Here is a 57671-nt window from a genome sequence, read left to right as displayed (position 1 = left end):
CCCCGCCGTCCGGGGGAGGACCCGTCGGAGGACCCGGGGCTAGCCCCCGCCCCGTGCGTGGGTCTTGCGCCCCCGCCGCGAGACCGCGTCGAGGATGACCGCGATCAGGAGGACGGCCGCGGTGATCATGAAGCGCACCGAGGTGTCCATCTGGAGCAGCAGGAGGCCGGAGGTGATCGCGCCCAGGACCAGGCCGCCCAGGAGGGCGGAGTAGGCGTTGCCCCGGCCGCCGAAGAGGCTCGTCCCGCCGATGACGGCCGCGGCGATGGCCATCATCAGCTCCGCCCCGCTGCCGGTGGAGACGCTGGCGGCGAAGTTGCGGGAGACCAGCATGATGCCGCCGAGCGCGGCCAGGGTCGACGCGATGCCGAACACCGAGATGCGGATCAGGTCGACGTTGATGCCCGCCCGGCGGGCGGCCTCGGAGTTGCCGCCGACGGCGTAGACCATCCGCCCGTAGCGGGTCTTGCGCAGCACGAGGTCGAGGACGACCACGAAGCCCACGAAGATGAGGAACGCCAGGGGCACGCCCTTGTACTGGTTGAGCACCCAGACGCCGCCGACGATCGGCACCGTGAGCAGCGCCGCGCGGAAGAGGACCTCCTCCAGGGGCTTGTAGGGCAGCCCCGCCAGGCGCCGGCGCCGTTCGACCGCGAAGACGGCGACCAGGTAGAGCACGATGACGACGCCGGCGATGGCCCATCCCATGAAGGGGACGAAGTACGTCTGCGTGAGCATCGCGATGGCGCCGCTGGGACTGGTGTTGATGGTGCCGTCGGCGCCCATCAGGTAGAGGTGCACGCCCTGCCAGCCGAGGAGGCCCGCGAGGGTGACCACGAAGGCCGGCACCCCCAGTTTGGCGAAGATGACGCCGTGGAGCAGGCCGATCAGGAGCCCGACCCCGACGGCCGCGGCGATGGCGGCCCACTCGGGCAGCCCCGTGTTCACCGCGAGGACGGCCAGGACCGCCGCGGACAGACCGGAGACCGAGCCGATCGACAGATCGATCTCGCCGAGGAGCAGCACCATGATGACGCCGGTGGTCATCAGGCCGACGGCGGCGATCTGCACGGTCAGGTTGGACAGGTTCTGCGGGGACAGGAACCGGTCGTTCATCGACTGGAAGACGATGCCGATCAGCAGCAGTCCGACCACGACGGGGAGGGGGCCGAGCTCCCCGCCCCTCAGGTTGCGCCGGAGCGCCTGGAGCCAGCCCCGGGGAGAGGCCGCCGTGGCGAGGAGGCGGGGGTCGCGTTTGGCCTCGCCCGTTTCGGGTGTCCCGTCCCCGGACTCGTGGGAGAGGTGGGTCTGCTGTGTCATCGGTTGTCCTCCGTGGCCAGGGCCGAGGAGCCGGTGCGGTCGGAGCGGCGGCTGACCGGGTTGTCGGCGGCCCCGGTGATGGCGGCCACGATCTCCTCGTAGCTGGTCTCCGCGATGGGGAAGTCCCCCGCGTTGCGGCCCAGCCGCAGCACCACGGCGCGGTCGGCGACCGCGCGGACGTCGGCCATGTTGTGGCTGATCAGGACCACGCCGAGCCCCTGGTCCCGCAGGCGCTCGATCAGGTCGAGGACCTGGGCGGTCTGGGCCACTCCCAGGGCCGCGGTCGGCTCGTCGAGCATGACCACGCGCGGCTGCCCCAGCAGGGAGCGGGCGATGGCGATGATCTGGCGCTGGCCCCCGGAGAGGGAGGCCACGGGGACGCGCAGGTCGGGGATGCTCACCGACAGGGAGTCGAGGAGCTCCCTGGCCCGGCTCTCCATCTCGACCTCGTCGAGGGTTCCGGGGAAGTGCAGCTTCTCGTTGCCCAGGAACAGGTTGCCGACGATGTCCAGGTTGTCGCACAGGGCGAGGTCCTGGTAGATCGTCGCGATCCCGAGCCGCTGGGCGTCGGCGGGGGCGGAGATGCCGACCGGCTTTCCGTCCCACGCGATGCTCCCGCCGCTGTCCGCGGGGTGGACGCCGGCGATGACCTTGACCAGTGTGGACTTTCCCGCGCCGTTGTCGCCGAGCAGGGCGACGACCTCGCCGGGGCGGACCTGGAAGTCGACCTCGCTCAGGGCCCTGACGGCGCCGAAGGTCTTGGAGATCCCGGACAGTTCCAGGACGGGTGTGCTCATGCGCTCGTTTCTCTCTCCTCGTCCCGGCCGGGGGCGGTACGGCTCAGCCGCCCGCCCCCGCGCACTGGGGACTTCGCGCCGCTTCTAGAGGTTTTCCTGGCAGAAGTCGGTGTCGGCGTAGTCGTCGGTGCAGATCTCCTCGACGCTGTAGACCTCGTCGGCCACGACGGTGTCCAGGACGTTGTCCTCGGTCACGACGATGACGTCGAGCAGGACCGCGGTGACGGCCTCCCCGTTGGCGTCCTCGACCTCGGTGATCTCGTAGCCGTCGAGCTGGAGGTCCTCGCCCGTGCCCAGGGCGACCGCCATGGCGGCGGCGACCTCGGCCTCGGGGCGGATCTCCTTGTAGACGGTCATGTGCTGCTCACCGGCGACGACGCGCTGGATCCCGGCGAGCTCGGCGTCCTGGCCGGTGACGGGCGGAAGGTCCTCGACCGCGACCCCGGCGCTGCGCAGGGCCGAGATGACGCCCGAGGCCATGCCGTCGTTGGCGGAGTAGACGCCGGCGATCTCGTCGACGCCCAGGGAGGTGATCGCGCCCTCCATCTGGCTGTTGGCCTGGTCGGGCGACCAGTCCGGGGTGTCGAACTCCTGGCCGATCTCGACGGCGCCGTCGAGGACGTCGTGGGCGCCCGCCTTGAAGTCCGCCGCGTTGGGGTCGGTGGGCGAGCCGTTGATCATGACGATCTGGCCGTCCTCGTTGCCGTCCTCCTCCAGGGCCGCGAGCAGGGCCTCGCCCTGGACCTGTCCGACCCGGAAGTTGTCGAAGGAGACGTACATGTCGACGCCGCCCTCGGCGAGGCGGTCGTAGGCCACGACCGGCACGCCCTGGGACCTGGCCTCGTTGACGGTTCCGGCCGCCGCGGCGGAGTCGACGGCGTCGAGGACCAGGACGTCCACCCCGTCGGTCAGCATGGCCTGGGCCTGGGTCTGCTGCTCGTCGACGTCCTGGTCGGCGTTGGCGTAGGAGAGCTCGCACTCCGGGCAGAGCTCGTTGAGCGCCTCTTCGAAGTAGGGCTTGTCGAAGGCCTCGTAGCGGGCGGTCTGGAGCTCGGGGAGGAGGAGGCCGACGTGGAAGCCCTCCTCCACGCTCTGGGTCTCCTGCTCGCCCTCGCCACCGGTGGTGGTGAGGCCGGCGCAGCCGGAGGCGAGGAGGGCGAGTGCGGCGGTGGCCGCCAGGCCTGCGGCGGCCCTGCGGTGCGGTGCGAAGCGTCGTGTACTCAACGCTGGTGCCTCTCATGACGGGGGGTTTCACGGTGGAGAACTCGCGAGTGGTGGTGTGCAGTCAAACCCCGCCGCCACCTTGGCGTCAACTCCTGAACACATAACCGAAACATCACGGGTCTTGAGTTCAGGAGCTGAATGAATCAAAAACCCAGGCCAGAGCGGGAACCCGGGCGTGGGCGTCCATGTGAGGAAGTCTCAGGTTTTACCCGTGACCGGCCCGGCGCAGGCGGTGACCTCGCGGTTCACCGGCCCTTCACCCCCGGTCGGCCCCCGGGCCGGCCTGCGCCGGCACCCGCGCCGCCCCGTCGGGGTCCGCGGGAGCGCACGCGCGCGGACCTTCGGCGGACGGCGGAGTCCGCGGTTCCTGGTTCCCGGTTCCTCCGCGGGAGCGCACGCGCGGGGACCGCCGTCCCGGCGCCCGCGGGCGGCGGACGCCCGCGGCCAGGGGGATCAGTTCGAGTGCTGCGAGGCCATGCGCAGCGCCCCGTACAGGGCCGCGTCCCGCCCCAGTTCGCCGCGCACCAGCGAGAGCCGCTCCAGCGCGCTGCCCAGCGATCCCAGCTCCATCGCCCGCCGCATCGGGTCCAGCAGCAGCTCCCCGGCCTCCGCCAGGTCGCCGCCGACGATCACGCGGTCCGGGTTGAACAGGTTGGCCATGATCGCGATCCCCTGGCCCAGCGCGGTGCCCGCCTCCGCGATGATCCGGCGGCTCCCGGGGTCGCCCTCCGTGGCCGCGCCGACCAGGTCGCCCACCCGTGCCGGCCCCGGCCCCCGGGCGACGTCGGTGTTCTGCGGCAGCATGTCCAGCAGGTAGTTCGCGCCGACGAAGGTCTCCAGGCAGCCCCGGTTGCCGCACCGGCAGACCTGGCCGCGCGGGTCCAGCGCGATGTGCCCGATCTCCCCCGCCGTTCCGCCCGCGCCGCGGAAGAGCCGGCCGGACATCATGATGCCCGCCCCCACCCCGTCGCCGATGACCAGGTGGATGACGTGTTCGGCTCCCGTGCCCGCCCCGCGGTGCTGCTCGGCCAGGACGGAGAGGTTGGCGTCGTTCTCGGCCAGGACCTCCAGGCCCAGCCGCTCGGTCAGCGCCCTGGCGGGGTGGAACCCCGCCCACCGGGGCACGCAGGAGATGTGCCCCACCGCGCCGGTGCCCGGGTCGATGGGCCCCGGCACCGAGGCGACCACGGACGAGACCGTGCCCAGGTCGATCCTGGCGCGCTGGAGGGTGGTCTCGGCCAGCCAGGCCGCGCGGCGCACCGCCCGGTCGGCGTCGGACCCCACGTCGTAGTCGATCTCCTCGCGGGCCAGCATGTTGCCCTCGCTGTCGCCGACCGCGACGCGGACGCTGTCGGCGGTGAAGTCGACGGCGACGACGGTGCCGGGCGGGCGCAGGAGAGTGACGGCACGCGCGCGCCGGCCGTTGGAGGAGGTGTCGCGCACCGACACGGTCCCGGCGGCGCGCAGGCCGCGCACGATGTTGGACACGCTCGCGGCCGACAGCCCGGTGGTCCGGGCCAGCTCGGCCTGGGTGCGCGTGCCGTCGCGCCGCAGCACGTCCACGACCCGGCGTTCGTTGGCCCGGCGCAGGGAGGACTGAGATCCCGGCGTCGCTGCGGCGTCGGTCACCAGTGGCCCCTTTGCGGTCGGCACTCCCCAGCGCTTCGGCGCTGCTGCGAGGAATGCTACAAGCATTGAACGCAAGCCGGAACTCGGCTCCCGCGCCGGTGGGGGTCCGGACGTGAACGCACCACAGGTCGGCGGCCACGCGGGCCACGGCGGGCGCGGGCCGGTTAGGGTCCGAACGTGAACGCACCACGCATCAGCACCGCCGCCGACGGCTGGGAGGAGGCGCTCGCGGGGGCGGTCCCCTCCGGCGGCCCCCCGGGCCGGCCGCGGGTCGTCGCGGTCGAGGGCCGCTCCGGCTCGGGCAAGAGCACGGTGGCCGCACGGCTGCGCGCGGCGCTCGCGCGCCGGGGCCGGCCGGCGGCCGTGCTGTCCATGGAGGACCTCTACCCGGGGTGGGAGGGGCTGGCCGAGGCGCCCGCGCTGTTGCGGGAGTGGGTCCTCGCACCGCTGTCCCGGGGGGAGCGGGCGGCCTGGCGGCGCTACGACTGGGAGCGGGGAGGCTTCGCCCGGGGGTGGACGCCGCTGCCCGGGGACGTCGCCGCGGGCGGGGTCCTGGTGGTCGAGGGGTCCGGTTCGGGCGCCGACGCCGGACGCGGCCTCCTGGACCTGCTGGTCTGGGTGGCCGCACCCGGCGGCGAGCGCGCCCGGCGGCTGGACGCCCGCGGCGACGCTCCGGTGTACGCGCCCTACAGGCGCGTGTGGGCGGAGCAGGAGGAGTCCTTCTACGCGGAGAACCGCCCCCGGGAGCACGCCGACCTGGTGGTCGACAACCCCGCCCGGTGACCGTGCGCGGGACGGCCACCGCCGCCGGGACGCGGCCGGGCGGAGGGGCCGGGGCGACCGCCGCCCCGTCTCAGCCCCCCTGGGCGGGGGCGGGGTCGGCGGCGCCCCCGACGAACCCGGCGAGCAGGCCGAGGACGGCCTCGTCGGCGAGGATGCCGCTGTGGCCCGTTCCGCGGGTCCGCACCAGACGGGCCCGGTCCCCGAGCGCGGCGACGGTGCGCAGGGACTCCCCGATCGGGACGTAGGCGTCGTCCTCGCCGTGCAGGAGCAGCACGGGCCGGTCGAACGACTCCGGCGCGTGCGTGGCCGAGAAGCGGGTCCACACGGTCGGGTCCCCGTCGAAGTAGTGGCGCTCGACGGCCCTGCGCAGCGCCGCCACGGCCCGGGGCCGCAGTCCGAGGGCTCCCGAGAAGGAGCTGACGAGGAATCCGAAGTCCGACACCCCCGAGACCAGGACCGCCCGGTCGGCCCGCAGGCCCTCCCGCAGGGCGTGCACGGCGAAGAGCGCGCCCAGGGAGTGGCCGATCACGGCCGCGAAGTGTCCATGCCGGTCCTGGAGGAGGCGCATGATCTCCCGGGCGTCCAGGACGGTGCCCACCGGGCCTCCCGTGGAGCCGTGGCCGGGCGCGTCCCACGAGACGGGGCTGTAGCCGAGTTCGAGCAGGCGCCGGATCACCGGCGCGAGGCGGGCGGCGCGGGAGCGCCAGCCGTGGACGAGCAGGACGGGGCGGGCGCCGTCGCCCCAGGCGTAGGCGACGACCTTCCACCTCCCGACGTCGAAGGACTCCGTCCGGGCGCTCCCGTGGAGTTCGCGGTCCTGCGCGGCGACCGGGCGCAGGCCGCGGGGGTCGGCCCACAGGCGTCGCGCCAGGGCGCCCGCGAGGCCGGGGGCGGGGAGGGCGACGGCGTTGACGGCCGCTCCCGCGAGGCGGGCTGTGTTCACTTCGGACTCTTTTCCGCGGGACGCCCGCATCCAGAAAACTTTACGAACGATCGTATTATTTGTTTTGCATGTCGCTTCCGTCAAGGGGCAACTAGGATCGCCTTGTACCCGACCGACCGTTCACCTCCCCCGTGGGACGAGTCCAGCCGAGGAGGAGCATGACGACCCGGACCGACGGCCGCCTGCAGCGGGGCGACCAGACCCGGCGGGCGGTCCTGGACCGCGCGGTGGACATCGCCTCGGTGGAAGGCCTGGAGGGGCTCTCCCTGGGCCGGCTGTCCAAGGAGCTGCGGATCAGCAAGAGCGGGGTGTTCGCGCACTTCGGGTCCAAGGAGGAGCTCCAGCTCGCCGCCGTCGAGGCCGGCAGGGCGGTCTTCGTCCGCCACGTCGTGCGCGGGGCGCTGCGCACCCGGCCGGGCGTCGAACGCCTGTGGCGGCTGTGCGAGGACTGGCTCGCCTACTCCCGGGACCGGGTCTTCTCCGGCGGGTGCTTCTTCTACACCGTCACCGCCGAGTTCGAGTCCCGCCCGGGCCGGGTCCGCGACGCCCTCGTGGAGACCCACCGCGAGTGGCGCGACCTGCTCACCCGGACCGCCGAGGACGCCCGCCAGCTGGGCGAGCTCGTCCCCGGGGCCGATCCCGCGCTGCTCGCCTTCGAGCTGCGCGCGTTCCTGGACACCGCCAACGCGGTCTCCCTGCTGGAGGACGACAGGGACGCTCCCTACGCGATGGCGCGCACCGCCGTCACCGCCCGGCTGGACGCCCTGGCCCCGCCGGACTCCCCCAGGCCCTGGGCCGGGCGACCGTCCGCCGAGGCCGGGTGACCCCTGTCCGCCCCGCCCCGCTCCTCCGGGCGGCGCGCAGCCCCCTGGAGGCGCCGGACGGGCGGCCGACGACCGCGACCGGGGACAGCGCCCCGGCCTCCGCCGGGGGCCGTCGCGCGCAGCGCGCCGGAGCGGCGCCGCTCCGGCGGACGCCGGACTCACCGGCCGGGCGCCCCCGGACGGGGCGCGCAGATCTCCCCGGCCCTTCGCAGGTCCTCCTCCATCGCCCGCAGCCCGGCCCCCAGGGCGGGGAGCGGCAGGTTCTCCAAACGGCGCAGCCTCTCCCCGCGCTCCTCCCTCCCCCCGTGCGCGCGGGAGTCGAGGCGGGACAGCAGCAGCCAGCCCGCCCCGCAGGCGGTGGCCGCCACGAACAGGAGCCCCGGTTCCACGCCCTCCCCCCAGGCCGCGAGGGCGAAGGCCGCGAGGACCAGCACCGCCACGAGGACGCCCAGCACGCCCTTGCCGAACGCGTAGGCCTCCTGTCTGCGCACCGTCGCGCGCAGGCCGTCGGCCTCGCCCCGCACCTCCGTGGCGCGCTCCCGCCACTGCCGCTGCCGGTGGGCCACCCTGAGCACCGTGGGGACCACCGCGTAGACCGCGGCCGCGTACCCGGCCCGCGGAGGGCCCGAGGCGTACTCCACCCGGGTCCACAGGATCCGCGTCCACTCCCCGACCCCCGGCAGGCCGCCGGGGTCCGGCGGAACCGCCAGCCCGGGGTTGAGCAGGAAGGTCAGGATCAGGGCCGGGTCCACGCGGTGGTGGCCGCCCTCCCACCCGCCGAGGCTCCCGGTCAGCTCGCGGACGAACCCGTTCCCCACGCGCTCGCCCTCCTCCAGGTCCCGGGCGAGGGCGAACAGCGCTCCGTCCTCGGACAGCTCCGCCATCCTCCGCAGCTCCGCGGGCCGGGCCAGCGGCCGGAACTCGGCGGCCGCGGCGTCACCCGCGAGCAGGGGTCGGGGGTCGTCGAAGAGCTTGCGCAGGTCACCGATACCGCGGAACCGCGACAGCATCTCCTCGGTCGCGGGCCCGGAGGGCACGGCGTCGCCGACCGGTTCGACGGACCCCGCACGGGGCGCGGGGAGGACTGCCAGGGGTTCGCCCGTGATGAGGTGGTCGAGCAGGACCTTGGCGTCGGGCCTGTCCTCCGGTCTCCTGAGCAGACAGGTCCGGAGGGTCTCCCGGAGCGGCTCGGGCACACCGTCGAGGTCGGGTTCCCCGGAGAGCACGCGCGCGATGCGGGCGGCCTGGGTGGGCCCGGGGAAGGCCTCCTTGCCCGTCGCCGCGTAGACCATCACCGACCCCCACGAGAAGACGTCCACGGCCGAGGTGAGGCGCTCCCCCTCCAGCTGCTCGGGCGCCATGTAGCCCACCGTGCCGATGATCCCGCTGGCGGTCACGGAGGTGGTCTCCAGGGCGCGGGCGATGCCGAAGTCGATCACCCGGGGGCCGTCCGCGGCCAGCATGATGTTGTCCGGCTTCAGGTCGCGGTGCACGACACCGGCCGCGTGGATCGCGGCGAGGGCGGTGGCCGTGCTCACGGCGAGGCGCTGGAGCTCGACGCCGGCACGCGGCCCGTCCCCCTTCACCGCGGCCTGGAGGGTGGGGCCGTCGATGAACTCGGTCGCGATCCACGGCTCCTCCGCCTCCGGATCGGCGTCCAGGATCGCCGCGATGCAGAAATCGTCCACCCGCCGCGCCTGCTCCACCTCGGCGGTGAAACGGCGCCGCATCTCCGGATCCCCCGCCCACGTGGCGTGCAGCACCTTGACGGCCGCACGGCTCCCGTCCGGCGCCTCCCCCAGGAACACCTCACCGAAGCCCCCGCGCCCCAACGAGCGCACGAGGCGGTAGTCCCCTGCGGTACGACCAGGGTCGTCCACGGTTCTCCCTCTCCTGTTGTGTCCGCCTGGGCGGATCGGGTCACACCCCGCAGATCGCGCGCGCCTTCCGCAGATCGCCGTTGATGCGGGTGACCCCCGTGGTCAGCTGGGGCAGCTGTGCCGCCACCCCGTTCAGTTCCTGGTAGCGCTGGTGGCGCCGGGCGGGACCGCCCGAGACGAAGCGGACGGCGGTCCCCGCGCCGACCACCCCGGCCACGCCCATGACCCCGACGAGCACCAGCAGGCCGGTCAGGGCGCCGTCCGCCGACGCGAGCCCCATGACGATCCCGGCCGGGAGGCCGAGCACCGCGAACCGGCAGATCCTCAGCGCGAGGACCAGCTTCTCCTGGAGGTCGACCTTGCGCCGCAGCGCCTCGTGCCGGGTGCTGACCGTGCCGTGGCGGTCCTCCCAGTGCCTGCGCTGCTCGGCGAGCGCCCGCAGGGTGGGCAGCGCGCCGTAGACCACGGCCGCGCAGCCGGCGTCGGCCGGCGCGGGGGCGTTCCGGACGCGGCCCCAGAGGATGTCGATCCACTCGCCCACGCCCCTGTCGCCGCCGTCGCCGGGCGGCACCAGCCGCTCCGGGTGCAGCAGGAACGCGAGGATCAGGGCTGCGCTGACGCTCACGCGCGCCGTGCGCCACCCCTCGAGCTCGGAGGTGAGCCGGTCGTGGAAGGCGTTGCCGGCGCGTTCGGCCTCCTCGAGGCGGTCCGCCAGCCGCGTCAGCTCCCCGGAGTCGTCCCCGTGGTGGGCGCCCAGGATCCTGAGCACGCCGGGCCTGGCCAGAAGCACCATCTCGTTGGCCAGGGGCGCGCCGGTGAGGAGCGGGCGCGGGTCGGTGAACAGTTCCCCGAGCTCGGCCACGGTGGCGCCCCGGCCCCGGAAGACCGGCGGCAGGTCGGGGCGCAGCTGCGCGATGAACGAGGTGAGCGCCAGGTTGGCGTCGTTGTTGACGTGGCCGCGGAAGAGGGACCGGTCCAGGACCGTGTCGCCGAGGTCGTCGACGAGCCAGGCCCCCAGCGCGGCGCGCTGGGCGGGGTCCTGGAAGACCTGGACGGCGGAGCCCCAGTTCTGCTGCATGGCCTCCGCGAGGTCGCGGGGGTCGGTGAAGCGGACGCCGTGGAAGTGGTACGGCGGCACTCCGCCCTCACGGTACGTCGAGGGGGCGGGGAGGCCGGGCGCGCCGGTCCGCGGCCCCGGGTGGAACGGCGGGGGGTACGGCGGCGGCGCGGACGTGCCCGGCGCCGTGTAGGGCGGCGGGCCCCCGAGGGCGCCGGAGGCGTGCCCCGGCGCGGGCGGCGCGTGGCCGGCGGCGTGCGCACGCGCCGCGTCCGGCGCCGACCGGGTGTAGGCCCGGGTGGGGTCCACGGGGACCTGCGGGGCCACCCTGGTGGGATCGGCCTGCGGGGGCGCGTCGCCGGCGATCCTGGTGCGCTCCACGCCGACGCGGGTGCCGTCGTCGGGCGCGGCCTCCGGGCGCCCGGTGGCGGGGAACGCCCCGTGGGCCCCGTCGTCGGGCGCGGGACCGCCGTTCGCCGGGGCGGAGATCAGCCGGTTGAGGAGGGTCGCGGCGTCGGGGCGCCGGTCGGGGTCCTTGTCCAGGCAGGAGCGGACGATACCGGCCAGCGGTTCGCCCAGGGGTCCCAGGTCGGGCTCCCCGCCCAGGATGCGGGCGATGCGCGAGGCCTGGGTGGGCCCGTGGAAGGCCTCCTTGCCCGTCGCCGCGTAGACCATCACCGACCCCCACGAGAAGACGTCCACGGCCGAGGTGAGCCGGGCGCCCTCCAGCTGCTCGGGCGCCATGTAGCCGATCGTCCCGACCACGCCGCTGGCGGTCACGGAGGTGGTCTCGACGGCGCGGGCGATGCCGAAGTCGATCACCCGGGGGCCGTCCGCGGCCAGCATGATGTTGTCCGGCTTCAGGTCGCGGTGCACGACACCGGCCGCGTGGATGGCCGCCAGCGCGGTCGCGGTGGAGATCGCGAGCCGGTGCAGTTCCACCCCGCTGCGGGGGCCGTCGTGGGCGACGGCGGCCTGGAGGGTGGGGCCGTCGATGAACTCGGTCGCGATCCACGGCTCCTCCGCCTCCGGATCGGCGTCCAGGATCGCCGCGATGCAGAAACCGCTCACCCTGCGGGCCTGCTCCACCTCGGCGGTGAAACGGCGCCGCATCTCCGGATCCCCCGCCCACGTGGCGTGCAGCACCTTGACGGCCGCACGGCTCCCGTCCGGCGCCTCCCCCAGGAACACCTCACCGAAGCCCCCGCGCCCCAACGAGCGCACGAGGCGGTAGTGGCCGGCGGTCCGGCCCGGTGACCTTCCCGCCCCGGCGCCCCCGGCCTGGTTCTGGAGGTCGTCCACCGTCCAGCCCTCGATTCGTCGTCGTGCTTCCCCCTGGATGGCCCGAGACGGGCCCGTGGGAACTATAGCCAGGTTCCGGCTGTCCCGAATCCGGTCGCCGCCCTGTTCCGGGGCGTCGGCCCAAGGCGGAGGAAGCGCCCTGACGGCTTGCCCGCGGTGGGGCGGGAGGGGTCAGCGGGACCTGACGTTGCGCGTGTGGTCGCCCCTCTGGATGCGTTCGACCAGGTCGTCGGTGAGGGTTCCGTACCCGGTGGCCGCCCACACGCTGTCGCTCGCGGGCACCTCGTAGTACGGGACCGTCCGGCCCTCGTGCTCGGCCGGCAGGACGACAGGGCGCACGCGTCCGCGGACGGCCTTGGCGCACTCCTCGCACAGGGGGACGCGGATGGTGCGGGTCCCGCCGAACTCGCGCCAGGCGGTCACCTTGGTGACGGTCCCGTGCAGGGGGTTGGCGTAGCAGTGGCGGCGCCGGACGGCGGACGCCCGCGATCCCCTGGCCGCGCTGTCGATGGCGTCCTCCGCCATGTCCAGGAGGACGAGCACGCCCACGGCGTCGGGCAGGGTGGCGTTGCCGTCCGACATCCGGTCGTGGACCGCGGCCGCGGCGGAGCGGGCGTCCAGGGCTGCGCGCAGGTGCTGCTGCGCCCTCTCCCCCGGGGCACTGCCCGACTCCAGGCGGCTCAGGCGCTCGCCGACCTCGATGAGGTCCTGCTCGCCCTGCTCCACCAGGGCCTCCAGCTGCGCGCGCTCGGCGTTGGCGAACGCGGCGTGCTGGGCGATCGCGCGGGAGCGCCGCCGCCCCAGGCTCCGGGACGTGCGGCGGTACAGGGGGTACGCGATCGCCACGACCAGGATCCCGCCGAGGAGCAGGGCGCCCGCCACCAGCCAGCCGCCCGCGGAGCCGGACGACCCGCCCCCTCCGAAGGAGACGGCTCCCGGGCCCCGGTCCGTCCCGCTGCGTTCCTCGTAGTCGGCCACGGCCCGGTCGTAGGCTCCCTCGGCGTCGCCCGACAGGGCGGCCTCCACCGCCAGGTCCAGCTGGGCGCGCACGGGACCGTCGAAGTCGGTGGCGTAGGAGGAGGTGAGCGCGGCGTAGTGGGCGGTGGTGCCGCCGCCGAAGTCCGTGCCGAAGACGTCGTCGTCCACGGCGAGGTAGTGGCCGGCCGGCTCGCCCCTGCGGTCGTGGACCACCGAGACCAGGGTCTCCACGTCGCCGTTCCAGGGGTCGGCCTCCACCAGGGGGACCGCGATCACGTACAGGTCCAGGTCGGACTCCGCGATGAGCCCGGCGATCCGCTCCTGTTCGGCCTCGGGGATGGCGTTGGCGTAGACCGGGTCGACGTACACGGGGAACTCGTCCAGGGCGTCGGCGATCTCCTGGGAGGGGTTCTCCGCGGAGGCCCCGTCCGCCGGGGCGTCGCGCACGGTCTGCGCGAGGGCTCCGGGCAGGGGGGCCGTGACCAGCCCCGCGCAGGCCAGGGCGGCCAGGAGCCGTGCCGCGTGCCGCGCGGTCGGGAACTCAGCGGGCATCGATCTCCTCCAGGAGTCTCTCGGCCATGCGTGCGGGGCGCTCCGCCCCGAAGTGGTGCCGGACCCACGCGCGGTCGTCCAACGACAGGTATGCCAGTCTCCCGCCCTGGCGGTCACGGACGTGCAGGACCCTGGCGGCGCGCACCGTCTCGCTCGCCTGCGCGCAGGACGCGCACACGGGCACGCTCCCCCTCACCGCGCGCAGCCGCTGGGAGGAGGTGGAGGGCCCGTGCAGCGGGTTGACCCTGCACGGGGCCCGGCCGACGTTTCTCCCGGGGTCCTCCAGGGCGGCCATGACCCGTCGCGAGACGACGACGGCGCCGACGTGGTCGAGGTCGTCCGGGTCGTGCTCCATGGCGATGAGCACCGCCTCCGCCGGCGGCATCAGCTCGCGGGGGATCTCTCCGGCCCGGTCCGAGGCCAACACCTCGCGGAGCGCTCCGCTCTCCCGCAGCGCCATCCGGCGCAGGGCCCGCGGACCGGTCGCATGGTCCCGGCGGGGCCGGCGGACGAGCAGCCGGACGAGGGCCGCCGTGCCGACCAGGGCCAGGAAGGCCAGCGGGCCGAGGAGCAGCACCCCCGCGGGGAAGCCCCCGCTGAAGTAGCGCGGCACGCGCGGCCCCGGGGGCTCGTTGCCGGAGTCCATGAAGTACGGCGTCCCGACGTACGCGCCCTCGCCCACCTCGACGCCCTCCAGCGCGTCGAGGGCGGCGTCCAGCGCCTGGGCGGGGCTCGGCTCCTCGATCTCGCCGGTGGCGGTCCACAGCTCGTAGGAGTCCACGGTCCCGAGGCCGACGGAGGACGCGGAGACGCGCACCCCCTCCTCCGAGTACTGGTGGCCGGCGACGAGGTAGACGGCGTCCTCTCCGCTGACGGAGGCCAGGGCGTGGGCCAGGACCTCGGGGTCGCCGCTGAACTCGTCGGCGGGGTCCATGGGCAGGACCAGCGCGCGCACCGGGACGGGGGCGTCGGCGAGGCGCTCGGCCGTCGCGGCCAGGCCGTCCAGGGGGGACGGGGTGCGGGGGTCGACGTAGAGGGGCGCGGTGTTCTCCTCCAGTTCCCGGGCGATCTGCTCCACCCTGGCCGTGGACACCACGTAGGGCGGGGAGGCGAACGCCTCCTCCCGGGGGGAGAGGACCTCGGCTCCGCCCTCCGGGGCACCGACGACGTGGGCGAGCGGGGCGAGGGACACCGCCCCCGCCAGGACGACGGTCGCCGCGGCGGTGCCGGTGACGACCGCGACCCCGCTTCCGCCGAGCGGGCCCCGGCGAAGACGGCGCCAGACGAGGTAGCCGCCCGCGCCGAGCACGAAGCCGCCGAGCGTCCCCGCGAGGAAGCCCGTGTTCCCGGGACCGTTGTGGCTGGTGGGGTCGAGATCGTCGAGGAAGTCCCGCCACCCCTCGGCGAACCGGTCCCCCGCCGAGGGCGGCCCGTACCGGTCCGGGTCCGCGGCGCCCGCGCCGCCCGGGTCGGTCAGGGCCCGGACGAACCCCTCGGCGACCTGGTCGACGGGGGCGCCGTAGTCGAAGTCCGGGTCGGCCAGCAGGGCGCTGCGCGCCTCGTCCACGGGCAGGGCGACGCCGTACGCGGCCACGTCGAACAGGGTGGAGTCGGGGCGCAGGTGGACGTAGACCCCGTCGGAGCCGAGCCGGTCGTGCAGGGCGGGCAGCATCGCGCCTCCCCACTCCGTCCCGGGACCGGGGAAGGGGCTGACGACCACGTGGTAGGGCTCGCCCAGGGCGTCGAAGGCCTCGCGCAGGTCGGCTTCGAGCTCCTCCGGGTCGTGGAGCCCGGACACGGCCGCGTCCACCACGACGGCGGCGCCCTCGGGCTCGTCGGCCATCAGGTCCGCGTAGTACTCGGCGGGGGTCACGCGCGTCTCGTACGCGGACGGCGCGTCCGGGGGCGCGGGTTCGGCCGCGGCGGGGGACGCCGTGAAAGGGAGCACCAGCAGGGCCGGGAGGGCGGCCAGGGCGACCGGGAACCGGATGCGGGGGCGGGAGGGACCGGACATGGGGGTGATCATATCGGGGAGTTTCGGTCATCCCTCTGTCCCGCCCGGCCCCCCTCCACCTCGCTCAGGAGGACCTCGACCATGCGGGCGGGGTCGTGCGCGCCGAAACGGTGGCGGATCCACGCCCGCTCCCCCTGGTCCAGGTACGAGCGCCACACCCCGTCCGGGCCCCGCAGTTCCAGCCGCCGGAGCACCCGGCGGTCGTCGGGGAGGGCGGCGCACCCCTCGCAGAGCGACGTCCGCTCGGCCCGCACCCCGCGCTCCCGCCGCTTGCGGCCCGGCGGGGCCGGGGCACTGGCGGTGCCCGGACCGTGCAGGGGGTTGTTCCTGCACGGGGCCCCGTGGACGGGGGCTCCGGGGTCGGCCAGGGCGGCGCGGGCACGCCGCACCAGGACCAGCACACCGACGAGGTCGAGGGCGTCCGGGGACCCCTCCATCACCATGAGCGCCGCCTCGGCCTGGGGCATCAGCCCGTCCGGCAGGGTGCGGCCGGCGGAGAGCTCCCCGGCCAGGGCCGCCGCCTCCCGCTCCGCACGCGGACGCAGGGCCGCGGCGCCGGCCCTGCCCCCTGCGAAGGCTCCGGGGCGCCTCACCAGTGCGACCGCCCCCAGGACGGCCCCCGCGACGAGCGCGCCGACCACCGGTCCCACGAGCAGGAGGGCGAGGAGGAAGCTCTCGGTGAAGCGCGGCAGGCGTGGTTCCAGGGGCGCGGAGTCGATCGTGGGAGGGGCGGGCGACGCGTCGGCGTCGGCGGGGTGGCGCCCGACCTCGCGCAGGACCGCGTCCAGGGCCGCGGCCGGATCGGCGGCCTCCTCGTCCCGGACCTCCCGGAGGAGGGAGTACCCGTCGACGGGCACACCGAAGGCCAGCAGGTCCACGGACACGGCCTCGAGGTCGTGGGTGACCACGGCGTAGACGCCGTCCTCGCCCAGCGCGTGGTGCCAGGCGTGCAGGAACACGTGCGGGTCGCCGGCGGACTCGTCGCTCCCGGCCATCGGCAGCACGACCGCGCGCACGGGCGCGGGCGCCTCCTCCAGCCGCGCCGCGACCTCCGCCAGGCCCTCGCGCGGGAGGGGCGTGAGCGGATCGACGTAGAGGCGCTCCTCCCCCATCTGCCCGACCACGCGCTCGACCCGCGCGGTGGAGGCCACGTACGGCGGCTCGGCGCGGACCTCCTCCAGGGGGTCGGGCAGCTCCTGGGGGCCCGGGGGCGCGCCGGTCAGGTGCGCCAGGGACCAGGCCACCGCAGCGGCGGACGGCACCAGCGTCGCGACCGCCGCCACCAGCACCGTCGACCGCGTGCCCGCGCCCCGCCGCACCCGCACGACCGCCCACGCCGCGCCCATCGTGACCAGCGCCCCGACGGGGGCGCCGACGATCAGGCCCAGGTTCTCCGGGCCGACCGACCGCGACGGGTCGAGGTCCTCCACGAACTCCTCCCAGCCCGAGGGCGTGTCCTCACCCGCCTCCCGGGCGGCGACCACCGCGTCGCTCCTGCGCAGGAGGTCCTCCTCGGAGGCGGTGAGCGCCTCGGTGAAGGCGGCCGCCACCTCCCCGAGCGGGGCCCCGTACTCCGTCTCCCCGCGGGTCACCTGGTCCGCCAGGTCCACCGGGAGGTCCACTCCGTAGGCCCGCACCCCGGCGATCCCGCTGTCGGGGCGCAGGTGGACGTAGATCCCGTCGGCGCCGATCCGGTCGTGCAGGGCCGCCAGCATGTCCGGGGCCCACAGGGAGGCGAGGGACTCCGGGAACGGGCTCGCGACGACGTGGTACGGCACGCCCACCGCGCCGAAGGAGCCGTGGAGCCCGGCCTCCAGTTCGACGAGGTCGTACTCGCCCGCCAGCGCGTCGTCCACGACCACCGCAGCCCCCGCGGGCATGTCCGCCATCAGTGCGGCGTAGTGCTCGGCGGGGGTGACGTGGGTCTCGTACGAGGCGGGCTCCGGCGCGGCGTGGGCGGGGGCGCCCGTCGCGGCGAGGGCGGCGAGCACGGCCGGGACGAGGAGGAGGCGGGGTCGGAGGAGCCGGGGGAGGGCGGGCATGCGGGGAGCATACCTGGGGGTTTCGGTCGTCCCCCTCTCCGGACCGGAGCGAGGGGGCCGGGACGCGTCCGGGCCCCCGCACCGCTCGTGGGCGGCGCGGGGGCCCGGACGTCCCGCTTCCCGGGCCGGAGCCCGGGGCCTGCGGTCAGGCCGTGGACCGGGTGGGCTCCACGAAGGCCTTGAACCGCTTCATGTCCCCCTTGGCGCGGGCCTTGACGAGTCCCAGCTTGTCACCGAGCTGCTCCACGGCGCCCTCCGGGACGGTCTTCAGCTGGAGGGTGATCCGGGTGCTCGTGTCGGAGAGGTGGTGGAAGGTCACCACGCCCGCGTGGGTCACGCCGTCGACGGTCTTCCAGGCGATCCGCTCCCCCGGGATCTGCTCGGTGACCACGGCGTCGAAGTCGCGCCGCTGGCCGGCGATCTCGATGGTCCAGCGCATGGTGGTGTCACCGGTGCGCACGACCTGGGCCACGCCCTCCATGAAGGAGGGGAACTCCTCGAACCTCGTCCACTGGGCGTAGGCCGCAGTCACCGGGACGTCGACCTCTACCGTCTCCACGATGTCCGACATTGATCGACTCCTTCGCAATAGATTGCGTTTCGTCCTCACCGGGGCCGCTACCCGGCTCCCGGCGTCGCAATCACGGGTTCCGCCCCTTCAGGGCCGCCGGACCACGCGCCCGAAACCCCCCGGGGGAACCGCGGGAAACGCCGTGACCTGGGAGGAAGCGGAGAGGGCCGATCTCCGGGGAAAAGTCGTGAAACGGGTCACCGCACTCCGTGTCGGATCCCCGCCGCACGCGAACGGGGCCGCCACCGTCGGTCGGACGGTGGCGGCCCCGTGGAACCGCGCTGCACGCCTGGTGGGCGCCGGCGGAGTCCTGTGCGCCGGTCCCTACTTGGCGATCAGCTGGCGGAGCACGTACTGCAGGATGCCGCCGTTGCGGTAGTAGTCGGCCTCGCCGGGGGTGTCGATCCGCAGGACGGCGTCGAACTCCACCCCGGTGTCGGTGCTGACCCTGACCGTGCTCGGCACGCGTCCCTCGTTCAGCTCGGTCACGCCGGTGACCGAGAAGGTCTCCTCACCGGTCAGGCCGAGGGAGTCCGCGGACTGCCCCTCCGGGAACTGGAGCGGCAGGACGCCCATGCCGATCAGGTTGGAGCGGTGGATGCGCTCGTAGGACTCGGTGATGACCGCGCGGACGCCCAGCAGGCTGGTGCCCTTGGCCGCCCAGTCGCGGGACGAGCCGGAGCCGTACTCCTTGCCGCCCAGGACGACCAGCGGGGTGCCCTGCGCAGCGTAGTTCTGCGCGGCGTCGTAGATGAACGACACCGGGCCGTCGGGCTGGGTGAAGTCGCGGGTGTAGCCGCCCTCCGTGCCCGGCGCGATCTGGTTGCGCAGGCGGATGTTGGCGAACGTGCCGCGGATCATCACCTCGTGGTTGCCGCGGCGGGAGCCGTAGGAGTTGAAGTCGCGGCGCTCCACACCGTTGGACTTCAGGTACTCGGCCGCCGGGGTGCCCGGCTTGATGGCGCCGGCCGGGGAGATGTGGTCGGTGGTGACCGAGTCCCCCAGCTTGGCCAGCACGCGGGCGCCGGAGATGTCGGTGACCGGGGACGGGGTGGTGTCCATGCCGTCGAAGTACGGGGGCTTGCGCACGTACGTCGACTCGGCCTCCCACTCGAAGGTGTTGCCGGTCGGCGTGGGCAGCGAGCGCCAGCGGTCGTCGCCCGCGAACACGTCGGAGTACGCGGACTCGTACATGTCGGAGGCGATCGCGGAGTCCATGACCTCCTGGATCTCCTCGGCGGTCGGCCACACGTCGGCCAGGTAGACCGGCTCGCCGTCCTTGCCGATGCCCAGGGGCTCGGTGGTGATGTCCACGTCGAGCGAACCGGCCAGGGCGTAGGCGACCACCAGCGGCGGCGACGCCAGGTAGTTCATCTTGACGTCCGGGTTGATCCGGCCCTCGAAGTTGCGGTTGCCCGACAGGACCGCGGAGACCGCGAGGTCGTTGTCCTGGACCGCCTGGGAGATCTCCTCCGGCAGCGGGCCGGAGTTGCCGATGCAGGTGGTGCAGCCGTAGCCGACCAGGTTGAAGCCCAGCTTGTCCAGGTACGGGGTCAGGCCGGAGCGCTCGTAGTAGTCGGTGACGACCTTGGAGCCCGGGGCCATCGAGGTCTTCACCCACGGCTTGCGGGACAGGCCCTTCTCCACCGCCTTCTTGGCCAGCAGGGCGGCGCCCAGCATGACCGAGGGGTTGGAGGTGTTGGTGCACGAGGTGATCGCGGCGATCACGACGGCGCCGTGGTCGATCTCGGTCTCGGTGCCGTCGGCCATGGTGACCTTGACGGACTTGTGCGGGCGGGCGCCGTTGGCGGTCTGGGCCGGGGCGTCGGAGGCCGGGAAGGACTCCTCGCCGGCCTCGTCGGCGTCGTCCTGGACGTAGTTGCGGATGTCGTGGCGCCAGGTGTTCTTGGCCTCCGACAGCGCGATGCGGTCCTGCGGGCGCTTGGGGCCGGCGATGGACGGGACGACGTCGCCGAGGTCGAGCTCCAGGTACTCGGAGAACTCGGGCTCGACGGACGGGTCGTGCCAGAAGCCGTTGGCCTTGGCGTAGGCCTCGGTCAGGGCGACCTGCTGCTCGGAGCGGCCGGTCAGGCGCATGTAGCGGATGGTCTCGTCGTCGACCGGGAAGATCGCGGCGGTGGAGCCGAACTCCGGGCTCATGTTACCGATGGTGGCGCGGTTGGCCAGCGGCACCGACGCGACGCCGTCGCCGTAGAACTCGACGAACTTGCCGACCACGCCGTGCCGGCGCAGCTGCTCGGTGATGGTGAGCACGAGGTCGGTGGCGGTGGTGCCGGGCTTGAGCTGGCCCGTGAGCTTGAAGCCGACCACGCGCGGGATGAGCATGGAGATCGGCTGGCCGAGCATGGCGGCCTCGGCCTCGATGCCGCCCACGCCCCAGCCCAGGATGCCCAGGCCGTTCTGCATGGTGGTGTGGGAGTCCGTGCCCACACAGGTGTCGGGGTAGGCCTGGCCGTTCCGGCTCATCGTGACGCGGGCCAGGTGCTCGATGTTGGCCTGGTGCACGATGCCGGTGCCGGGCGGGACGACCTTGAACTCGTCGAAGGCGGTCTGGCCCCAGCGCAGGAACTTGTAGCGCTCGTAGTTGCGCTCGTACTCGATCTCGACGTTGCGCTCGAAGGCGTCGGGGCGGCCGAAGAGGTCGACGACGACGGAGTGGTCGATCACGAGCTCGGCGGGAGCGAGCGGGTTGATCTTGTCCGGGTCGCCGCCCAGGTCGCGGACGGCCTCGCGCATGGTGGCGAGGTCGACGACGCAGGGGACGCCGGTGAAGTCCTGCATGATCACCCGCGCGGGGGTGAACTGGATCTCCTGGCTGGGCTGCGCCTTGGCGTCCCAGCCGCCGAGGGCCCGGATGTGCTCGGCGGTGACGTTGGCACCGTCCTCGGTGCGCAGGAGGTTCTCCAGCAGCACCTTCAGGCTGTAGGGAAGCCGCTTGGAGCCCTCCACGGCCTCCAGACGGAAGATCTCGTACGACTCGTCGCCAACGCGCAACGTGTCACGGGCGCCGAAGCTGTTCGTGGACACGGTGTCTGCCTCCTGATCTCGCCACTTTGTCCCCAGCATCCTGCCTCATCAGACGGGTGCGGGACCTGTTGAGGCCGCCCTGGCCGGATGGCCGGGAGCGGAGGACCGCGGGGGTGACCTCCGTTGTCCCCGACCTCCATCATGACCGCTGTGACCTGCGACGACACCACTCGCCACCGGCCAGGCGGCCCACTGGCCACGGGCGCCCACGATGTTCTGGACCGGACGCCGCCGAGCGGTCTACATCACACGCCGGCGCTCGCGTCCGAAACCTGGTGCGGGTCGGGGGGACCCCCGCTGTTATCTTGATGTCAAGGTATCCAACTTGTATCTCGATATCAAGTTATCGGGTGCGGGCCCGGGGCGGGCGGCCACCCCCCGGCAAGCCCCATCCTCTCAGTCCAGTTGCGGCACCACCTGCGACGCGACCAGCTCCAGGTGGTCCAGGTCGGCCATGTCGAGCACCTGGAGGTACATCCGCTCGGCGCCGGCCTCGCCGAAGCGGCCGATCCGATCGACCAGCTCGCCGGGCGAGCCCGCCAGGCCGTTCTCCCGGAGTTCGGGGACCTCGCGGCCGATCCGCTCGGCGCGGCGCGCGACCTCCGCCTCGTCGCGGCCCGCGCACAGCACCTGTGCGGCCGAGTACACCGGCGGGGCGGCCCTCCCGGAGGCGCGCACCGCCGCACGGGTCCGCTCGAAGGCCGCGGAGGTGTCCTCCAGCGACGAGAACGGCACGTTGTACTCGTCGGCGTACTTGGCCGCCAGGCGCGGCGTGCGCTTGGGGCCGGTCCCGCCGATCAGCACCGGGGGCCGCGGCCCCTGCTGCGGCTTGGGCAGGGCGGGCCCCTCCGCCAGCCGGTAGTGCTTGCCCTCGTAGCGGAAGGACTCGCCCGCAGGCGTCGACCACAGGCCGGTGATGATGTCCAGCTGCTCCTCGTAGCGGTCGAAGCGCTCGCGGCCGGAGGCGGGGAAGGGGATCCCGTAGACCGCGTGCTCCTCCTCGAACCAGCCCGCGCCGAAGCCGAACTCCACGCGGCCGCCGCTCATGCGGTCGACCTGGGCGACGGTGATGGCGAGGGGGCCGGGGTAGCGGAAGGTCGCCGCGGTCATGAGGGTGCCGAGGCGGATGCGGGAGGTGTCGCGGGCCAGTCCCGCCAGGGTGATCCAGGCGTCGGTGGGCCCGGGGAGGCCGCTGACGTGGTCACCCATGTGCAGATAGTGATCGGAACGGAACAGAGCGTCGAAGCCAAGGTCCTCGGCTGCCTTGGCGACGGCGAGCTGATCCTCGTAGGTGGCCCCCTGTTGGGGCTCAAGGAAGATCCTCAGGCGCATACGCCCCATTTTCTCCCACTGCGGGGACCAGACCGAAGCCGCCGCGCGGGTACCGTCGAAAAGGCGCCCCGGGCCCGCCCCGCACCGCCGAACCGATCCGCCCACCCGACGCGATAGCCCTCGATGTGAAGCTGCTCCGCCGCGCGCGCCGCCGCGCCCCCTCCTACGGCCCGGAGAGCGCCGACCCGGTGCTCCTGGCGGCCATCGCCGTCGGCGAGACCGAGGCCCTGGAGATCCTGCACCGCAGACACGCGCCCTGGCTCCGCGCGCGTCTGCGCTACCGCTGCTCCGACACCGACCAGCTCGACGCCGCGCTCCAGGAGACCTTCCTCGCCGTGTGGAGGAACGCGGGCTCGTTCACGCCCCGTCCCGGCGACACCGACGCCGGGGCCTGGCTGTGGACCATCGCGATCCGACAGCTCATCTCCCAGCTGCGCAAACGGGCCAACCGCTGGATCTCGGACAGCGACACCGAGCCCTACGAGACCATCGGCGACGCCTCCGCCGAGGACACCGTGCTGCTCAACATCGAGCACGGTCCGCTGGGCGCCGCCCTGCACTCCCTCTCCCCCGAGCTGCGCTCGGCGATCCAGGCCACCGTGCTCGACGGGCTCACCGTCCGTGAGGCCGCGCAGATCCTCCAGATCCCCGAGGGAACCGTCAAGACACGGGTCATGCGCGCCAAGGCGCGACTACGGGAGGCACTGACATGAGCTGGCACCTGACCCCTGCCCAAGCACACGAGTACGCGAGCCACCGGGCCGACGACGTCACGGCCATGTCCGTGGAGGCCCACATCATGCACTGCGCGCCCTGCCGGGACCTGCTCCCCGGCGACGAGGACTGGCTCGCCGAGAGCTGGGCGGGGCTGCGCGACGTCGTGGACCGCCCCCGGCGGGGCGTGGTCGAGACGCTGCTGGCCTCCCTGGGACTGCGGGAGGGCACCGCCAAGCTGCTGGCCGCGACGCCCGGCCTGTACCGGGCCTGGCTCCTGGCCTCGGTCGTGGTCCTGGTCGCCGCCCTCTTCGCCGCGCACCACCTTCCGCGCGGTTCGCTGGTCTTCACCTTCACCGCCCCGATCGTGCCCCTGGTGGGCGTCGCCCTGGCGTACGGGCGCGGGGTGGACCCGGCCCACGCGCTGACCTCCGTCACCCCGATGGCGGGCCAGCGGCTCCTGTTCCTGCGCACCTGCGCGGTGCTCGTGCCCTCCCTGGCCCTGTGCGCCGCGGTCGCGCTGATGCTGCCCTCGGCCTCCACCCCGTGGACCGCGGCGTTCTGGCTCCTGCCGTCCCTGACACTCGTCGCGGGATCCCTCGTGCTCAGCCACTGGCTGCACCTGAGCGCCGCCAGCGCGGTCGTCGGGCTGGCGTGGCTGGTCGCGCTGGCCTCCATGGTCGTGTCCGAGCACGCGACGCCGCTCCAGCTGCTCGCCCCCCAGGCCCAGGCGTGGTGGGCGACGGCGCTGGCGGCCCTGCTGGGTGCGATCCTGGTGCGCGTGAGGACGGCATGAGCGCGGAGACCGCGGGGACCGGGGCGGGGGGCGCCGCGCCCTCCCCCTCCGGCGCGCCCTCCGTCCGGATCCGGGGCCTGGTCCGCCGGTACGGCGCCCGCACCGCCCTGGACGGCGTGGACCTGGACCTGGGCCCCGGGGTGACCGGCCTGCTCGGCCGCAACGGGGCGGGCAAGACCACACTGCTGCGGTGCCTGGCCACGGACCTGGAGGCCACCCGGGGCGAGGTCAGCGTGCTCGGGCGCAACCCCGAGCGGGCCGCCGAGCGCACCGAGATCCGGCGCCGCCTCGGCTACCTGCCGCAGAACCCCGAGTTCTACCCCTACTTCACCGCGTTCGGGCTGCTGGACTACATGGCGGTGCTCAAGGAGCTCGGCGGGCGCCGGGCACGCCACGAGGAGGTGCGGCGCGGCCTGCGGCGGGTCGGCCTCTACGACCGCCGCCACAGCCGCGTCCGGCGCCTCTCGGGCGGGATGCGCCAGCGGCTCGGCCTGGCCTCGGCCCTGCTCGGCGACCCGGAGCTCCTCCTGCTGGACGAACCGACCATCGGGCTGGACCCGGAGCAGCGCATCCGGTTCCGCGGCCTGGTGTCGGAGCTCGCGGTGCACAGCACCGTGGTGCTGTCCACCCACCAGATCGAGGACGTGGCGGCCCTGTGCCAGCGCGTGCTCTGCCTGGACGGGGGGAGGATCATCTTCGACGGCACCCCGGGGGAGCTGGTGGACCGCGCCCGCGGCCACGTCTGGGAGAGGTCCGGGCACCCGGGCGAGGGGCACACGGCCTGGCGCCTGGCCGACGGCCGGTACCGGGTGCTCACCGTGGAGGGCTCCGGTCGCGGCCCCTCGCCCGCGGATGCGCCCGGGGGATCCGGCGACGGCGGGCTCGTCCCGGTCGAGCCCACCCTGGAGGACGCCTACCTGCTGCTGACCGGCGTGGACCGCGGCCTCGGGCTGGAGCAGTGCGCACGATGAGCGGAGCCGTCACCGGCCGCGGCGGGGAGGGGCCCGGCGGCGGTCCCCCCGGCGCGGGGCCCGGGAGGCCCCGGACCGCGGCCGCGGGGTCCCGGGACGCAGGGCCCCTCACCGGGCGCGCCCTCACCTTCGGGCGGCTGTCGTGGTTCACGGCGCTGCGGCTGCTCGTCAACCCGTTCCTCCTCGTCGCGGGGGCCCTGGCGGTGCTCATGACCCTCTCGACCGCGAACCAGCCCCTCGTGCACACCAGGTCCGACCTGTACGAGAGCGCTGTGACGTCGGCGCTGATCGTGACCCTGGGCCTGTTCGCCGCTGTGACCTTCCCCGCCATCCGCGAGGTCCGCTACGGACGGAGCCCGGTCGGCCCGCTGGGCCGGGCGGGCCGCTACCTGGCGGTGGGCGCGGGCGCCGCGCTGGTCGGCTGGGCGTGCGTGGCGGCGCTCCTGGCGCTGGACGCGTGGCAGTACGCGGGACCGGTGCCGGGCCTGGTGCACCCGCTGTCCCACCTGACGCCGTTCGTCGTGGTGCTGGTCGGCCCGGCGGGGGCGATGGCGCTCGTCGCCTGGACCCGGTCGTACACCCCGCTCCTGCTGATCGCCCTGGTCGTGCCCACCTACGGCCTGTACACGATCACGGCCTTCGACACGGCCCAGAGCGTGGACAGGGTCGTCGCCCGGGTGCAGTCGCTGACCCTCATGGCCGTCGACCCGTTCCCGGTGCACTCCCCCGGCGTCCCCGTCCTGGTCCACCTGTACGCGGCCTACCTGGGGCTGGCCGTCCTGGGGCTCGTGGCGCTGGCCCTGGCCGCGACGGGGCGCAGGGCGTCCCGGGCGGCGGCCCTGGGCACGGCCCTCGTGCTCCTGGCCGGCGCCGGGGGCACCGCCGCCCACGGGGCCACCTCCTACACCTGGGGGGTCCCCGTGTCGGACCGCCTCCTGTACGGCGCCGACACCGTCTCCTGCCGGACGCGGGAGGGGGTCACCTACTGCCCCATGCCCGGCTACGAGCCGTGGGTGGAGCAGTGGCACGCGGTCCTCGGCCCCGTGCTGACGGCCCTGCCGGAATCCGCGTCCGACGACATGCCCGTGGTGTGGCAGGACAGCACGCGCTTCGACCGCGACCCGGCCGGCCTCCCGCGGTCCAGGGTCGTGGTCTACGACGTGCGCTTCACCGACGGTCCGTGGTGGCGCCTGGACATCCTGGACGGGACCGCCCGCGCCGTCTTCGGCCTCGCCCCCCTCTGGGAGTCGCTGTGCCGGGCCGACGGGCAGTCGCGCCTGCTCCTGGCCGCGTGGATGGCGGGGCTGGACCCGCAGTCCGGTGACGCCGACCGGCGGAGCAGGAGCGGGGTGTTCCTGGGGGAGTACTCCCCCTCCCAGCAGGACCTCGAAGTGCTGCACGTCCTCCTGGAACTGCCCGAGGAGCGGGTGTTCGAGGTCCTCCGGGACCACTGGGAGAAGCTCTCCTCGCCCCGCGGCCGCACGGAGGAGCTGGCGGGCCTCCTGGGCATCCCGCTGCGCGGGTCCCCGCACGAGGGCCCGGCGCAGCGCGACTGGGACAGGCTGTTCTCCGGGACGGACATGGCCTACCACGCGAGTCCGGCCTCCGGGCCCGTGTGCGCCTGACCGGCGCCCGACTGGGGCACACGCCGTCATCGAACCCGACCTGACCAGGGATTATTAACCGCGCCACAAAATCGCGCCATCCCTTCCCCGGTGGTCCGGGTCAACTACACTCGCGAATGTCCGAATTGTTGATCATTGTCAGCTTTTATGGACTTCCATCCCTTCTGGAGTCGATCCCTCCCGCGAGCAAGGGGCGTTCCTTGTCTGTTCCCCGTACTCTCACGCGTATCGTGCGCCCCGCCGCCGTCGCCGGCGCGGCCGCCCTGGCCCTCGGCGCGGTCGCGCCCGCCCACGCCGACGAGCACTTCCCGGCGACGGCCGGCAGCACCCTCGTCAGCCTGTCCCACCACGGGGGCGGCTCCGTGACGGAGGGGTCCTGGGGCAGGGTCTACGTCGGGTCGGACGTGGGGGGCGACTACCCGTCCGCCGACTTCTCCGCCGACCGCGGCGGCGTCGGCGCGCTCGTGGGGACCGGCGGGCCGGTCGAGTCCCGTGTCAACACCACCGCCGCCGGGGACGGCCGCGCGGAGGCGGTCTCCGCCCTCGGCGGCGGTTTCACGCTGGACCTTCCGGGCCATGCCGAACCCGCCGTCAGCCTGACCTCGCTGCACAACTCCGTCAGGTGCGACTTCTCGGGCGACCTCGCCTGGGAGAACACGATCGGGAGCTCCGCGGAGGACGACCGCGTCATCTCCGTCTTCGGGACGCCGATCACGGCCGACGCCCCCGAGGTGAACGCCACCGTGGCCGTCCCCGGCCTCGACGCGGCGGCCGACGTCACCGTCCTGAACCGCGTGCCGGAGGACCCCTCCGCCGGGCGCGGCGAGGTGTCCACCTCCGTCACGGCCTCCGCGGGCGGGGCCGAGCTGTTCGCCCTGGAGCTCGGCGCCGTCGCCGTGGACTGCCTCGGCGACGAAGGGGCGCCCGGGACCGACGGCGGGGAGGACGCCGACGGCGGGGACGACACCCCCGCCCGGGAGGCCCCCGCCTCCCCGGAGGCCGGGGAACCCTCCGACGGCTCGGACAGCGGGGACGGGACGGACGGGGGCACCGCGGACGGCGGCGCCCCGGACGGCGGCGCCCCGGACGGCGGCGCCCTGGCCGACGGGGACGCCCCCGCGGACGGGAGCGGGGACACCGGCGGGGATCCGCCCTCGGCCCGGGAGGACCCCGCCCCCGTCGGCGCCGCCGACGGACCCGCGGACCTGCCCCTGACCGGCGGCGCCCTGGCCGGCCTGGTGACCGCCGGGGTCCTCGCCCTGGGAGGGGGCGGCGCGGCCCTGTACCTCGCCCGCCGCGGCAAGCACGGTGACGGCTCCGGGGACGACGCCGGAGACGGGGCGGCGCAGCGCTGAGGACGTGCCGTGCCCGCCGGACGGACGGTCCCCGCGCCCGCCCTGCGGGGCACGGAACGGCCCGCGGCGCACCGCCCCGGACCCCCTTCCGGGCGCTCCGGGCCACGGGCGGGCACCCCGCCCGCGGCCCGGGGCGGGGGACGTCCTAGCATGGCCGCGTGAAGAACCACTACTGGCACGTCGTGCTTCCGCCGCTGTGCGCCTGAGCGGGCGCACGCACACCCTTTCCTGACCCCGTCGGAGAGCCCGAACGGCGACCCCCGGTGACCGCACCCGGGTCGCCCCCCGTCGTGCGCCCGTTTCGCCGCCGCCGAAACACACGACGACGAAGGAACCACCGTGCCAGAACACTCCCTTTCCCGGTCCGGCGCACCGACCCGCGCCCCCGCCGCACCCCCGCTCCAGGGGCCCCTGCCGATCCTCGCCGCGGCGGTCCTGTGGGGCACCACCGGAACCGCCGCCTCCTTCGCCCCGGCCGAGGCGCCCGCCGCCGCGATCGGCGCGGCCGGCCTGGTCCTGGGCGGCCTGCTCCTGTTCCTCACCGGGAGGGGCTCCACCGCCCTCCTGGCCCGGAGCGACCGGCCCACCCGCCGGACCCTCGCCCTCGGGGCCCTCGCCGTCGCCGGGTACCCGCTGTCCTTCTACCCTGCCGTGGCGCACGCGGGGGTCGCGGTCGCCACGGTGATCACCCTCGGCAGCGCACCGGTCTTCTCCGGCCTGCTGGCCTGGCTCACCGGGCGGGCCCGGCCCACCGCGCGGTGGACGGTCGCGACCGCCTCCGCGGTCCTGGGCTGCGCGGTCCTCGTGCTGGGCTCGGAGCTCGGCGCCGGCGGGACACCGGTACGCCCCGCCGGGGTGCTCCTGGCGCTGGCCGCCGGGTTCTCCTACTCCGCCTACGCGCTCGTCGCCGAACGCCTGATCCGGCGGGGCCACCCCTCCCCCGCCGTCATGGGCACCATGTTCGCGGGCGGCGGGATCGCCGTCCTGCCCGTGGTGGCGGCCACCGGAGCGTCCTGGCTGGCCACGGTGGACGGCGCACTGGTCGCCCTGTACCTGGCGGTGTTCACCGTGTTCCTGGCCTACCGCCTGTTCGGGCACGGCCTGCGGCACACCTCCGCCTCCGTGGCGACCACGCTGACCCTCGCGGAGCCCGCCGTGGCCGCCCTGCTGGGGGTGGCGGTGGTCGGTGAGCGGCTGTCCGCGGTGTCCTGGGCCGGGCTCGCCGTGCTCGCCCTCGGCCTGGCCGTCCTGCGCGCGCCCGCCCGCCGCCGCGGCTGAGCCGCCGGACCGCCGCCTCCCCCGGCCCGGCGGCCGACGGGCCGGGGAGAGGAGGCGGATCGCGGACCGGAGGGTACCGGCAGGCCGGGCCCCGCCGCCCGCCCGGGACCGCACCGCGGTGCGCCCTCCCGGAACGGGGGGGCGCGGACGCTGCGGCGCCCGGAGCGGTGCGCCACGGGCGCCCGGCGGACCTCAGGCCGGGCCGTCGACCGCGATCTCGACCCTGCCGGGGTAGAAGGCGAGGTGGGAGCCGATGGCCGCGACGGCCGGGTACGGCTCCTCGTACGTCCACACGGCGTCCTTGAGCTCCTCGCCGCCCGGCATCTCGATCGTGTAGTAGGCGGCGGTCCCCTTGAAGGGGCAGTAGGTGGAGGTCTCCGTGCGCCGCAGGAGCGAGCGGTCGGCGTCCCGGAGCGGAACGTACTGCACGGGCCCGTAGTCCGCCTCGCGCAGGGTCAGCGCCGCGGTGGTGTCGGCGACGACCAGGCCGCCGACACGCACCACGACCCGCCCGGGCGCGGGCTCGACGGTGATGGGGTGGTCGGGCCCCGGGACCCTCTTGTCGTGTGCCATGGCGTCCCCTCCGGTCTCCCGTGTACCCGGCCACTGTACGGCGGCCGGAGCCGGAACGGGCCCGGGGACGCGGAGGATCCGGCGGGCCGGGAGCGCGCTCCCGGCCCCTCGGCCCCTAGCCCTGGTCCTCGCGGTGGCGGCGGGCCGGGTTCACGGGCTCCAGCACCGCCAGGCACTCCACGTGGTGCGTCATCGGGAAGGCGTCGAACGCCCTCAGGTCCACCAGGTTGTACCCGGAACGCGCGAACTCCGCGATGTCGCGGGCGAGCGTGGCGGGGTCGCAGGAGACGTAGGCGACCCTGCGCGGACGCGTCCCGGCGATGGAGCGGACGACCTTGGTCCCGGCGCCCGCACGGGGCGGGTCCAGGGCGACGACGTCGGCCCGCACGTCGGCCCACTCGCGCAGCTGGGCGGCCACGTCGTTCTGCTCGACGCGGACCTGCTCCAGGTCCTTGAGGTTGTAGCGGGCGTCGCGGACGGCCTCGGCTCCGCTCTCCACGCCCATGACGCGGCCCTCCGGACCCACGGCGTCGCCCAGGGCTCCGGTGAACAGCCCGGCGCCGCAGTACAGGTCCATGGCGGTCTCGCCGGGCTTGGGCTCCAGCGCCGCCAGCACGGCGTCGGTGAGGGTCACGCCCGCCGCCGGGTGGACCTGCCAGAAGCCGCCCGCGCTGACACGGAACTCGCGGCCGTTGACGGTCTCGCGCACCCCGCGGCGGCCCTTCACCTGCTGCACGCGCCCGCCCTTGAAGCGGCGCAGCACCGCGCTGGACGCCTTGAGGTCGGGGAGCGTGCTCAGCCTGGCCTTGGTGGGGGTGATGACGACGGCGCGGTCGGCGCAGGTCGAGGAGGCGACGGCCTCCACGTCCTTGGTGTCCTCCCACGTCACGTCGGTGACGCCCAGTTCGGCCACACCGGGGTGGGCGATCAGGCAGCGGTCGACCGGCTCGATGTCGTGGGAGCGGTGGCGCCGCAGCCCCGCGTGGCCGTCGGTGTCCACGGAGAAGCGGACCCGCGTGCGCCAGCCCAGGCCGTCGGGGGTGCCGGGCAGCTCCTCGACGACGACGGCGCGCTCGATGCCGGCGATGTGGCGCAGCTGCTCGGCGACGACCTCGCCCTTGAGCCGGCGCTGGGCCTCCAGGGAGGCGTGCTGCCAGTCGCAGCCCCCGCACTTGCCGGGGCCGGAGAACACGCAGGGGGCCTCGACCCGGTCCGGGGAGGCGGACAGGACCTCGACGGCCTCGCCGCGCAGGAACCGCGTGGTCTCCTCGGTGACGCGGACGCGGACCCGCTCGCCCGGGAGGGCGTGGCGGACGAAGACGACCTGGTCGTTGTGGCGGCCCACACACCAGCCCCCGTGCGCCACGTCGTCTACTGTCAGCTCGAACTCATTGCCCACACGGGTCATCGCTTCGTCCTTGGGTGGTCGGGTCGGGTCACGTTCCGGGTGACCCTGCGCGCACAGCCACCAAGCGTCCCCAATCTACCCGTCCCCGGGCACCGCCCGCGCTGTTCAGCCGTGTACGCGAGGGCCGGGGGCCGTCGCGCGCGCCGGACCGATGTGTGCCATGGTGTGACTGTGAGGGCACGCGGGACCACAGCGTGCGGCTGTCTCGACGGGAGTGCGGGCGAGGTGCACATCGTGATCATGGGGTGCGGTCGCGTGGGATCCACGCTGGCGCACACGCTGGTGGACCTGGGCCACACCGTGGCGGTGATCGACCAGGACCCCGAGGCGTTCCGGCGGCTGCGCGGCTCCGTCTCCAAGCACGCGGTCCGCGGCGCGGGGCACGACCGCGAGGTCCTGATGTCCGCCGGGATCGACCGCGCGGGCGCGTTCGCCGCGGTCAGCAACGGCGACAACTCCAACATCATCGCGGCCCGGGTGGCGCGCGAGGCGTTCGGGGTCGAGAACGTGGTGGCGCGGATCTACGACCCGCGCCGCGCGGAGGTCTACCAGCGTCTGGGCATCCCCACCGTCGCGACGGTGCGGTGGACGGCCGACGCCTTCCTGCGCCGGATGGTGCCGGGCGACGACCGGCTCACCGCGGGCCCGGAGTGGCAGGACGCGTCCGGGACGCTGGCGATGAACGAGGCGCCGCTGCCGAAGGGGTGGGCGGGCGCCCGCGTCGGCGAACTCGAGGAGGCCGCCCCGCTGCGGGTGGTGTACCTGGTACGGCGGGGACGGATCGTCCTCGCCGGGTCCGACGTGCGCCTGGAGGAGGACGACGTCCTGCACGTGGTCGGTCACGGCCGCGAACCGGACTCCCTCCCCGAGCGGCCGGACGGGCCGCCGCGGGGGCAGGGCGACGAGACGGGACGTGGGTGAGATGCGGATCGCCATCGCGGGAGCGGGGAGCGTGGGGCGCTCCATCGCCAAGGAGCTGGCGGGCAGCGGCCACGACGTGCTGCTGATCGACCGGGACACCCGGGCCATCGGGGTGGACGACCTGCCCGAGGTGGAGTGGCTGCTGGCCGACGCGTGCGAACTGGCGACCCTGGAGGACGCCCGCCTGGGCGACTTCGACGTGGTCGTCGCCGCCAGCAGCGACGACAAGGTCAACCTGGTGGTGTCCCTGCTGGCCAAGACCGAGTTCGGCGTGGGCCGGGTGATCGCCAGGATCAACGAGCCCGACAACGAGTGGCTGTTCAACGAGACGTGGGGCGTGGACCTGGCGGTCTCGCCGCCGAGGCTGATCGCCGACCTGGTCGAGGGAGCCCCCGAGGACGACCCGGACGAGGAGGGCACGCTGCCCCCGCTGCCGGGGGCGGAGATCGCCGAGTCGGTGCTGCACGCCGCCAGCCCGTTCGCGGGGGCCGCGGAGTCCGAGCTGAGCGCGGCGCTGCCGGAGGGCGTGGCGCTGGTCGCCGTGCTCGGACCCGGCGGGGTGCGCCCGCCCGACCCCGGGCGGAACCTGTCGGTGGGCGACACGGTGGTGTTCCTGGCCGATCCCGAGGCGCTGGGTCCGCTGGAGGTCCTGCTGGGCCCCGTGGACGACGCCGCGGACGCCTGACCCCGGCCCTCAGAGGGCTCCGGGGAGGGAGGCCCGCCCCGCGCCGAACCGGTCCCCGGACGTCGGACCGGTCATCGGGAGGCCGGACCACGAGGGCCCGGGACCGGTGTCGGACCGGGCCCGGGCCCTCGAGCCGTGCGCGGGTGCGCTAGGCGCCGTCCCCGGCGTCCGCCGCCCCCGTCTCCTCCAGCGGCGTCCGGCCGCGCGCCAGGACCCACACCATGCCCGCGAACGCGGCGACCTGGAGCGGCCAGCCCATGGCGATCTTGGAGAGGCCCAGGAGCCCGAACGTGTCGGCCCAGCCGTTGGTGTCGGCCATCCACAGCGGGTACTGCACGACCACGCGGACCACGCAGGGCAGCACCAGCAGCCAGGTGAGGCGGGAGGCCAGCCGGACCACCGCCGGGTTGGAGCGCCAGGAGGTGAAGTCCTCCTTGTGCCCGATGAACGGACCGATCATCAGCCCGATGGCGGGCCAGCGGACCAGGACCGACAGGCTGAGGACCACCGCGTAGACGGCGTTGTAGATGATCCCGGGCAGGAAGGCGTCCGCGGCGTTGCCGCTGCGCATCGCGAAGACGGCGGCGATGCCGATGCCGAACAGGCTGGTGACCACGTACTGGACCGACGAGCGCTGCACGAGCCTGACCGCGCCCAGAACCAGCGCCGCGACCACCCCGAGGCCGATCGACAGCCTCAGGTCCGAGGCGATGACGTAGGACAGGGTGAAGGCCAGCGTGGGCATCGCCGCCTCGACCATGCCGCGCTTGCCGCCCAGGGCCTTGGACAGCTGGGAGCGGACGAGCGCCTCGACCGTGTCCTCGGTGACGGCGGGGGCTCCCGTCGGCGCGGGCCCTTCGGCCGCGCCCGGCGCCGACGCGCCCGCCGGGGCGCCGTCCGGCGCCGCCTTCGCCGTGTCGTCCGCCCCGGCCGCCGGGGCGGCCTCCCCGGCTGCCCTCTGCTGCTCAGTCATCCTGCTCCCGGTCCGGTCGGTCCTCGGTGGCCGTCGCCCCGCCCGGCCTCTCCCGCGCGGGCGCACCGGCCATGATGCCCCACACTATTAGACCCGTCACGGACCGAGGGGGCGCTCGCCGTGCTCCCTCCCGCCGTCCCGCCCGGCTTTGTCATGCTTGACCCGGTCTTGTCGCGTGCGGCTTCTCACCCCGGCCCCGTCGCGGACCGGCCCCGACGACCGCGGACGGGCCCGGAACCCGGCCGCCGGGAACAGCGGGTCCTGGCGGGCGCCGGCGCGACTCCGTACGCTGGCGGCCAGAACAGCCGGAGCGCCTACGCGAGGAGCACCATGCAGCAGAGCACGCCCCCCCGGCCGGACCACCTGGAGTTCGCCGTCGCCCTGGACCGCGCGCTGGTCCGCCCCGGCGCCTCGCACGTCTGGTCACCGCACTCGGTGGGAACCGTGCTGGCGCTGCTCGCGAGCGGGGCCGCCGGGCGCACCCTCGCGGAACTGTCGGCCCTCCTCGGCGACGACACCGAGGGGCTGCTGGACGCCCTGGACGCCGCGGTGGCCTCCGGCGACGGACCGGACCTGGCCGCGCTGAACGGGCTGTACGTGCCCGCCGACCTCCCGGTACGGGCGGAGTTCGCGGCACGCGTGCGCGAGCGCCCCGGCGCGGAGGTGGAGGGCGCCGACTTCGAGAACGACCCCGAGGGCGTGCGCGCCGGGGTCAACAGCAAGGTGTCCGACGTGACCCGGGGCCTGATCGACGAGCTCCTCCCCGCGGGCAGCATCTCCCCCGACGTCCGCCTGCTGCTGGTCAACGCCCTGTGGGTGAAGGTCGTCTGGTCCGACCCGTTCGAGGCGGGCCTGACCCGGGACCGGCCGTTCCACGCACCGGGCGGAAAACGGAAGGTCCCCACCATGCACAGGTCCGCCCGCCTGCCCTACGCGCGGGCGCAGGGGTGGAGCATGGTCGGTCTGGAGGGCGGCCACGGCCTCACCCTGGACGTGCTGCTCCACGACGGGGACGCCGGCGCCCCTCCCCCGCTGACGGTGTCCGCGCTGTCGGAGCTCTACCGGGGCCGCTCGTCCCAGCAGGTCGACCTCGCCTTGCCCCGGTTCACCGTGGAGACCGACACCTCCCTGCTGGAGCCCCTCGCGTCCGCCGGGGTGCGTCACATGGTCACGGACGAGGCGCGTTTCGACGGGATCAGCGAGGAGCCGCTCCGCGTGGACGAGATCCTCCACCAGTCGGTGCTGAAGGTGGACGAGAGGGGCGCCGAGGGCGCCGCGGCCACCGCCGTGATGATGCTCCGCGCGGCGGCCGTTCCCCTGCGTCCGGTCAGGTTCACCGTCGACCGGCCGTTCGTGTTCGTGCTGCGCCGGGGCGGGTCGATCCTGTTCCTGGGACGGATCGCGGACCCGGTGGACCCGGGCCCCGGCTCCTGAGGTCCGCTCGGCGGACGGGCCCCGGCAGGACCGCTCCTGCCCTCCCCGGGGGCCGGGCGGCCCCGTGTCAGGCCTCCGGGGCCGCGCCGGGCGCCAGGAACGCGCCGGTGACCCCGGCCAGCTCCGCGCGTGCCCGCCCGTCCGACAGCGCGGCCTCGTTGTCCCCGTCCTGGGGGCCGTAGGAGCCGAACTGGGCGTGGTTCATCCCCTCCACCGACACCGTTTCCGCGGAACCGGGCAGGTGGCGGGCGTTCTCCTCGAACTCCTCGGGGCTCGTGAGTGCGTCCCTTCCGCCCGCGACGGCCAGGACCCTCAGGTCGTCGCGGTCGGCCAGCCCCGCCGACTCGGTGGCGTAGGACGCCCACAGGATCAGCCCCTCCACCCCGGGCGCGGGGTCGCCGCCCGCGTAGGACGCGGCCATCGCCCCGCCCAGGGAGTGTCCGCCCACGTACCAGGTGTCCACGTCCGGGACGGCCGACACCGCGGAGTCGGCCCGGTTCACGTCGAACACGGCCATGTTGAGGCGCATCCGGGGGATGACGACGGTGGCGCCCGTGTCGGCGACCACCGGGACCCACGAGGCGACGTAGGCCTCCGCCTCCACCCTGGCGCCGGGGTAGAACACGACGCCGGTGGCCGTGCCGTCCCGAGCTGGCGCGACGACCACCGCGTCCCCGGTGTTGCGCACCTGCACGGCGGGGTTCTCGACCGCCTCGGCCAGCGGCACGGGGTCGGCCCGGTACGGGGTGAGGGTCCACCCCAGGAAGGCGGCACAGGAGGCCAGGAGCACGACCAGGAGCCCCGCGGCCGCCCCCCACCAGCGGCGTCGCCGCCGGCGCCCGCCCCGTGCGTCCTCGGTCATGTCCGGTCCCTCTTTCCGTCCGGCGCCCGGGAGGCCGGGCGGTGCGTGTCCGGCGGACGCGCTCAGCCCTTTCTACCGGTGGCTTCCGCGGCGCCGCGGGCGGGGCCCGTCAGGGGAGCGCCGTGTCGGCCCCGGTCGACGGCGCAGCGGGCCGGCGCGAGGCCTCCGGCGGGTGTGGGGGCGGCGTCGGCGCGGGCGGTGCGGGGCGTCGAGGGCCTTCCGGTCCGGCGGTGGACGTCGCAATCCACACCGATACCGGAGGCCCTCTTCGCGTGTGTCGTGCGGGGCGGGTGTCACCGACCTCCGTGGTCGGGACGCCTAGACCTCGAACACCTCGAAGGCCGTGGCCAGCGGCACCCCCGCCCACGCCCCGGCCCGGGCGGCGGCCTCGGGCAGGAACGACCTCTGGTCGAACCCCTCGAGGGCGGCCAGGTAGACGGCGTGCGCGTCCAGGGACGCCACCCCGGCGGCCAGGTCGGCCTCGCTCAGCTCCACGTAGTGCGCTGCCAGCGGCGACGCGCCGAAGGCCACGAAGCGCACCCCCGACCAGGGCGTGAGCCCCTCCTGCGCCAGGTCGGGGAACACCCACCGGTTGGCGGCGTCGCGGACCGCGTCCAGCAGGGCCGGGCCGAGGACCCGGTGGTCGGCGTGGTTGAAGCCCCCGCCTCCCGCGAACTGCTCGCGGAAGTTGATGGAGACGATCGCCTCCGGGCGGTGGCGCCGGATCGCCGCTGCGAGGGCCCGCCTCAGGGGCAGCCCGTACTCCAGCGTGCCGTCGGGGAAGTCCAGGAACTCGACCGTGGCGGCCCCCACCGCGGCGGCCGAGGCGCGCTGCTCCGCCATGCGCACCGGCGCGCACTCCTCGGGGGCGAGGCCGTCGATGCCCGCCTCGCCCTTGGTCACCAGGAGCTCCACGACGTCCTTGCCCCGGCCGGTCCAGCGGGCGAGCGCGGACGAACTGCCGAACTCCAGGTCGTCGGGGTGGGCGACCACCGCGAGGACCCGGTCCCAGTCCTCGGGGAGCGGCCGGGGAGCGCTCTTCTCCGTCGTCTCTGTCATGGGGCACAGACTACGGAAGGGCCGCGCCCCCGGCACCTCTCCACGTGGCCGAACTCAGGAGTCGCCGGAACCGCTCGGTGCGCCGCCGGGCGCGGCGGGCCCGGAACCGTTCGGCGCGGCGCCGTTGGGCGAGCGCCCGGCGTTGCCGTGCTGGGCGGTCTGCTGGGCGGCGCGCGTCTTGGCCGCCTGCGCCATCTGCTCCTGGATCTGCTTGGGCACGGTGATCTGGAGCAGCTCGTTGGGCGGCACCGGCTGGTCGCCGCGCACCACGACGATGCCCGCGAAGAGCTGTTCGATCTCCGCCATCACCTCGGGCTTGGAGGCCCCCTCGCCGCGGATCACGCCGCGCAGCACCCAGCGCGGACCGTCCACGCCGATGAAGCGCACCCGCTGGGCGAGCTGCTTGCCGTCCTCGGTCGTGCGTCCCTTGACGGGGACGAGGGCCTTGAGCTCGGGGCCGAAGGTGCCCTCGTGGTCCTCGACCTTCCCGCCCTGCTTGACGACCTGCTCGCGCAGCTCCTCGCGCATCTCGTCCCACAGCCCGGAGGACTTGGGGGCGGCGAAGGGCTGCACCTGGAGCGCGCTCTTGCCGCGCACCAGGGTCACCCCGATGATCTTCTGCTTGCCCGCGCTGTCCTGGGCGACGTTCACCTGGATCTCGGTGCCCTGCTCCATCGGCAGCTGGATGCTGCCCAGGTCCATGCGCCCGGCCTCGGGCGCGTCCTCGGTGGAGTCCCACGGACCGGTGGTGCGGTAGCGGTCCGCGTCCTTGACGGGCTGGCCCCGGGACGCCTCAGGCTCGACCTCGTTGCCGAAGGAGACGTCGCCGGCGGCCCCGCCCGTGGTGGGGCCGGCCTCCGATCCCGTTCTGCCGGTCTCATTGTCCCGCTTCTTGCGGCGGCGTCCAAACACGCCTTCACCTCTCCGATTCCGTTGGTCCCGGGATCGCACCGGGGTTGGTGGGAGCCGTCACCGCTGCGCGGCGTGGCCCCCCGTCGAACCGAAACCGCCCGTCCCCCGGTCCGACTCCGGAAGGGAGTCGGCCTCGACGAACAGCGCGTGCTCCACCCGCTGGACGACCAGCTGCGCGATCCGGTCGCCCCGGGTCAGCTTCACGGGGGTCTCCCTGTCCGTGTTGAGCAGGATCACCTTGATCTCACCGCGGTATCCGGCGTCGATGGTGCCCGGCGCGTTGACCATGGTGACGCCGCTGCGCGCCGCGAGACCGGAGCGCGGGTGCACGAAGGCCGCGTACCCGTCGGGAAGGGCGATCGCCAGGCCGGTGGGAACGGTCGCGCGTTCGCCGGGGGCGAGGACGAGGTCGACCGCGGTGTGCAGGTCGGCCCCTCCGTCGCCGGGATGCGCGTACGCGGGCAGGGGGAGGCCGGGGTCCAGGCGGTGGACCGTGATCGGGATCCGGCCGCCTTCCGGGGCTGTGGTACTCACATCGGTCGAGCCTATCGCCCTCCGGGCTCTGCCCCGGTGTCCGGCGCCGCCGGTTCGCGCCGGGGAGTCGGGCGCGACGGCGGGGCGGGACCGGATCCCCGGTCCCGCCCCGTACGCCCTGGCGGCTGTGCTCCCGGCCGCCGGGAACGCTCCCCGCGGCCGCGGCCTACTCCCCGGAGGCCTCGGGGAGCGTCACCTCGACGGTGAGGTCGGTGTCGTCGGTGTCCTGGAAGTCGATCCCTGCGGCGCGGCCCGCGGCGGCGATGTCGCCGGTGGCCGCGCGGGCGGCCCCGACGCGCTTGCCGGAGACCCGCACGTGCTCGACCTCGGCGCGCATCGACAGCTTGGCCTCGGACTTGGCCTTGCGGATGGCGCGCAGGACCTCGGCCGTGGCGGCGAGGACCACCGGGTCGCCGTCGGCGGCCGCGGCGCGGTAGGAGGCGGCGTCCGGCCACGTCTGGGAGTGCACCGAGCCCTCCTGCCACCAGCTCCAGACCTCTTCGGCGACGAAGGGGACGAAGGGCGCGAACAGCTTGTGCAGGGCGCCCAGCGCGACGAGGAGCGCGGCGCGCGCGGAGGCCCCCTCGGCGGACGAGGTGTCGTAGGCGCGGGTCTTGACGAGCTCCAGGTAGTCGTCGCAGAAGTCCCAGAAGAAGCGCTCGGTGCGCTCCAGGGCCCGCGTGTGGTCGTAGGCGGCGAACGCGGCGGTGGCGTCCTCCACGACGTCGGCGAGCGCGGCCAGCATCGCGCGGTCCAGCGGCTCGGTGACCTGGTCCGGGTCGGCCGTGGCGTCCTCGCCCGCGACGGACATGACGAACTTGCTGGCGTTGAGGATCTTGATGGACAGCCGTCGGCCGACCTTCATCTGGCCCTCGTCCATGGCGGTGTCGGTGCCCAGGCGGCCGCTCGCCGCCCAGTACCGGACCGCGTCGGAGCTGTACTTCTCCAGCAGCGCCAGCGGGGTGACGACGTTGCCCTTGGACTTGGACATCTTCTTGCGGTCCGGGTCCAGGATCCAGCCGGAGATGCCGGCCGTGCTCCAGGGCAGGGTGCCGTTCTCGAAGTTGGCGCGGACCACCGTGGCGAACAGCCAGGTGCGGATGATGTCCTGGCCCTGCGGGCGGTAGTCCATCGGGAAGACGCGCTCGAACAGGTCCTGGTCGCGTTCCCACCCGGAGGCGATCTGGGGGGACAGCGAGGAGGTGGCCCAGGTGTCCATGACGTCGGGGTCGCCCATGAAGCCGCCGGGCAGGCCGCGCCGGTCCTCGGTGTAGCCCGCGGGGACCTCGGAGCTGGGGTCGACCGGGAGCTGGTCCTCCGAGGGGAGGATCGGCTCGTCGTAGCGCGGGTTGCCGTCGGCGTCCAGCGGATACCAGACGGGGAAGGGGACGCCGAAGAAGCGCTGGCGGCTGACCAGCCAGTCGCCGTTGAGGCCGCCGACCCAGTTCTCGTAGCGGGCGCGCATGTGCTCGGGGTGCCAGGTGAGTTCGCGCCCGCGCGCGATCAGCTGCTCGCGCAGGTCCTCGTCCCGGCCGCCGTTGCGGATGTACCACTGGCGGGTGGTGACGATCTCGAGGGGCTTGTCGCCCTTCTCGTAGAACTTCACCGGGTGGGTGATGGGCTTGGGCTCGCCGATCAGGTCGCCGCTCGCGCGGAGCATCTCGACGGTGCGCTCGCGGGCCGTGTGGACGGTGGCCCCGACGAGCGCGTCGTAGGCCTCGCGGGCGGCGCCGGACTCCAGTCCCCGGGGCGGGTCGGCGATGAAGCGGCCGTCCCAGCCGATGACGGGGCGGGTCTCCAGCTGGAGCTCGCGCCACCAGGTGACGTCGGTGGTGTCGCCGAAGGTGCAGATCATCGCGATGCCGGACCCCTTCTCGGGGTCGGCGAGGCGGTGCGCCCGGACCGGGACCTCCACGCCGAAGACCGGCGTGCGCACGGTGGTGCCGAACAGGTCCTGGTAGCGCTCGTCGTCGGGGTGGGCGACCAGGGCGACGCAGGCGGCCAGGAGCTCGGGGCGGGTGGTCTCGATGTGGACCGCCGTGCCGTCGGGCTTGTGGAAGGCGACCTCGTGGTAGGCGCTGGGGCGCTCGCGGTCCTCCAGCTCGGCCTGGGCGACGGCGGTCCGGAAGGTGACGTCCCACAGGGTGGGCGCCTCGGACATGTAGGCCTCGCCCCGGGCCAGGTTGCGCAGGAAGGCGCGCTGGGCGGCGGCGCGCGAGTTGTCGTCGATGGTGGCGTAGGTGTGGCGCCAGTCGACGCTCAGCCCGAGCCGGCGCCAGATGGACTCGAAGACCTTCTCGTCCTCGGCGGTGAGCGTGTCGCACAGCTCGATGAAGTTGCGCCGGGAGACGGGGATCTGCCGCTTGGGGTCGGGCTTGGCCGGCGGCTCGAACTCCGGGTCGTAGGGGACCGACGGGTCGCAGCGGACGCCGTAGTAGTTCTGGACGCGGCGCTCGGTGGGCAGGCCGTTGTCGTCCCAGCCCATCGGGTAGAAGACGGCCTTGCCGTTCATCCGCTGGAAGCGCGCGACGGTGTCGGTGTGCGTGTACGAGAACACGTGGCCGATGTGCAGCGACCCCGAGACCGTGGGCGGCGGGGTGTCGATCGAGTAGACGTCCTCGCGGCTGCGGGTGCGGTCGAAGTGGTAGACGCCGGACTCATCCCATACGTCGACCCACTTCGCCTCGATACCGTCCAGCGAAGGCTTGTCGGGCATGCGGAAGGAATGAGAGCGGTTGGTCATGGGGCAATGGTAGTGCTCCACCGACCGTGATCGCTCCGGGTTTCCGGGCGTCACAGAGGGGCGAAAACACCCCCCCGGGGTATCCTGTCCGCAGGAGGTCGGCATGAAAGGATCTCCCCGTACGCACAGGAGGGCGGCGCGCCCGTCGCGCCCCCTCGTACACCCAACGGAAACGGTGGACGATTCACATGGCTAAGAAGGACGGCGGTGACGTCGGTCCCGCTCTCGCCGGGTTCGCGGCCGGGATCGCGGCGGAGTTCGTGATGCGCAAGGCCCTGAACTTCGCCTGGACCCGCGTGACCGGCGAGGAACCGCCCACGGACCTGGAGTCCCCCGACGTCAGCCTCGGCCGCGCCCTCAGCTGGGCCGTGATGGCCGGCGTGGGCGTGGAGGTGGCCCGGGTGCTGGCCGTACGGGCCGCCAGGGCGAAGCTGGTCGGCGCCGGCCCCAAGGAGCTGGAGCCCTGAGGCCCGGGCGCCCGGCGCCACGTGACGGCGGCGGGCGGCCGACCGCACCACCCAGGTGTGTGGTCGGCCGTCCGCCGTCGTCCCCCCGGCCCCCTCGCGTCCGGACGGGCGGGGAACGTCCGGGTGGTACGCGCGACGCGCCCCCGGTCAGGGACGCGTCGAGTCGCGGTGGGGTCCGCTCCCGACGGACCGGAGGTCGCACGGAGCGGGGCGGTTCAGCGTCCGTCCCGTCCGCTCAGGTGCACTCCTTGCAGACCAGCTGACCGGCACGCTGTTCGGCGAGCTGGCTGCGGTGGTGCACAAGGAAGCAGCGCGAGCAGGTGAACTCGTCGGCCTGGCGCGGGAGCACGCGCACCGCGAGTTCCTCGCCCGACAGGTCGGCACCGGGCAGTTCCATGCCCTCCGCGACCTCGTCGGGGTCGACGTCGATCGTGCCGGTGCCCTTGTCCACGCGCCGCGCCTGCAGCTCCTGGAGGCTGTCCTCGTTGATGTCCTCGTCAGTCTTGCGCGGGCTGTCGTAGTCGGTGGCCATCTCTGCTAACTCCATCCCCCTCGTTCAGTGCCTCGTCGCGCGGGTGTAACGCTTGAGAGACCTTCGTTGTGCCCGGATCTGCCGATGAGTTTTTCCCGATGTCGGTGAACCGTGTCCCCTCCCGGGCCACTGTCCACAGGTGAGCAGTAATTTCACGGGATCGTGACCGATGGCGGCCATGTGTGGCGGCTGCGCCAAGGATCGGCTCCCTGTGTACTACCCAACGTCGAGCGCCTCGTAGACCAGGAAAATCCGCTTCCGCCCATTCCGGACAAAGCGCAAAACACTCCCCCAGGGGCGGGCGAAAGCCAAGACATGCCCACGTCAGGAGGGATTCCCTCCGTGTCCACGCCCGGGGAAGCATACCCACCCGAGCGCGACGCTCGTGACACGGGTGGGCGTGTCTTCGGACACGTATAGATACCACGAAGTCCGGCCGAACGCAGCTCGGTCCCGGCCCCCGGCGCCGCAGGGGGCCTCTCCGCGCCGGCGGACGGCGTCCGGGGCGGGCCCGGAGGAGCCGCGCCCCGGGGGTCCGCCCGACCGCGGGCCAGGGTCAGCGCCGGTCGCCCGGGTCCCCGGAGGACACGGGGAGGCACACGGTGACGACCAGGCCGCCGCCCGCCCGGGGCCAGGCGGTCACCACCCCCTCGTGGGCGCGCACCACGGAGCGGACGATGGACAGGCCCAGCCCGGCGCTGCGGCTGGAGCCGACCCGGTCGCCGGAGCCCCGGCGGAACGGCTCGAACAGCCCCTCGATCTCGTAGGCGGGGATCACCTTGCCGGAGTTCTCCACCTGGACGGCGGGCATCCCCTCGTACATGCCGCTGCGGACGGTGATCTCGCCCTCGGGGACGTTGTACTTGAGGGCATTCTCCACCAGGTTGCCGACGAGCCGCTCCAGCAGGACCGGGTCGCCCACCACCGGGGCGGGGCGCAGGTCCTGGCGCAGCGACAGGCCGGAACCGGACAGGTCGCCGTCGAGCTGGCTCAGCACCGTCCCGGCGACCTCTCCGAGGTCGACCCTGGCCCGGACCTCCAGCTCCCTGTCGCTCTTGGCGAGGAAGAGCAGGCCGTCGATGAGCCGTTCGTGGCGGGCGTTGGTCTCCAGGAGGGTCTGCCCCACGCTCTTCAGGTCGGGCGAGACGTCCGGCGCGCTGAGCGCCACCTCCAGGAGGGTGCGGTTGATCGCCAGGGGCGTGCGCAGCTCGTGGGAGGCGTTGGCGACGAAGCGCCGCTGTCCGTCGAAGGCCCGGTCCAGGCGCTCCAGCATGCCGTCGAAGGTGTCCGCCAGCTCGCGGATCTCGTCGTCGGGGCCGGACAGGGCGATCCGCTCGTGCAGGGACCGCTCCGACAGCCGGCGCGCGATGCGGGTGATCTTCTGCAGCGGCGACAGGGCCCGCCCCGCCACCGCGTACCCCAGGGCCACCGCGAGGAGCCCCACCAGGAACAGCGCCAGCAGTGAGAACCGCGTGACGTGGGTGAGGACCTCCTCGATGAGGTAGCTGTGGGCGAGCAGCTCCGAGGCGGACTCCTCCGCGAGGAGCGCGTTGAGCAGGACCGCCACGACCAGGTAGTTGACCAGGACGAGCACGGAGCCCGCGGCGAAGAACAGCATCCCGTAGATGAGGGTGAGCCGCGCGCGCAGGCTGATGTTGTCGGTGAAGCGGTGGACCCGCTCGGAGGCCGTGGAGCGCTCGGCGGCCCCGCCCCGGGGAGAGGCGGAGTGCAGTCGGCGCCACGTCCCGGTGTCGCCGGGGCCGGTGGGTTCCACCTGCCCGGGCTCGGGACGCTCCCCCGGTCTCACAACCGGTACCCCGCACCGGGCACTGTCTGGATGACGGGCGGGTCGCCGAGCTTCTTGCGCAGCGTCATGACGGTGACGCGGACGACGTTCGTGAAGGGGTCGGCGTTCTCGTCCCAGGCCTTCTCCAGCAGCCCCTCGGCGCTGACCACGGTCCCCTGGGCGCGCATGAGCACCTGGAGGACGGCGAACTCCTTGGGCGTGAGGGGGATCTCCCGGTCGTCGCGGTAGACGCGGTGGTTGGCCGGGTCGAGGGTGATGCCGTGGCGCTCCAGGACCGGCGGGAGCGGCGGCGCGGAGCGGCGGCTGAGCGCGCGCACGCGGGCGATGAGCTCCGCGAAGGCGAAGGGCTTGGCCAGGTAGTCGTCGGCCCCGATGGTGAGGCCCTCGACCTTGTCCTGGACGCCGCCGGAGGCGGTGAGCATCAGGATGCGGCCGTTGTAGCTCTCGTTGACGAGGGTGCGGGCGACGTCGTCCCCGTGGGTGCCCGGGAGGTCCCGGTCCAGGACGACCACGTCGTAGTCGTTGACGGCCGTGTGCTCCAGGGCGGTGTCGCCGTCGTAGACCACGTCGACGGCCATGGCCTCGCGGCGCAGCCCGACCGCGACGGCGTCGGCCAGGACTCGTTCGTCTTCGACCACGAGTACGCGCACGTTGTTCCTCTGAAGCGTTGGTACCTGGAAGAAAAGGGGCCGCTGCCGGCGCATCCCCCAACACACCGGCAGCGGCGTTCTTGGTCCCGGCCGCGTCATCCGTTCTTTCACAGCCGGGGTAAGGAGACGGTAAACCCGTCGCGGCGGTTTCGCGAACCGGCCGCCCACCTCACCCCCGTGTGGCCACGGGCGCTGGGCCGGGAGCTTCACAACTCCCCTTGGCGCACGGGGAGCCGCCGCCGACGAATCCCCCAACCGTCGGCAGCGACCCAACCCCGCACATCTCGAATGTGTCAGATGAAGAATAAGGAACGAGTAAGCACAAGACCCCGGAGGGAAATGTGTCGTGGGACACCCTTGGTCCGGACTTGACCGGGGCCCGGGCGGACGCCGGGCAACCCCGGCTCCGCACCCCCCGGGCGGGCCCTCGCCCGTCCCGCGCGGCACGCCCCCCGCCCCGGGGTCGGGTCACGGAAGGATCACGCGCGGGGGGCGGGGGTTTGACCTGGACCACGGTGCGGTACACGTAAGGGATGCGCGCGGACACCGGCCCGAGGGCCGGACCGCGACGCGTACGCGTGTCACAGGGTCGTGACCACTTCGATCGTGCGGACGCCCCCCGGCGTGCGCGGACGGATCCGCACCGGCGCACCAGCGTGCCCCGGTGCCTACCCCTGGAAGAGGTGCAATGGGCGAGTTCCTCGCGGAGATCACGGTTCGCATCAACGAGACCAACAGTTCCTTCAAGGCCGCGCAGGCCGCCGGAGACGACTTCCTCGCCGACACGCATGCGTCGGAGCTGGAGGACCTGCACCGCATCGCGGCCCGCAACGGCCTCGACACCCGCGCCTAGGACGCCCGGGACGGGTGACGGCGTCGCGGCGCGGTGGGACGACGAGCTCCCACCGCGCCCTTCGCGTGCCCGGGGTCAGCCGTCGGTGTCGGCCCCCAGCGGCGCCAGGAGCGCGTCGAGGGCGTCGTAGAGCTCCGGGCGCGCGGCGATGACGAGGTCGTTGCCGGGCGGCCCGCCCCCCGGGCCGCCCACGCGGATACCCGCCTCGCTGGCCACCAGGCCCGGCGCGGACCAGTCCCAGGCGTGGAGCCCGCGCTCGTAGTAGGCGTTGCAGCGGCCGGTGGCGAGGCCGGTCAGGTCCACCGCGGCCGAGCCTCCGCGCCGGATGTCGCGGATGTGCGGGACGACCTCCAGGAGGACCTTCGCCTGCTGGATCCGCCGCTCGGCGAAGTAGCCGAAACCGGTGGCGACCAGCGCGAGTTCCAGGGGGACCGCGGGCGGGGCCTGGAGGGGCTCGCCGTTGCGGCGGGAGCCGCCGCCCAGGACCGCCTCGAACATCTCCCCCCGCGCGGGCACGTTGACCGCGGAGGCGACCACCACGCCGTCGACCTCGGCGGCCACGGCCACACCCCAGTCGGGGCTCCCGTACAGGTAGTTGACCGTGCCGTCGATGGGGTCGACGATCCAGCGCACCCCGCTGGTGCCCTCCTCGCCGCCGCCCTCCTCCCCCAGGACGGCGTCGTCCGGGCGGGCGGCGAGCAGGCGCGCCCGGATGAGGTCCTCGGTGGCGCGGTCCATCCTGGTGACGACGTCGGTGGGGCTGGACTTGGTGTCGAGCACGGTGATGCCCGCCTGGCCCCCGGCGGCGAGGTCGCCCGCCTCCGCCGCCACTCTCACGGCGAGGTCGCGCAGGCTCTCGCGGTCGGGTGCGGCGTGGGTGGTACTCACTGGTGGTTCTCCCCGTCGTGGCATGGCCCCGTGCCGGCCCCGCCCGGACGCGGGGCCGCCGGGTGCCCGGTACGCATGCTGGTGCGCGGGGCCGGGAGCGCCACCGACGCCCCTGAAGACCCCGCAACCGCACCCTATGCCCGCCGGCCGGGGCGGCGGCTCGGATCCGCGGGACCGCTTCGGCGGGGCCCCGGGGAACGGTCCCTCCCCGGGGGCCGGGCGGCCGGCGCGGAGCGCCGGTACCGCGCACCGTGCGGCGCGCCCGGCCGCGTTCCGTCCCCGGAGCGCATCACCCCGCCCGGATCGGGCACTGTCCGTTCCGGGAGGCGTGAGAGCGAACGCGGGAGGAGCCCACCCGGTGCCCGGACCCGGCACCGCCCTCCCGGGCGCACCGCGAGCGGGCCGTGAACGGTCACGGACGCACGGCGACGAAGCCGGCGCGGGCCCCGGTCCGCGCCCCCTCGCCGCACGGCGGGCGTCCGGAACCGCTCCGGACCCGTCCGGCGGCGTGGACCACCCTCCGGAAGTCCGCGGGCGTCCTTCCTCCGGACCTCTGGACACGCCGAGGAGAAAGAGGCAGCCTCATGCATCACCAGCAGCAGACCCCGCGGACCTGGCACAAGGCCGGTCACAGCCAGGGCGCCACGAACTGCGTCGAGGTGTCCGAGGGCGCGACCGCGGCCGTACGCGACACACGGAACCGGGACAGGGGGTACCTGGAGTTCCCCAACCGCGAGTGGGCCGCGCTTCTCGCGACGGTCGCCTGAGGGCCCCCGCTCCGTCCCCGGGGGCTCCCGGGGACGGAGCGGCGCGGTGGGACGTGGGGCCGAGGCCCCGCGTCCCACCGCGCCGCGGCCGGGGAGTGTTCTCCGGAAGGCTCCCCGGCCGACGGGCGGCCTCCCGCGCACCGGGCCGGCGTCCGGCCCGGCCGTGCGCCGGGGGCGCGGCGGGAGGAGGCCCGGCAGGGGCGGGGAGGACCCGCCTACAGCAGGTCGGGCCTGGCCCACTCCTTGCCGTGGACGTGGTGGTCGAGGAAGGCGAAGACGGTCTTGTACCAGATCTGGGCGTTCCCCGGCGTGAGGATCCAGTGGTTCTCGTCCGGGAAGTACAGGAACTTGGCGTCCACCTCGTGCAGCAGCAGGTCGCGCCACAGGCGCAGCCCCTCGGAGATGGGCACCCGGTAGTCCTTGTCGCCGTGGATGACGAGCATCGGCGTGCGGATGTCCGCCGCGTGCAGGTGCGGCGAGTTCAGGGTGTAGCGCTCCGGCCGCGCCAGCGGGGTGCCGAACTCCCGCTCCCACACCGGCGGGTAGTCGGTGGTGCCGTTGAAGCCGTCCAGGCCCCAGAGGGAGGCGTGCGAGACGATCGCCTTGAACCTGTCGGTGTGCCCGGCGATCCAGTTGGCCATGTAGCCGCCGAAGGAGCCGCCCATCATGGCGGTGCGCTCGGCGTCGATGTCGTCGCGGGCCACGGCGGCGTCCGTGGCGGACATGACGTCGGCGTACGTGCGCGGTCCCCACCTGCCCCAGGCCCGGCGGAGCATCTCCTGCCCGTAGCCGGTGGACAGCGCCGGGTCGGGCAGCAGGACGGCGTAGCCGCGGGCGGCGAGCAGCCACGGGTTCCAGCGCCAGGACCAGCCGTTGAAGCTCATGTACGGGCCGCCGTGCACCCACAGCATGAGCGGTGCGGGCGACTCCGCGGACGCCTCCTCCGGCAGGACGAGCCAGGACCGGATCCGGGTGCCGTCGTCCGCCGTGGCCTCGACCTCGGTCAGGGTGCCGGGCATCGTCAGCGCGGAGCCGGGCGTGCGCAGGTACGCGGGCTCCCCGTCCTCGGTGTCCGCGGACAGGCGCACGGGGGCCGGCGGGGCGTCCCAGGCGTCGCGCAGCGCGTACACGTACCGGCCGTCGGGGGAGGGGTTGAGGCCGCTGTAGGCGCCGTGGTCGCCGGTGATCCGGGTGACCGCGCCGGTGGCCGTGTCGACGCGGAAGACCGGGCGGCGGCCGTTCTCGTCGGCGACGACGAACACGGCGCCGGAGTCGGCGGACCAGGCGAGCTCGCGCGGCCACATCTCGTGTCCGGGGAGCAGGTCGCGGCCCTCGCCGGTCGCCAGGTCGACCAGCCACGCGGTCTCGTCGCGCGGCTCGCCGTCGTACTCGCCCTCGTGGCTGCGGACGAGGAGGACGCCGCGCCCGTCCGGGGAGACCTGCGGGCGGCCGAAGTCGAACTCGGGGTCGGTGGCGATCGTGCGCCGCTCGCCGGTGGCGGTGTCGACGGCGACGACCTCGGTGCGGTGGGCGCCCCCGGCGGCGGGGACCCGCCACTCGGTGACGAGGACCGCGCCGTCGGGCGTGAGGGAGCCGCCCGCGCCCAGGAGCGCCATGCCGGCGTCGGGGGTGAGGTCGCGAGGCTCGCCGAGCCGGGCGTCGTCGTCGGCCGGCGGCTCGGCGACGAAGTAGCGGGGGTGGTCGGGGCCGACGTCGCTGTCCCAGTGGCGGACGGGGAGCGCCTCGTGCAGGATGGCGCTGACGCCGGCCTCCTCGCGGGCCTTGCGTGCCTCCCTGTCCCCCTCCTCGTCCTCGCTGCGCGGGAGGACGTCGGAGGTGAAGGCGACCAGGCCGGAGTCGCGGGCGACGGTGAAGGAGCCGACGCCGCCGGGCCGGGAGGCGACCTGGCGGGCCTCGCCGCCCCCGGCGGGCAGGAGCCACAGGGCGGAGGCCGCCTTGTCCTCGGCCCCGGCCTCGGGGTCGGGTCTGCCGGTGGTGAAGAGCACCGAGCCGTCGGGCAGGAAGCCGACGCCGCTCTCGCCCTTGGCGGAGCGGGTGAGGCGTCGGGGAGCGCTCCCGCCCTCGGCCTCGGGGGCGACGTCGATCTCCCACAGGGCGCTGCGAAAGGACTTGGCGTCGGGGGCGATGCCGCTGACGGGTGCGACCAGACGGGTTCCGTCCGGCGAGAGGCGCAGGCCGTTGACGCGGCGAAGCCGGACGTACTCCGGCAGCTCATACCAGGAACGAACCAAGACACATACTCCTGAACGTCGACTCGTGATCCGGTGAGACCCTATCGGGCGGGTCCCGGGCGGCCACTGGCGCCGTCGACTCGGGAGAGGGGCGGTGTCAGCAGCGTTTACCCAACCTACCGGCGCGCCCCGGCCGCGCTCCCCCGTCCGTCCGGCGCGACCGCGCGGCGGGCCCGCTCCGGACCGCGTCGGGGGCGGGTCCGCGAGGGGGCCGCCCGGCCGCGTCCGGGGGCCGGCCGCCGACGCCCGGGAGGTCCGTCGCGGGGCGGGCCGGGGCCCCGGACCCGGGAGCCGTCCGGGGGCGGCGGCCCGGCGCTCCGCCCCGTCCCGGCGCGGAGCGGTTCAGCAGTCGCAGCCGGCGCAGCGCGGGAGGGCGCCCAGCTTCCGGGGGGCCTTCCCGCCGGTGTACTCGCGGACCAGGTCGGTCACCATGGAGACGAACGCGGGGTGCGTGCCCGGGCTGAGCGCGCGCTCGTAGCCGATGCCCAGCTTCTGCGCGGTCTCGCGCGCCTCGACGTCGAGGTCGAACTTGACCTCCATGTGGTCGGAGACGAAGCCGTGCGGGACGACGACCACGGCGGGCACGCCCTCGGCGGCGAGCTCCTCCATGCGGTCGTTGACGTCCGGCTCCAGCCAGGGCTGGCTCGGCGGGCCGCTGCGGCTCTGGTAGACGACCTCGAACGGGTACTCGCGGTCGAGGCGGTCCACCACCAGGCGGGCCACCTCGGCGAGCTGCGCCCCGTAGGCGCCCGCGGGGCCGAACCCCTGTCCCGGCCCTCCGCTCTCCCGCGCCATCGCCATGGGGATGGAGTGCGCTGAGAAGAGCAGGCGGGCGCCCCGGCGCTGGTCCTCGGGGAGGGCGTCCAGGGACGCGAGGGTGTGCTCCACCAGCGGCTCGACGAACCCGGGGTGGTCGTAGAAGGGACGGATCAGGTCGACCTCGGGGGCGTCCTCCCCCAGCGCGGCGCGGGCGCGGGCGATGTCCTCCTCGTAGGCCGTGCGGCTCGACCAGTTGCAGTACGCGGAGGTGGGCAGGGCCAGCACCCGGCGCACGCCGTCGTCGCGCATCGCGGCGAGGGTGTCGGTGAGCATCGGCGCCCAGAACCGGTTGCCCCAGTAGACGGGCAGGTCGATCCCGTTGGCGGAGAAGTCGCCGGTGATCGCGGCGATCAGGTCCCGGCACTGCTGGTTGATCGGGCTCACGCCCCCGAACAGGAAGTAGTGCTCTCCGACCTCGGCCAGCCGCTCGCGGGGGATGTTGCGTCCGCGGGTGACGTTCTCCAGGAAGGGGATGACCTCGTCCTCGCCCTCCGGGCCACCGAAGGAGATCAGCAGAAACGCGTCGTAAGGCCTCATGGACCTTATGAAACCAGCTCTCCGGGACCTCCTCGCGCGACCCCCCGGATCAGCGCCCTGTGGTCTTGGCCTCCCCTCCCCCGGCGGGCGGAGCACCCGGCGGAGTACTCCCCTGGCGGCAGAAGTGACCGGTGGGTAATGTCGCCGCATGACAGATGTGACGTGGCACACATGGGCGGACACCTACCAGGCGCGCCCGAGGCGCACGGCGGCTCCCGGGGACGCCGCGGCGGTGTCCGCCGCGGTCCTCTCGGCCGCCGACGAGGGCCTGAGGGTCCGCATGGTCGGTTCGGGCCACTCCTTCACCGACGTGGCGGTCACCGACGGCCTCCTCCTCTCCCCCGCCTCGCTGGCCGCGGTGCGTTCGGTCGACCCGGAGGCGGGCACCGCCACGGTCGAGGCGGGCCTGCCCCTGTGCGACTTCAACGACGTGCTGGCCGAGCACGGCGTCGCCCTGGCCAACATGGGCGACATCGCCGTGCAGACCATGGCCGGAGCGGTGCAGACCGGCACCCACGGGACCGGCCGGGACTCGGGCGGCCTGGCCTCCCAGGTGGTCGGGCTGGAGATGGTGCTCGCCGACGGCTCCGTGGTCGAGTGCTCCCCGGACCGCGACCCCGGGCTGTTCCACTCCGCGCGGGTGGGGCTGGGCGCGTTCGGCGTGGTCACCGCGCTGACGATGGCGGTGCGCCCGGCCTTCCTGCTGTACGCGAGGGAGGAGCCGATGCCGTTGGACGAGGTGCTGGAGAGGCTTCCCGAGCTGCGTGCGGGCAACGAGCACTTCGAGTTCTTCTGGTTCCCGCACACCGGCAACACCAACACCAAGCGCAACAACACCGCGGACGGGCCGGCGCGGCCGCTGTCCGGCTTACGGGCGTGGCTGGACGACGACTTCCTGTCCAACACGGTCTTCGAGAGGGTCAACCGCGTGTGCCGCCGCCACCCCCGGATCGTGCCCGCAGTGAACCGGATCAGCTCGCGGGCGCTGTCGGCCCGCAGGTACACCGACGCGTCGCACAAGGTGTTCGCGTCCGTGCGCGACGTGCGGTTCGTCGAGATGGAGTACGCGATCCCCGCCGAGCACCTGGTGGACGTGCTGCGCGAGGCCCGCGGGATCGTGGACCGGGGCGACCACCGGGTGAGCTTCCCGGTGGAGGTGCGGTTCGCGCCGGCCGACGACGTGTGGCTGTCGACCGCCTACGGGCGCGACACGGCGTACGTCGCGGTGCACATGTACAAGGGCACCCCCCACGAGGCGTACTTCGCCGACATGGAGGCCGTGTTCACGTCGGTGGGCGGGCGACCCCACTGGGGCAAGATGCACACGCGCGACCGGTCCTACCTGGAGAAGGTCTACCCGCGCCTGGGCGAGGCCCTGGCGGTGCGCGACCGCGTGGACCCGCGGCGCCGTTTCGGCAACGACTACCTGGAGCGGGTCCTCGGCTGAGGCGCCGGGGACGCGGTGCGGTCCCCGGGGCCCGGCTCCCTCCCGCCCCGGCCGGGGCACGCGTCGCCGCGCGCGGGCGGCGGGGGCCCGCACGGGGCCCCCGCCGCCGTCCGGCGCCGGAGGCCCGTCAGCCCGCGGGGGGCGCGGGGGCGGGCGCCGGGGCGGGGGTCCCGCCCCCCTGCCCTCCGCCGTCGCCGGTCCCGGGGTCGGGCTGCTGCGTACCCGGGTCCTGGGGTTCCTGCTCCTCGACCGGCGGGTCCGTGGGCTCGGTGGTCCCACCGGTGCCGCCGCCGTCGCCGCCCGTCCCACCGCCGCCGGTGCCGTCCTCGGGCTCCTCGGTCGCGGGGGCCTCCGGCTCGGGCGTCGTCCCGGGCGTTCCCGTCCCCGGCTCCTGGTCGGTGGTCCAGGGCTCGTCCCCGGTGGTCTCCCCGGTCCCGGGGTCGTCCTCCTGCGCCGGGGCGCCCGAGCTGGAACCGCCGAGCAGGGTGGGCGAGGTGGGCTCGTCACCGCCTTGCGTCCAGGCGGTCAGCGACCGTCCCGTGAACAGCTCGAACAGCAGGATCACGAGCATCACCAGGGCGAACACCGCGGCGGCCGGGACCACCACGGAGCGCCAGCCGCGCCGCGGACGGAGGCCGCCCCCCTCCCGCTCCCCGGAACCGCCGCGGCCCCGGGCCCCGGCGTCCACCGCGGGCAGCAGGGCGGTCCCGTCCGGGACGCCGGCCCGGTTCGCGGGGTCCCCGGGGCCGCCGAAGGCGGCGGTCCTGTCGTCGGCCGCCCCCAGCGCGGGCATGGCCATCGTGCGGGTGGCGTCGAAGTCGCGGGGCGGCCCGTCGGGCGGGCCCGCCTCGGAGACCTCCCTGAGCAGGCCCGACTCGGAGATCTCCTCCGGGAAGGGGGCCACGGGCGCCCCGGGCGCCACGGGACCGGCCTCGGTGTGGCCGACCGCCTTCCCCGCCAGCTGCCTGGCCTGTTCGCCGCTGCGGGAGAACCAGTGCTGGAGGAGGGGGCTGACCAGGGTGCTGAGCGTGGCCATGACGGCGGCGCCGACGACCGTGCCGTACACGTTGAGGTACGAGGCCGCGGTCGCGGCGGCGAGCGTGGCCGCGCCGGCGCCCGCGACCTGGGAGACGCTCAGTTCGATCCGCTTCTTCTTACCGGCGCCCTCCTCCGCCTCGTTGTCGTCGTCGTGTCCGGTCCGACCCATCCGGTCGCCCCTCCTCGGTCGGCCGCGCGGGGCGCGACGGGAACTCGTACTGGCGGGATGCGCGTGTGGTGGGGCATACGGCCCCACAGTCACCAAACATCACATTTCGCCCATAGATGGATAACTCACCCTAAGGGGCCCCGGGTTCCGATAACGCCAAGACATAAGAAGCATCACTCTCCGGCATAGGTCGGCGTGTCGGTTTGCCGAAGAGGGGTGTCGTCCGACCAGCCCCCGGACCGAGATCGGAGTTTTTCCCATACCTGGGGTGATTCAGGGGCCCCGGGATACCATCACCGCGGAGCCTTCGCACGGGATCGGCGACATTCCCCCCGATCGCTCCCGGTCGCCGAAGGCTCAGCGTGCCAAGATTGGCAGCGGAAGCGACCGTGAGCGCCCCGGGCACCCGGGGCGGCTCCCACCGTGGTCAGTGCCACGGAACGGGAGGCGGGCACAGTTCGGACATGCCGGGCGCGGTACTGGCCGAACCGCTGTCGGCCGACCAGACTTGGAGAACGCGGGGACCGGGTCGCGGGACCTACCCTCGACGGGACGCGAAAGGGAGGGCGATGCACGAGCTTCGCCTCGTGGCCGTGAGCGAGGACGGCACCTACCTGGTGCTCGCCAGCGCCGGCCGTGGAACCCGTTTCATGCTGCCCGTCGACGACCGTCTCCGCGCCGCAGTCCGCGGCCAGTTCTCCCGGCTCGGCCAGTACGAGATCGAAGTGGAGAATCCGTTGCGCCCCAAGGAAATCCAGGCCCGCATCCGGTCCGGCGAGACCGCGGAGGCCATCTCCGAGATCTCCGGCATACCGATCGAACGGGTCCGCTGGTTCGAGGGCCCCGTCCTCCAGGAACGCGAGTACATCGCCCAGCAGGCCCAGCGCGCGACCGTGCGGGCGCACGGCGACGCCGGCCCGGGCCCCTCCCTGGGGGACCTTGTCGCCAAGCGGATCGGCGCGCACCAGCTGGAGACCGGCGACGCCGTGTGGGACTCGTGGAAGCGCGAGGACCGCTCGTGGCAGCTCAAGCTCGTCTTCCTGCACGGCAGCGAGGAACGCGTCGCCCACTGGCTGTACGAGCCCAGACACAACAGCGTGGTGCCCGCGGACGAGGAGGCCGCGCGGTTCTCCTCGCCGGAGCCGGACACGCCGTCCGCCCCCGGCGCGAACGTGACGCCCTTCGCACCGCGCCGGAGCGAGGCCCCCGCGCACCTGCCCCGGATGGACGCGCAGTCGGCGGCGGAGCGGCGCCCCGACCACGCCCCGGCCCGCCGGGCTCCCCGGGAGGAACCCCTCGACGATCCGCTGCCCCCCGTCCGGGCTGCCCGGCCCGAGACCGACCGGTTCGGCGACCCCGTCCGCGACGAGCGCCGGCGCCGGTTCGAGGTGCCCGGCTCGGAGCAGGCCGGCCACCGCCGCCCCGGCCCGCGTGCGGACGGCCGCGACGGGGACGCCGACCCGGACCGCGACCCCCGCCGCGAGTCGCGGTACAGGCCGGAGGAGCGCCGCCCCGCCGAGTTCCGCCCGTCCGACGCGCACCCCGCCGACGGGCTCCGCGAGGAGGAGCGCCGCCCCTCGGAGTACCGCGCCCCCGGCGAGCGCCAGGGCGAGCGCCGCCCCACGGGCCGCCTGCCCACCGAACGCGTCCGGGAGTGGGACGACCGGGCGGAACGACCGGGCGGAACGCGCCCCGAGCACTCCTTCGGGGGGCCGCGTGCCGAACCCGAGCCCCGGGCCCCCGAGCCCGACAGGCGCCCCGCGCCCCAGCCGTCGGCGCCCGCGGCCTACGGGGACCACGGCGCGGAGGAGAGGCCCCCGCGCCCCGAGCGCCGCCCGTCTCCCGAGTGGCCGCCGGAGGGCCGTCCGGCACGCGCCGCCGAACCCGACACCGCACCGCCGGCGGCCGAGCCCCCGGCCCAGCCGCGGCCCGCCGCGCGGCGCCGCCGGGCCACCATGGACCTCAACGACACCGGGACCCCCCGCCGCGCCGCCGACCCGGCGCCCGCGAGCCCCGCGGCCGTGCCGGCGGTCGCCAACGGGAGCAACGACCGCGCCGCGGCCAAGCGCAAGGGCCGCGGCCGACGCGCATCGGTCCCCTCGTGGGACGAGATCATGTTCGGGTCCAAGAAGGACGAGTAGGCGCGTCGACGGCGCCGGGGGCGGCCGCGCTCCCCGGCCCGCCTCGGCGGAGGGCGACCGGAGCCGCACGGCACGGTCGCCCTCCGGCGTTCCCGCCCCGGTGCGGGGGCCGGGCCGCCCCGCCGGCGCGGGGCGGGTTCAGCCCTTGCGCCCCGGCGTGCCGGGATCCTCCAGGAACGGTCGCACCATCTCCGGGGTGACCTGCGCCGCGAAGGCCACCGACTCACCGATCGAGGCGTCCTGGACGGTGTAGCCCCCCGCGCCCGCCCCCACGGTGACCTGGAGGTCGGCCAGGGAGGGTCCCCGCTGGAAGAGGGTCTGCCTCCAGGTCCAGCCGATCACCGCCGAGCGCTCCACCGTCGCCTGGCTCCGGCTCAGCGAACCGGAGCGGACGCTCACCCGCTCGCCGTCGTACCCGTGGCCGAGGGCCCGGTAGCGGTCCACGCCCAGGGGGATCCCCAGCACGGCGAGGACGGCGCCCGCCACCGCGAGCCACTCCGCTCCCAGGGCCGCGGCGACCACCGCCACCAGGGCGAACGGCCCGACGGACCGCGTGAGCCGCCGGAACAGGGCAGCACGCGGATGGCGCTTCAGGGTGCCCCCGAAGAGGGCCAGCGCCCGGCCGACCACGTCCTCGACCACGGGACGGGGCCCGGTCGGGAGCAGCACGGCGCGGTTGGCGGCGTCGCCCAGGCCGGTGACGATGGCGCGCAGACGCACGGCGCCGCGCGTGCGTTCGAGGGGGGTGTCCAGGAGCTCGTGGCCGCGGATGCGGCGCCTCTCCAGCGTGACGCTGCGCCGGGTGAACAGCCCGCGCTCGGCCACCAGGGAGCCGTCGCGCCCGCGGAGCGAGAACCCCCAGTGCGTGAGGGCGTAGGAGACCACGGCGAACACCGGCATCAGCAGCACCAGCACACCCGCGAAGACCAGGGCCGCCACCAGGAGGAAGCCCCTGTCCGACGAGGTGACCCAGTCCACGACGAAGTCGTTGGCCAGCTCTCCCGCCGTCTGCTGGACCGTACCGAAGAGGGTGGCCAGGACCGCGAACGGGGTGAGCAGGTACCCCAGGCTGAGCGCCCCGTACAGGTACCAGGAGCGCGGCATGGCGAAGTACGTGACGGTGTCGTCCTCCGGGACCGGCGGAGCCTGCGCCTCCCCCCGCGCCGACTCCCACGCCTCCGGCGCCCCGCCGTCAGGGGCCGCCCGGGGACCGGACTCCTGCCCGGTGAGGACGGCTTTGCGGTGCAGCAGGACGCGGCGCAGGCGCTCGGCCTCGTCCGCCGCCACCGCGTCCAGCTTGCCGTCCTCGGTCGCGGCGGCCGATCCGGCCGCCGCCTCGATGCGCACCACGGCGACACCGAGGAGGCGGTGCAGCAGCGTGCTGGTGACGTCGACGCCGCGGACGCGTTCGAGGGGGATCGTGCGCCGGGAGCGCCTGATCAGCCCCTTGCGGATCTCCAGCCGGTCCTCGCCGACCTCGTAGCGGGTGGTCCTCCAGGTGACGAACCCGCCGACGAGCAGCGCCACGACGGTGGCGCCCGTGGCGCCCAGCACCCAGGCGTTGAACCCGCCCAGCACCAGTCCCGCGGCGATCGGCAACAGGAGGCCCTTGAGCTGGTTGATGGGGCCCACGACCATGCTCCGGGGGCTGATCCGGCGCGCCCGCTCCGGTGGGAGGAAGGGCGCCGCGTCCCGGGCCCGTCCGCCGGGAGCGCCCCCCGCCTCCGGTCCCTCCTCCGGCGCGGGCCCCCACCAGGCGCGCGGAGCGGCCCCGTGCGGGGGCCCGGTGTGCGGCGGGGCGCCGTGCGGGGGCGCGCCGCCGGGCGCGCCCGGGTGGGGCGCGGGGCCGTGCCACGGGGCGCCCCCGGGAGGAACGCCGTACGGCGGAGGGCCCTGGGGCTCTGCACCGTGGGGCGCGGCTCCGTGGGGCGGGACACCGGGCGGAGCGGCCGTGCGGGGCGGCGCGGGACGCGGCGGACCCCCGCGGTACGGCTCCGGGGCGGGAGCCGGCCGCCCGTGCCCCGGCACGGCGCCGGGGCCGGTCCGGGGCCGGTCGCCCCACCCCTGCGGCGGGCTCCCCGCGCCCCGGACCGATGGGCCGTACACCTCCGGCGGGCCGGCCGGGACCGCGCCTCCCGCCGCGCGCCCCGGGTCCCGGGGCGCGG

Annotated in this window: 45 protein-coding genes; 16 read left to right on the top strand and 29 right to left on the bottom strand. The window is 74.6% G+C overall.

The window, feature by feature from the left end; all coding sequences use genetic code 11:
• Positions 1 to 39: 39 nt before the first annotated feature.
• From ACQPYD_RS09905 to ACQPYD_RS09890, 4 genes are all read right to left on the bottom strand, one after another.
• The gene (locus tag ACQPYD_RS09905; RefSeq protein ID WP_433700698.1) at positions 40 to 1320 is read right to left on the bottom strand and encodes a sugar ABC transporter permease; all 1281 of its coding nucleotides are present in this window, start codon (positions 1318 to 1320) and stop codon (positions 40 to 42) included.
• Positions 1317 to 2117 (bottom strand): ATP-binding cassette domain-containing protein, encoded by an 801-nt coding sequence (locus ACQPYD_RS09900; RefSeq protein WP_267949163.1) that lies wholly within the window; start codon positions 2115 to 2117, stop codon positions 1317 to 1319. Before ACQPYD_RS09900 ends, ACQPYD_RS09905 begins: the two co-directional genes overlap by 4 nt.
• An 84-nt stretch (positions 2118 to 2201) precedes the next feature.
• Positions 2202 to 3341: a substrate-binding domain-containing protein gene (locus ACQPYD_RS09895; RefSeq protein WP_330161835.1), complete on the bottom strand. Its 1140-nt coding sequence runs from the start codon at positions 3339 to 3341 to the stop codon at positions 2202 to 2204.
• A gap of 453 nt (positions 3342 to 3794) precedes the next feature.
• Complete coding sequence (locus tag ACQPYD_RS09890) at positions 3795 to 4970, bottom strand: ROK family transcriptional regulator (protein ID WP_267949161.1); 1176 nt, start codon at positions 4968 to 4970, stop codon at positions 3795 to 3797.
• Between the two features lie 177 nt (positions 4971 to 5147).
• Between ACQPYD_RS09890 and ACQPYD_RS09885 the strand changes: the two genes are divergently transcribed.
• The gene (locus tag ACQPYD_RS09885; protein ID WP_433700697.1) at positions 5148 to 5753 is read left to right on the top strand and encodes a uridine kinase family protein; all 606 of its coding nucleotides are present in this window, start codon (positions 5148 to 5150) and stop codon (positions 5751 to 5753) included.
• A gap of 70 nt (positions 5754 to 5823) precedes the next feature.
• Here the strand turns inward: ACQPYD_RS09885 and ACQPYD_RS09880 are convergent, their stop codons facing one another.
• Positions 5824 to 6696: an alpha/beta hydrolase gene (locus ACQPYD_RS09880; RefSeq protein WP_433700696.1), complete on the bottom strand. Its 873-nt coding sequence runs from the start codon at positions 6694 to 6696 to the stop codon at positions 5824 to 5826.
• 158 nt (positions 6697 to 6854) lie between these two features.
• Between ACQPYD_RS09880 and ACQPYD_RS09875 the strand changes: the two genes are divergently transcribed.
• A complete protein-coding gene (locus tag ACQPYD_RS09875; RefSeq protein ID WP_433700695.1) occupies positions 6855 to 7520 on the top strand; it encodes a TetR/AcrR family transcriptional regulator in 666 nt (221 codons plus the stop codon).
• Positions 7521 to 7678: 158 nt separating this feature from the next.
• Here the strand turns inward: ACQPYD_RS09875 and ACQPYD_RS09870 are convergent, their stop codons facing one another.
• From ACQPYD_RS09870 to ACQPYD_RS09835, 8 genes are all read right to left on the bottom strand, one after another.
• A complete protein-coding gene (locus ACQPYD_RS09870) occupies positions 7679 to 9400 on the bottom strand; it encodes a serine/threonine protein kinase (RefSeq protein WP_433700694.1) in 1722 nt (573 codons plus the stop codon).
• Between the two features lie 40 nt (positions 9401 to 9440).
• Positions 9441 to 11759, bottom strand: coding sequence for a serine/threonine-protein kinase (locus ACQPYD_RS09865; protein WP_433700693.1), 2319 nt, complete (start codon positions 11757 to 11759; stop codon positions 9441 to 9443).
• Positions 11760 to 11930: 171 nt separating this feature from the next.
• Entirely contained in the window at positions 11931 to 13289 is a 1359-nt protein-coding gene (locus ACQPYD_RS09860) for a hypothetical protein (RefSeq protein WP_433700692.1), read from the bottom strand.
• Positions 13279 to 15303, bottom strand: coding sequence for a hypothetical protein (locus ACQPYD_RS09855; protein WP_433700691.1), 2025 nt, complete (start codon positions 15301 to 15303; stop codon positions 13279 to 13281). The genes ACQPYD_RS09860 and ACQPYD_RS09855 overlap by 11 nt, the downstream gene beginning before the upstream one ends.
• An 8-nt stretch (positions 15304 to 15311) precedes the next feature.
• The gene (locus tag ACQPYD_RS09850) at positions 15312 to 17345 is read right to left on the bottom strand and encodes a hypothetical protein (RefSeq protein WP_433700690.1); all 2034 of its coding nucleotides are present in this window, start codon (positions 17343 to 17345) and stop codon (positions 15312 to 15314) included.
• A gap of 145 nt (positions 17346 to 17490) precedes the next feature.
• Positions 17491 to 17916: an SRPBCC family protein gene (locus ACQPYD_RS09845; RefSeq protein ID WP_433700689.1), complete on the bottom strand. Its 426-nt coding sequence runs from the start codon at positions 17914 to 17916 to the stop codon at positions 17491 to 17493.
• A gap of 324 nt (positions 17917 to 18240) precedes the next feature.
• Complete coding sequence (acnA, locus tag ACQPYD_RS09840) at positions 18241 to 20964, bottom strand: aconitate hydratase AcnA (RefSeq protein WP_433700688.1); 2724 nt, start codon at positions 20962 to 20964, stop codon at positions 18241 to 18243.
• Positions 20965 to 21360: 396 nt separating this feature from the next.
• The gene (locus ACQPYD_RS09835) at positions 21361 to 22296 is read right to left on the bottom strand and encodes an LLM class F420-dependent oxidoreductase (protein ID WP_433700687.1); all 936 of its coding nucleotides are present in this window, start codon (positions 22294 to 22296) and stop codon (positions 21361 to 21363) included.
• A 125-nt stretch (positions 22297 to 22421) separates the two neighbouring features.
• Here ACQPYD_RS09835 and ACQPYD_RS09830 point away from each other — a divergent pair, with 125 nt between their 5' ends.
• The 6 genes from ACQPYD_RS09830 (at position 22422) to ACQPYD_RS09805 (ending at position 29035) form a co-directional block, all read left to right on the top strand.
• Positions 22422 to 23009 carry an RNA polymerase sigma factor gene (locus ACQPYD_RS09830; protein ID WP_433700686.1) on the top strand — a complete coding sequence of 196 codons (588 nt, stop codon included), beginning with the start codon at positions 22422 to 22424 and terminating at the stop codon, positions 23007 to 23009.
• Positions 23006 to 23806 (top strand): zf-HC2 domain-containing protein, encoded by an 801-nt coding sequence (locus ACQPYD_RS09825; protein ID WP_433700685.1) that lies wholly within the window; start codon positions 23006 to 23008, stop codon positions 23804 to 23806. Before ACQPYD_RS09830 ends, ACQPYD_RS09825 begins: the two co-directional genes overlap by 4 nt.
• Entirely contained in the window at positions 23803 to 24777 is a 975-nt protein-coding gene (locus ACQPYD_RS09820; RefSeq protein ID WP_433700684.1) for an ATP-binding cassette domain-containing protein, read from the top strand. The genes ACQPYD_RS09825 and ACQPYD_RS09820 overlap by 4 nt, the downstream gene beginning before the upstream one ends.
• On the top strand, positions 24765 to 26402 hold the full coding sequence (locus ACQPYD_RS09815) for a hypothetical protein (protein ID WP_433700683.1): 1638 nt from the start codon (positions 24765 to 24767) through the stop codon (positions 26400 to 26402). The genes ACQPYD_RS09820 and ACQPYD_RS09815 overlap by 13 nt, the downstream gene beginning before the upstream one ends.
• Before the next feature lie 230 nt (positions 26403 to 26632).
• The gene (locus ACQPYD_RS09810) at positions 26633 to 27757 is read left to right on the top strand and encodes a hypothetical protein (RefSeq protein WP_433700682.1); all 1125 of its coding nucleotides are present in this window, start codon (positions 26633 to 26635) and stop codon (positions 27755 to 27757) included.
• Positions 27758 to 28096: 339 nt separating this feature from the next.
• Complete coding sequence (locus ACQPYD_RS09805) at positions 28097 to 29035, top strand: EamA family transporter (RefSeq protein ID WP_433700681.1); 939 nt, start codon at positions 28097 to 28099, stop codon at positions 29033 to 29035.
• 192 nt (positions 29036 to 29227) lie between these two features.
• On the opposite strand, the gene ACQPYD_RS09800 is transcribed toward ACQPYD_RS09805, so the two are convergent.
• The gene (locus tag ACQPYD_RS09800) at positions 29228 to 29608 is read right to left on the bottom strand and encodes a DUF427 domain-containing protein (RefSeq protein ID WP_433700680.1); all 381 of its coding nucleotides are present in this window, start codon (positions 29606 to 29608) and stop codon (positions 29228 to 29230) included.
• A gap of 115 nt (positions 29609 to 29723) precedes the next feature.
• The gene (locus tag ACQPYD_RS09795) at positions 29724 to 31016 is read right to left on the bottom strand and encodes a class I SAM-dependent RNA methyltransferase (RefSeq protein ID WP_433700679.1); all 1293 of its coding nucleotides are present in this window, start codon (positions 31014 to 31016) and stop codon (positions 29724 to 29726) included.
• A 225-nt stretch (positions 31017 to 31241) separates the two neighbouring features.
• On the opposite strand from ACQPYD_RS09795, the gene ACQPYD_RS09790 reads away from it, so the two are divergent.
• Positions 31242 to 31937, top strand: a complete 696-nt coding sequence (locus tag ACQPYD_RS09790) for a potassium channel family protein (protein WP_433700678.1) — start codon at positions 31242 to 31244, stop codon at positions 31935 to 31937.
• On the top strand, positions 31930 to 32622 hold the full coding sequence (locus ACQPYD_RS09785; protein WP_344183939.1) for a potassium channel family protein: 693 nt from the start codon (positions 31930 to 31932) through the stop codon (positions 32620 to 32622). Before ACQPYD_RS09790 ends, ACQPYD_RS09785 begins: the two co-directional genes overlap by 8 nt.
• Positions 32623 to 32770: 148 nt before the next feature.
• Here the strand turns inward: ACQPYD_RS09785 and ACQPYD_RS09780 are convergent, their stop codons facing one another.
• Positions 32771 to 33595, bottom strand: coding sequence for a DUF3159 domain-containing protein (locus tag ACQPYD_RS09780; RefSeq protein WP_433700677.1), 825 nt, complete (start codon positions 33593 to 33595; stop codon positions 32771 to 32773).
• Between the two features lie 330 nt (positions 33596 to 33925).
• On the opposite strand from ACQPYD_RS09780, the gene ACQPYD_RS09775 reads away from it, so the two are divergent.
• A complete protein-coding gene (locus ACQPYD_RS09775) occupies positions 33926 to 35029 on the top strand; it encodes a serpin family protein (protein WP_433700676.1) in 1104 nt (367 codons plus the stop codon).
• 67 nt (positions 35030 to 35096) lie between these two features.
• On the opposite strand, the gene ACQPYD_RS09770 is transcribed toward ACQPYD_RS09775, so the two are convergent.
• From ACQPYD_RS09770 to valS, 5 genes are all read right to left on the bottom strand, one after another.
• Positions 35097 to 35891, bottom strand: a complete 795-nt coding sequence (locus tag ACQPYD_RS09770) for an alpha/beta hydrolase (protein ID WP_433700675.1) — start codon at positions 35889 to 35891, stop codon at positions 35097 to 35099.
• Positions 35892 to 36209: 318 nt separating this feature from the next.
• Positions 36210 to 36950: a PIG-L deacetylase family protein gene (locus ACQPYD_RS09765; protein WP_433700674.1), complete on the bottom strand. Its 741-nt coding sequence runs from the start codon at positions 36948 to 36950 to the stop codon at positions 36210 to 36212.
• Between the two features lie 54 nt (positions 36951 to 37004).
• Positions 37005 to 37862: a DUF3710 domain-containing protein gene (locus ACQPYD_RS09760; RefSeq protein ID WP_433700673.1), complete on the bottom strand. Its 858-nt coding sequence runs from the start codon at positions 37860 to 37862 to the stop codon at positions 37005 to 37007.
• A gap of 57 nt (positions 37863 to 37919) precedes the next feature.
• A complete protein-coding gene (gene dut / locus ACQPYD_RS09755) occupies positions 37920 to 38396 on the bottom strand; it encodes a dUTP diphosphatase (RefSeq protein ID WP_433700672.1) in 477 nt (158 codons plus the stop codon).
• 166 nt (positions 38397 to 38562) lie between these two features.
• The gene (gene valS / locus ACQPYD_RS09750; RefSeq protein WP_433700671.1) at positions 38563 to 41139 is read right to left on the bottom strand and encodes a valine--tRNA ligase; all 2577 of its coding nucleotides are present in this window, start codon (positions 41137 to 41139) and stop codon (positions 38563 to 38565) included.
• 188 nt (positions 41140 to 41327) lie between these two features.
• On the opposite strand from valS, the gene ACQPYD_RS09745 reads away from it, so the two are divergent.
• Complete coding sequence (locus tag ACQPYD_RS09745; RefSeq protein ID WP_355012229.1) at positions 41328 to 41606, top strand: DUF4235 domain-containing protein; 279 nt, start codon at positions 41328 to 41330, stop codon at positions 41604 to 41606.
• Positions 41607 to 41841: 235 nt separating this feature from the next.
• Here ACQPYD_RS09745 and ACQPYD_RS09740 read toward each other — a convergent pair whose 3' ends face one another.
• The 3 genes from ACQPYD_RS09740 to ACQPYD_RS09730 all read right to left on the bottom strand — a co-directional run bounded on the left by ACQPYD_RS09740 (position 41842) and on the right by ACQPYD_RS09730 (position 44595).
• Complete coding sequence (locus tag ACQPYD_RS09740; protein WP_087100666.1) at positions 41842 to 42138, bottom strand: DUF4193 domain-containing protein; 297 nt, start codon at positions 42136 to 42138, stop codon at positions 41842 to 41844.
• A 556-nt stretch (positions 42139 to 42694) separates the two neighbouring features.
• Positions 42695 to 43945 carry a sensor histidine kinase gene (locus ACQPYD_RS09735; RefSeq protein ID WP_433700670.1) on the bottom strand — a complete coding sequence of 417 codons (1251 nt, stop codon included), beginning with the start codon at positions 43943 to 43945 and terminating at the stop codon, positions 42695 to 42697.
• Positions 43942 to 44595: a response regulator transcription factor gene (locus ACQPYD_RS09730; protein ID WP_267949130.1), complete on the bottom strand. Its 654-nt coding sequence runs from the start codon at positions 44593 to 44595 to the stop codon at positions 43942 to 43944. Before ACQPYD_RS09730 ends, ACQPYD_RS09735 begins: the two co-directional genes overlap by 4 nt.
• 688 nt (positions 44596 to 45283) lie before the next feature.
• Between ACQPYD_RS09730 and ACQPYD_RS09725 the strand changes: the two genes are divergently transcribed.
• A complete protein-coding gene (locus ACQPYD_RS09725) occupies positions 45284 to 45448 on the top strand; it encodes a hypothetical protein (protein ID WP_267949129.1) in 165 nt (54 codons plus the stop codon).
• A 75-nt stretch (positions 45449 to 45523) separates the two neighbouring features.
• Here the strand turns inward: ACQPYD_RS09725 and ACQPYD_RS09720 are convergent, their stop codons facing one another.
• Positions 45524 to 46336: an inositol monophosphatase family protein gene (locus ACQPYD_RS09720; RefSeq protein WP_433700669.1), complete on the bottom strand. Its 813-nt coding sequence runs from the start codon at positions 46334 to 46336 to the stop codon at positions 45524 to 45526.
• 584 nt (positions 46337 to 46920) lie between these two features.
• Here ACQPYD_RS09720 and ACQPYD_RS09715 point away from each other — a divergent pair.
• The gene (locus ACQPYD_RS09715) at positions 46921 to 47103 is read left to right on the top strand and encodes a DUF397 domain-containing protein (RefSeq protein WP_402919230.1); all 183 of its coding nucleotides are present in this window, start codon (positions 46921 to 46923) and stop codon (positions 47101 to 47103) included.
• 215 nt (positions 47104 to 47318) lie between these two features.
• Here the strand turns inward: ACQPYD_RS09715 and ACQPYD_RS09710 are convergent, their stop codons facing one another.
• Together ACQPYD_RS09710 and ACQPYD_RS09705 are read right to left on the bottom strand one after the other, a co-directional pair.
• Positions 47319 to 49355: a S9 family peptidase gene (locus tag ACQPYD_RS09710; RefSeq protein WP_433700668.1), complete on the bottom strand. Its 2037-nt coding sequence runs from the start codon at positions 49353 to 49355 to the stop codon at positions 47319 to 47321.
• Between the two features lie 342 nt (positions 49356 to 49697).
• Positions 49698 to 50711, bottom strand: coding sequence for a ferrochelatase (locus ACQPYD_RS09705; RefSeq protein WP_433700667.1), 1014 nt, complete (start codon positions 50709 to 50711; stop codon positions 49698 to 49700).
• 148 nt (positions 50712 to 50859) lie between these two features.
• On the opposite strand from ACQPYD_RS09705, the gene ACQPYD_RS09700 reads away from it, so the two are divergent.
• Entirely contained in the window at positions 50860 to 52158 is a 1299-nt protein-coding gene (locus ACQPYD_RS09700; RefSeq protein ID WP_433700666.1) for a D-arabinono-1,4-lactone oxidase, read from the top strand.
• 127 nt (positions 52159 to 52285) lie between these two features.
• On the opposite strand, the gene ACQPYD_RS09695 is transcribed toward ACQPYD_RS09700, so the two are convergent.
• Positions 52286 to 53365: a hypothetical protein gene (locus ACQPYD_RS09695; RefSeq protein WP_433700665.1), complete on the bottom strand. Its 1080-nt coding sequence runs from the start codon at positions 53363 to 53365 to the stop codon at positions 52286 to 52288.
• Between the two features lie 569 nt (positions 53366 to 53934).
• Between ACQPYD_RS09695 and sepH the strand changes: the two genes are divergently transcribed.
• Positions 53935 to 55506: a septation protein SepH gene (gene sepH / locus ACQPYD_RS09690; RefSeq protein WP_433700664.1), complete on the top strand. Its 1572-nt coding sequence runs from the start codon at positions 53935 to 53937 to the stop codon at positions 55504 to 55506.
• Between the two features lie 138 nt (positions 55507 to 55644).
• On the opposite strand, the gene ACQPYD_RS09685 is transcribed toward sepH, so the two are convergent.
• On the bottom strand, positions 55645 to 57144 hold the full coding sequence (locus ACQPYD_RS09685; protein WP_433700663.1) for a PH domain-containing protein: 1500 nt from the start codon (positions 57142 to 57144) through the stop codon (positions 55645 to 55647).
• Positions 57145 to 57671: the final 527 nt, after the last annotated feature.

It is taken from the genome of Nocardiopsis sp. CA-288880 (genome assembly GCF_050955985.1).
In the GTDB taxonomy this organism is placed as follows: Bacteria; Actinomycetota; Actinomycetes; order Streptosporangiales; family Streptosporangiaceae; genus Nocardiopsis; species Nocardiopsis tropica.
This window is presented reverse-complemented; position numbering and strand designations above follow the sequence as displayed.

Bases quoted from the DNA above. Each gene is read 5' to 3' on its own strand.
- ACQPYD_RS09905 (WP_433700698.1), bottom strand. From the start codon at position 1,320: ATGACACAGCAGACCCACCTCTCCCACGAGTCCGGGGACGGGACACCC.
- ACQPYD_RS09900 (WP_267949163.1), bottom strand. From the start codon at position 2,117: ATGAGCACACCCGTCCTGGAACTGTCCGGGATCTCCAAGACCTTCGGC.
- ACQPYD_RS09875 (WP_433700695.1), top strand. From the start codon at position 6,855: ATGACGACCCGGACCGACGGCCGCCTGCAGCGGGGCGACCAGACCCGG.
- ACQPYD_RS09860 (WP_433700692.1), bottom strand. From the start codon at position 13,289: ATGCCCGCTGAGTTCCCGACCGCGCGGCACGCGGCACGGCTCCTGGCC.
- ACQPYD_RS09855 (WP_433700691.1), bottom strand. From the start codon at position 15,303: ATGTCCGGTCCCTCCCGCCCCCGCATCCGGTTCCCGGTCGCCCTGGCC.
- ACQPYD_RS09850 (WP_433700690.1), bottom strand. From the start codon at position 17,345: ATGCCCGCCCTCCCCCGGCTCCTCCGACCCCGCCTCCTCCTCGTCCCG.
- ACQPYD_RS09845 (WP_433700689.1), bottom strand. From the start codon at position 17,916: ATGTCGGACATCGTGGAGACGGTAGAGGTCGACGTCCCGGTGACTGCG.
- ACQPYD_RS09835 (WP_433700687.1), bottom strand. From the start codon at position 22,296: ATGCGCCTGAGGATCTTCCTTGAGCCCCAACAGGGGGCCACCTACGAG.
- ACQPYD_RS09825 (WP_433700685.1), top strand. From the start codon at position 23,006: ATGAGCTGGCACCTGACCCCTGCCCAAGCACACGAGTACGCGAGCCAC.
- ACQPYD_RS09820 (WP_433700684.1), top strand. From the start codon at position 23,803: ATGAGCGCGGAGACCGCGGGGACCGGGGCGGGGGGCGCCGCGCCCTCC.
- ACQPYD_RS09800 (WP_433700680.1), bottom strand. From the start codon at position 29,608: ATGGCACACGACAAGAGGGTCCCGGGGCCCGACCACCCCATCACCGTC.
- ACQPYD_RS09795 (WP_433700679.1), bottom strand. From the start codon at position 31,016: ATGACCCGTGTGGGCAATGAGTTCGAGCTGACAGTAGACGACGTGGCG.
- ACQPYD_RS09780 (WP_433700677.1), bottom strand. From the start codon at position 33,595: ATGACTGAGCAGCAGAGGGCAGCCGGGGAGGCCGCCCCGGCGGCCGGG.
- ACQPYD_RS09775 (WP_433700676.1), top strand. From the start codon at position 33,926: ATGCAGCAGAGCACGCCCCCCCGGCCGGACCACCTGGAGTTCGCCGTC.
- ACQPYD_RS09770 (WP_433700675.1), bottom strand. From the start codon at position 35,891: ATGACCGAGGACGCACGGGGCGGGCGCCGGCGGCGACGCCGCTGGTGG.
- ACQPYD_RS09765 (WP_433700674.1), bottom strand. From the start codon at position 36,950: ATGACAGAGACGACGGAGAAGAGCGCTCCCCGGCCGCTCCCCGAGGAC.
- valS (WP_433700671.1), bottom strand. From the start codon at position 41,139: ATGACCAACCGCTCTCATTCCTTCCGCATGCCCGACAAGCCTTCGCTG.
- ACQPYD_RS09745 (WP_355012229.1), top strand. From the start codon at position 41,328: ATGGCTAAGAAGGACGGCGGTGACGTCGGTCCCGCTCTCGCCGGGTTC.
- ACQPYD_RS09740 (WP_087100666.1), bottom strand. From the start codon at position 42,138: ATGGCCACCGACTACGACAGCCCGCGCAAGACTGACGAGGACATCAAC.
- ACQPYD_RS09725 (WP_267949129.1), top strand. From the start codon at position 45,284: ATGGGCGAGTTCCTCGCGGAGATCACGGTTCGCATCAACGAGACCAAC.
- ACQPYD_RS09715 (WP_402919230.1), top strand. From the start codon at position 46,921: ATGCATCACCAGCAGCAGACCCCGCGGACCTGGCACAAGGCCGGTCAC.
- ACQPYD_RS09705 (WP_433700667.1), bottom strand. From the start codon at position 50,711: ATGAGGCCTTACGACGCGTTTCTGCTGATCTCCTTCGGTGGCCCGGAG.
- ACQPYD_RS09700 (WP_433700666.1), top strand. From the start codon at position 50,860: ATGACAGATGTGACGTGGCACACATGGGCGGACACCTACCAGGCGCGC.
- ACQPYD_RS09695 (WP_433700665.1), bottom strand. From the start codon at position 53,365: ATGGGTCGGACCGGACACGACGACGACAACGAGGCGGAGGAGGGCGCC.
- sepH (WP_433700664.1), top strand. From the start codon at position 53,935: ATGCACGAGCTTCGCCTCGTGGCCGTGAGCGAGGACGGCACCTACCTG.
- ACQPYD_RS09685 (WP_433700663.1), bottom strand. From the start codon at position 57,144: ATGGTCGTGGGCCCCATCAACCAGCTCAAGGGCCTCCTGTTGCCGATC.